Consider the following 41,868-nt stretch of genomic DNA (forward strand, 5'->3'; position numbering starts at 1 on the left):
CACAGGCCTATAAGTATTTGTTTTGTAGGCAAAAAACTATTTTTAATTTTTAACAAAATGTTCACGATCTCGCCCTGCATCAACAATATATCGACTCTGCTTGAGACGTCCTCCACCACCAAGGCCAGGAGTTACCCTGCGGTAAGCAGGGCCAATGAAACCTCTCCAGAGATTTATATATTGGGATCATTCAATATTGACATTGTATTAGAAGTAAATGAATTTCCAAAAGTTGGGGAAAGTGTGCTGGCACACTCTACTAAATATTATGGTGGTGGCAAGGGAGCAAACCAGGCAATTGCGGCTGCAAAAATAAATGATCAGGTTCACCTGACAATCAAGGTAGGTCAGGACCTGTTTGCCGATAGAGCCAAAAACTACCTGGCGAATGCCAATATTGCCTCATTGAATATTCTTGAGGATGCAGAGCACCCAACGGGTAATGCCATCATTCTGGTATCACAACCCTCTGGCGAAAATAAAATTGCAATTAACTTGGGTGCCAACAGCCACATCACAGTGGATGATATCATTCATGATCTCGATTATATTCGTGACTGTCGCGTTTTTTTGACCCAACTGGAAAACAACTTCGACATCATGTCACTTGCGATAACTTATGCAAAGAAAAGTGGTGCGACGACCATTCTCAACCCGACTCCATATAATGATAGCGTGAAGAAAATATTGCCTTTTGTCGATATCATCACCCCCAATGAGATTGAGGCTTCAGATTTGTCTGGCATTGTTATCAATGATCATAAATCAGCCAGACTGGCGGCAAAGAGAATATATAAGCTGGGAGTTAAACATGTCATCATCACGCTGGGCGATAAAGGGTGCCACTATTTTAACGGGAACCGTCACTTTCATTTGGCTGGGCACAAGGCAGCCGTAATTGATAGCAGCGGGGCCGGCGACTCATTTAATGGATCGCTTGCTGCCTCTATTGCCAATGGTAAGTCGATTGAAGATTCACTGATATTTGCCAATGCATTCGCATCATTGAAAGTCGAACGTCGTGGTGCATCAAATATGCCAGACACATCTCTGGTTGAAGCAAGGTTATCCACAAATAATTTGTAACAACACACTGTAAACAAATTAACTGCCAATCTATTTACACTATTACTGACAGAGGTATTTATGTTAGTCATCCACTCGTACTCCATTGCGATTATCATGTGTATTATTACCATGATATGTTGGGGCTCTTGGGCCAACACCACCAAGCTGGTTGATGAAAAAAATGGCCTTTCCAGTTATATTATTGGGACTATTCAATCGGCATCCTGTTGTTTACCTTGCTGCTGGCGTTCACGTTAGGCTCGTCCGGTGATGAAGGTCGCCACTTTATAGCCGATTTACAGCAAGCTGATTGGCAAAACTTTGGCCTGGCCATCCTCGGTGGCATCATTTTCAACCTGGGTAATATCTTGCTGGTGGCCGCTATTGCACTGGCGGGAATGGCTGTTGCGTTCCCGGTTGGCGTCGGGATTGCACTGGTACTTGGCGTTATCGTCAATTATCTGGCCGTACCGGTTGGCGAACCTTATGTGCTCTTTATCGGCGTTGCCTGTGTCACCGTTGCGATTATCTTGACCGCTATTGCTTACGGCCGTCTCAAGCAGCAACAGAGTGCAAAAATGCGTGGTTTGATCACTGCCATCATTGCCGGTGTGGTCATGGGCTGGTTCTATCGCTTTGTCGCAGCCTCTATGGCCGTTGATTTTTCTGCACCGGCAGCCGGTTTGCTCACTCCTTATTCCGCGCTGGTCTTCTTTGCCATTGGTGTACTCCTCTCCAGCTTTGTCTGGAATACCATCATGATGAAGAAGCCAATCTCTGGCCCGGTCATTAATGGTAGCGATTACTTCAAAGGGACCGTCAAAGAGCATGCGGTCGGTATTCTCGGTGGCGTTATCTGGAGTATTGGCATGAGCTTCAGCATTTTGGCCTCTGGCCCGGCAGGCTACGCTATTTCCTATGGCCTCGGTCAGGGTGCCACCATGATTGCCGTTATTTGGGGTGTCTTTGTCTGGCGTGAATTTGCCAGCGCACCTGCCGGAACCAACAAGCTCATCAACGCTATGTTTGCTTTCTATATTCTTGGCATTGCTCTGATCATCGCCGCGAATAGCATTTAATACAGGATATCTATCATGTTGAATAATAAAATTGTCGTTCTGGGTAGTACCAATCAGGATCTGGTTAACAAATCCAGCCATCTGCCAAAAAAAGGCGAGACCATCATCGGCTATGAATTTTTCAGCGCTCGCGGTGGCAAAGGCGCCAACCAGGCAGTAGCTGTCAGCAACATGGGCGGTAAACTCAGTTTTATCTCCTGCCTGGGTAAAGATGATTTTGCCAACCAGTTGATCGCGGATTATCAGCGATCTGGTATGGATACCAGCAAAATGGTTCAACTGGACGATGTGGCCACCGGCTTGGCCCTTATCATGGTCGATGAGCAGGGCTGCAACTGCATCAGTGTTGCCCCCAACGCCAATGCCATGCTGACCAAAGCATTTGTTACCGAGCAACTCGATAGCCTGCGCCAGGCAGACTACCTGCTGATGCAGCTGGAAACACCGATTGATGGGGTGGAGCTGGCGGCCAAAGAGGCCCACCAGGCCAATACCTATGTGATTATCAACCCAGCACCCGCCAAACCCTTGAGTGATGATGTCTATCCCTATATCGACCTTATCACCCCCAACGAGACAGAAACCGAGATCCTGACTGGCATCAAGGTGACTGATCACGCCAGCGCAGAAGCGGCCGCTACCCTGTTGCAGCAAAAAGGGGTGAAGAATGTGATCATCACGCTGGGTGAGAAGGGGGCGTATCTGCAAAGTGCCGATGGCATCAAGGAGATCATTGCGGGCTTCCGGGTCGATGCCAAAGATACCACCGCTGCTGGCGATACCTTCAATGGCGCATTAACCGTTGCGCTGAGTGAAGGGAAATCCCTGCGTGATGCCGTGCTCTTTGCCCACCGTGCCAGTGCCATCTCGGTCAGCCGCATGGGGGCGCAAAGCTCCATTCCGAGCAGGGAAGAGGTCGAACAGTTCAACCATTAATGCCACAAACAAAAGCCCCGGAGCCATGCTCCGGGGCTTTTTTATTTCTTCCCGACCCGCGCTGATTTAACAGAACTGCAGTTCGGCAATCACCTCTTCAAACTCCCCATCACATGCATTTCGCAGCGGTTGCAGTCAAAGCGTAGGCGGAAGGTGTCTTTACCCATCTTGAGCTCCAGCGGCTCGGCCTTGAGACCGGGCACCTCGTTCGGGCAGAGGTTCTGGCTGTAACGGATACAGTGCTTGGTGATCATCAGCACCACTTCCCGCTCCTCCTTGTTTGCCTCGTAGGCGGGGGCAATACGCTCGACCCCGTGTTCGCGGAAGAACTGCTCGGCCGCGCTGTTCAGTACGTTGCCAAGATAGGAGAGACGGTGCTGGGGATAGCTGATATCCCGCAGGGCGATGCGTCGATCGGGACGCTGGTAGCTGGCCACGCGCGCGGCCTCCAGCGCGGCGATGCCATCCCGGCGCAAGCCGTTGAGCTGTGATGCCGCGATGAATAGCGGGTGAGTGAATACCAACTCAATCTTTCGCGCCACAAACAGGGTATTGCCGAGTTTGCCGAGCTGGTCACGCGCCTGTTGCAACGCCCGCTCCGGGTTGTCGGCAGGCTGCTTGTCGCAAGGCAGCATCACCGCTGCGCTGATGGCCTGCTCATCGGTAAGCGTGAGGCTCACGCCCTCATCGCACTCTGCAAGCACCATATCGACCCGGATGCGGCGATCCGCGCTCGCCTTCTCCAGCATCTTGCTGAACGCCTGATCGTGGTTGCGGTAGATTTCGGTGCCCACCTTCAACCCCAGCATGCGCTCTGACAGGAGTAACTGCTTACCTTCCACTTTATTGAGGCGCATCCCCACCAGCTCGTTATTCGGCTTGAAGAAGCCGAGACCGTCGCCGTTGTTGAGGGTGACCTGTTTGCCGTCGATCTCGATGCCATCCTTGGTCACTCTGGTGACGCGCCCCAACGGCTCGCCCACATACTTCGGGCTCTTGGTGGAGTCGATCCCTTGCTGACGACCATTGAGGAAGTAGTCGGTGCTACCGCGGTTGAAGCTCTTTTTCGGATCCGGCGTGAAGCTGTAGCTGCAACGACCCGCCGAAGCGGCCACCAGATCGGAGCGACTGTCGAGAATGGCGTCGAGCTTCTGGCGATACCAGGCGGTGACGTTCTTGACGTAATCGAGCCCCTTGAGGCGCCCTTCAATCTTGAAGGAGCGGATCCCCGCGGCGATCAACGCCTCCAGATTGTCAGTCTGATCCATGTCCTTGAGCGACAGCAGGTGGCTGTCGGCCACCAACACTTCGCCGTCCGGCTTTTGCAGCGAGCAGGGCAGACGGCAGAGCTGGGCACATTCACCGCGGTTGGCACTGCGGCCGGTGCGGGCGTGGCTGATGTTGCACTGGCCGCTGTAGGAGACACAGAGCGCGCCGTGGATAAAAAACTCCAGCTGCACATTGGTCGCCGCACTGATCTCGCGGATCTGCGCCAACGACAGTTCGCGCGCCAGCACCACCTGAGAGAAACCCACATCCTGCAGAAACTTCACCTTCTCCGGCGTGCGGTTGTCGGTCTGGGTACTGGCATGGAGCGCGATGGGAGGCAAATCCAGCGCCAGCAGCCCCATGTCCTGCACGATCAGCGCATCGGCACCGGCTTCGTAAATCTGGTGGGTCAACCGCCGGGCCTGCTCCAGCTCGTGATCGTGCAGCAGGGTGTTGAAAGCGACAAAGACCTGGGCACCGAAACGGTGGGCGTGACGCGCCAGCGCTTCGATATCTTCGAGGGAGTTGCCCGCCGCACTGCGGGCGCCAAAGGCGGGGCCACCCATGTAGACGGCATCGGCACCATGGTTGATGGCTTCGATGCCGTAGGCGAGGTTCTTGGCCGGAGCCAGCAGCTCCAACCGGTTGTTGTGGCTTAACGGGTGCTTGTTCTGGTGCATGGTCTCGGGATCAGGGCGGACAGCAAATGGCCGCTACTCTAGCCCATTCACCACCCGCGTGCCTTGATCCCGCTTAAGGTATCCAAAAAATGCAGGATTAGAGAACCACCTTGATTGCCAGCAACAGATCGCCCACGAGAGGACTAAAGCACCACCTTCAAGGCCAACCCAAGCAGCACCAGGCCGCTCACCTTGTCGATCACAAAGGATTTGGCTTTGAGCCACGCCAGTACGGGCCCACGCGAGAGCACCAGCGCCACCAGCACGTACCAGACGGCGTCGATCCCGCCCGCGGTGAGCATCATGATGCCCCCTTCGCTCCAGCCGGTATCGGCTCGCACAAACTGGCTAAACAGGGCGATAAAGAACACCGCCAGCTGGGGATTGAGGAAAGCCACCATAAAACCTTCAAAGGCCCCCTGCCGACCGCGCAACTGATGCACCTCTTCACTCGCTTCGCCGCTGGCTGGTTTTGCCAGCAAGGCTTTCACCCCGAGCCAGGCAAGAAATGCGGCGCCGCCGTAGCGGATCAGATCAAACAGGATCGGGGTCTGGGTGATCAAGAGTGAGAGGCCAAGTGCGGTGATCAGTGCATAGATACCCACCCCAAGGCCGTGGCCGAGCGCGGTGGCGACGCCGTGCCCCTGCCCACCCTGCACCGTGTTGCGGATGATCAGCGCCAGACTCGGCCCCGGGCTGATAGCGCCCATCACGCAGATTGCGGCCAGTGCCAGCCAACTCGTCAGTTCCATGCTTTTCCTCTTTTGTGCTCGATATGATGACCTGCACTCAGGGTACGGGCTGAGCCATTATGCCAGTAGTGAAAGTTATGAATAGAACCCATAACTGATGGCTATAGCGCCACACAACTGACTGGGGCTAATCACCGAGATCAAGCAGCTTGCGACTCTCGCCGACGGTGCGTTGCAGGTGATCCCGCAGGAAGGGGTAGGCCAGCTCGCGAAACCAGCGGTGGGCCGGATCCTGATGGTGGCGCTGATGCCACAGCAGATGATACTGCTGGTCACGGGTAGCAAAGGGCAAGTCGACAAAGGTGAGCTCATGGCCGCAGGAGAGCTGCCAGGCGATATGGGCAGGGGTAGTCATCAGGCAATCGGTGCGCAGCAACACCTCCACCGCCGCCTGAAAGAAGGGGACTCGGGCAAACCAGCGCCGGCTCAGTCCCTGCGGCGCCAATACCTGCTCCACCGGGCTGTCCTTGTCGCCACCGCCACTCACCTGCAGGTGAGGCCAGGCGAGATAGTCATCGAGACTCAATGCCTTGCCAGCCAGTGGATGGTGGCTTCCCATCAGCACCGCCAGCCGATCTTCTCCCTGATGCAGACCACGGATCTGCTCCGGTACCTGCTCGGTGATGGTGGAGACCAGATCGAGCTCGGACTGCCACAGTTGCGGCAGCTGACGCTTGTCCCACAGGCTGTACTCCAGCGCCGCCAACGGCGCCTCGTTGGCGAGCGCGGCACAGATATCGGGCAGAATATGTTGGGCAACATAATCAGAAGACGCGAGCCGAAATACCCGCTCGCAGCGGCTCGGGTCAAACCCGGGCGCCTCGTAGAGCCGCTCCAGCGCCCCGAGAGAATCCGCCAGCTGGGCGGCCAACAGTTCGGCCCGTGGCGTCAGCAGCCAGCGTTGCCCCTCCCGCACCAGCAACTCGTCATCAAACTCGCTGCGCAATTGGGCGAGCTGCTTGCTGATGGAGGGTTGACTCAGGTGCAATAACTCGGCGGCACGGCTGATATTACGGGTCTCCAGCAGCACCTTGAGGGTCGGCAGCAAGTTGAGATTGGCTCTGAGCGAGGGATGCCCTCATCGGTGGGGAAACGCCTATCTTAGGGCAGAGGAGTCCCGCGTATTAAGCAAAATTTCCTGCCATGTTCAGCACCTTGCCGCCCTTTGTGGCCAGCTGGCGCAGCCGCTCGCCCAGCACATAACCATGACCACAAGATGACAGTGGTTGTCTCGTACGGCATAATTGCACGATTTTCCGCCCGCGGGCGATCCACTTTGAGAAGCGGTAACAAGATGAAATACGCCAATATCACCGGCTGGGGCAAATGCCTGCCTCCCTCCGTGCTGACCAACGATGACCTCAGCACCATCATGGATACGTCAGACGAGTGGATCTATCCGCGCACCGGCATCAAGGCTCGCCGGATCTCCCACGTCAGCACCTCGGATCTCGCTACCCTGGCCGGTCGCCGCGCGCTCGCCTGTGCCGGTCTGGAAGCGAGCGATCTCGATGGCATCATCCTGGCGACCGCCACCCCGGACAACCTGCTGCCAAGCGCCGCCTCTGCGGTGCAGAAGAAGCTCGGGGCCGTCAACGCCGCCGTGTTTGACCTCAACGCCGCCTGTACCGGTTTTGTCTACTCCCTCTCCGTCGCGACCTCGCTGGTGCAGACCGGCATGATGAAGAAGGTGCTGGTGATTGGCGCCGAGCGCCTCACCTACCTGCTGGACTGGGCGCGCCGCGATACTGCCGTACTGTTTGGCGACGGAGCCGGTGCCGTGGTGATCGAGGCAAGCGAGCAGGAGTGTGGCCTGATTGCCAACAAGCTGGGCTGTGACAGCGAAGCGCGGGAGATCCTGCACGTACCGAACTTCGGTACCGATCGGGTGCGTTTTGCCGATGTCGACGGCCTGTTCACCTTCAACTTTGAAGGCCCGGAGATCTTCAAACGCGCCGTGCGCGGCATGGGTGAAGCAACCAGCACTGTATTGGCGCAGGCTGGCATTGCGCCGGAGCAGGTCGACCTGATCGTCCCCCATCAGGCCAACATCCGCATCATCGAAACCCTCGCCAAGCGGATGAACGCGCCGATGGAGAAGGTAATGGTCAACATCGAAAACTACGGCAATACCTCCGCCGCTACCGTGCCCATCGCCCTGTGCGAAGCGCTGGAGCAGGGTCGCGTCAAGCCGAACACCTATCTGCTGACCGCCGCCTTCGGTGCCGGTCTGACCTGGGGTGCCGCCATCATCAAGTGGGGCGATCGCGTCACCCCCATCAAGGCGTGCGATGCCGAACTGCCCCCGTGCGACAAGAGCGCGCTGGAGCTGATTGCCCACGCCGTCGAAGGTTGCCAGAAGGCCCACGCCAACGAGGCCTGATCCTCATCAGGAGCCTGAATCATCAGGCTCCTGCTCTCCTTTTTCTCCCCCGACTCTCTCCGCCCCCCTTAGCAATCCTCTCGATACAGCAATCGCTGATACAAACAAATCCGATTTGCAGCCAATTTATTTTTTTCCGCTAACCTTATTGTGCCAACTATAAATAAAGAAAAGAGCTTCAAGGGGCACCATGACTGTTGCAGTCCTGCTCCTTTACCTCTTACCAAATAATTGCACAGGGATAAGCTACGTATGGCACAACACAAAAGTGGCGTGAACACACCGCTTTGGGAACCAGTTTGCTGGATTTGCTGCATCGGGCTCGGTCTGCTGAGCTGCCTGTTGCTGCAACTCGCCGATGCGCTGTCACCTCTCTACCTGCTGCTAAATGTGCTGGTGGCCATTGCCGCAGCCCTCTGGACATCGAGTCGCTTCCATCACCACTTGCAACGAAACCGCGCAGAACAGATAGAACCCGCCGCCACGGATGCCATCGCCCACTCCATCGTCGGGCTTGAACAGGTGTGTGAGAAGGCGCTGCCCATCTGGTCCCAACAGATTGAAAACTCTCGTCAACAAACCGAAGCGGCGATGATTGACCTGACCCAGCGCTTCAGCGGCTTGGCCAACAAACTGGAAGAAGCAGTCAATGCCTCCCATCTGGCAGCCGGTGAACTGGGTGATGCCAATTCCCGTGGCATGGCCGGAGTCTTGAGCGAGAGCCAGCAGCAGCTCAATGAGGTGGTTGCCATCCTGCATTCCGCCCAGGCCAATCGGGACGCCATGCTGGGTGAGATAAAAAGCCTGACCACCTACACCATAGAGCTCAACACCATGGCCATGGATGTGGCCAAGATCGCCTCCCAGACCAACCTGCTGGCCCTCAACGCCGCCATTGAAGCTGCCCGGGCAGGGGAAGCCGGTCGTGGCTTTGCTGTGGTCGCTGATGAAGTGCGTAACCTCTCCCGCCTCTCCAGCGAAACAGCCCAGAAGATGACCGACAAGGTCGACACCATCAATACTGCTATCGGGCGCGCCTTCCAGATTGCCGAAAATGCAGCCGCACGGGATCACGCCTCGGCACTCAATTCGGAGCAGACCATTGAACAGGTGCTGGCCCGTTTCCGCCATGCCACTGACAGCCTGGCAGAATCCGCCTCCCTGTTGCAAAACGAGAGCACCGATATCCATCGCGAAATCTCCAGCGTCATTGTCTCGCTGCAATTTCAAGACAGGGTCAGCCAGATCCTCAGCCACGTCAGACAAAACATGGAGAGCCTCTCCGGCCACCTGAGCGCTTCGGAGCAAAACAGCAATTCATCCGGACCAATCCAGATCGATGCCCATCGCTGGCTGGCAGAGATGGAGCTCTCATACGCCACCGACGAGCAGCGCAATATTCACCATGGTCGCACCACCCGTTCTGCCAAAGCGCAACCAAGCAGCGCCGACATCACATTTTTCTAGGAGAGAGATATGGGCAAAACGATCCTGATCGTGGATGACTCGGCAACCATTCGCCAAGTCGTAGGCATGACCCTCAAGGGGGCCGGTTATGAAGTGATGGAGGCGAGCGATGGCAAGGATGCGCTCAAGAAGCTTGATGGCAAGAAGATCAACCTGATCATCAGTGACGTCAACATGCCAAACATGGATGGCATCACCTTCGTCAAAGAGGCCAAAAAGCTGGCCAGCTATAAATTCACCCCCATCATCATGCTGACTACCGAATCGCAAGACAGCAAGAAGCAGGAAGGACAAGTCGCAGGAGCCAAAGCCTGGGTGGTCAAGCCCTTCCAGCCCGAGCAGATGCTGGCAGCTGTCGCCAAGCTCATCACGCCGTGATCCGGAGCGCATCATGCAACTACAGAGTGAGCGGCTCGACAACAAGGTGGTGGTGACCCTGCCGGAAGAGATCACCATCTATACAGTCAGCGAGCTGAAAGAGGCCCTTTCGCCCTTATTGCATCAGGGGCGCGAACTGGAGCTGAATCTGGCGGCGGTATCCGAGATAGACAGCGCCGGGCTGCAACTGCTGCTGGCGGCAAAGAAAACCGCGCTGCAGCAAGGCTCCTCCCTGGCGCTGGTCTGGCATAGCCATGTTGTGCTTGAACTGCTGGAGCTCTGCCAGCTCTCGGCCTTTTTTGGCGATCCCACCCTCATCACCCATGGCGAACGCCCCTAAGCCAGCATGACAGGAGTCACCGTGAGCATCGATCTTGATCAGGCTTTACAAACCTATATCGCCGAGGCACGCGAGTTGCTCGAAGAGATGGAGTCAGCGCTGCTCTCACTGGAGGCTGACCCTGACAATAGCGAGCTGATTGGCGCTATCTTCCGTGCAGCTCACACCATCAAGGGGTCTGCTGGCCTGTTCGGTCTGCAGCCCATCGTCGGGTTTACCCATATCGTCGAGGATCTGCTCGACCAGATCCGCAATCAGCAGCTCACCGTCACCTCCCCTCTGATCAAGGATCTGCTGGAGAGCTGTGACCACATCCAGACGCTCATCAGTGTCGTTGCGGAACAGGGTAGCTCGTTAAGCGATGGTGATGCCAACCAGGATGAACGGCTTAGGCTGACCCTCACCCGCCATCAGTGTGTTCCCCATGCCACCCTGCCAGATACGGTGCATAAGCCGGAACCCAGGATCGAGAAAGAGGGAGGCATTACCAGCTCCGCCTCCTTGTGGCATATCTCCCTGCGTTTTGGTCCCGATGTGCTGCGCAACGGCATGGATCCCGCCGCATTTCTGCGCTATCTCGGCACACTCGGAACCCTCTGCTCGGTGGAGACCATCCATCAAGGACTACCGGAGTGGGAACCGTTCGATCCTGAGAATTGCTACCTCGGATACGAGATAGACTTCGACTCGAAGGCAGACAAGGCGGCCATCAGCGATGTCTTTGAATTTGTTCGAGATGACTGCCAGATCACCATTTTGCCGCCCCACAGCAAGATCGCCGAGTTCATCAACCTGATCGAGTCGCTGCCGGAAGACAACGCCATGCTGGGTCAGTTGCTGGTCAACACCGGCGCACTGACGGCAGAGGAGTTGGCAAACGGTCTGCAGGCACAACAAGCGACCCCGGCAGAGCAAGCGCCTAAACTCGGGGAGATCCTGATTGCGCAGGGAGCCGTCAACGAAGCCGTGGTCGATGCCGCCCTGAAAAAACAGAACCAGACCAAGGAGAGCAAGAGTAAAGAGGGTCGTTACGTCAGGGTACATGCCGACAAGTTGGACGATCTGATCAATCTTGTCGGTGAGCTGGTGGTCGCCAGCTCAGGAGCCAATCTGCTGGCCCAGCGCACCCGAGAAAGCCAGCTACAGGAAGCCACCTCGGTCATTGCCATGCTGGTGGAAGAGATCCGTGACAGCGCGCTGCGCCTGCGAATGGTGCCTATCGGCGATACCTTCAACCGCTTCCAGCGGGTGGTGCGCGATGTCAGCCAAGAGCTGAACAAGGATATCACTCTGGTGATCTCCGGAGCCGAGACCGAACTGGACAAGTCGGTGGTAGAGAAGATCGGCGATCCTCTGATGCATCTGGTCAGAAACTCGATGGATCACGGTATCGAATCGGCAGAACAACGGCTGCTGGCAGGCAAATCCCCCCGCGGCACCCTGAATCTCAACGCCTATCACGACTCCAACAGTATCGTCATCGAAATTCGGGATGACGGCGCCGGTCTCAACAAAGCCAGGATCCAGCAAAAAGCCATCGAACGCGGTCTGATCAGCGCAACCACCACGCTGACGGATCAGGAGATATACAACCTGATCTTCGAGCCGGGGTTCTCCACCGCCGAGGCGATCACCAACCTCTCCGGTCGCGGGGTGGGCATGGATGTCGTCAAACGCAACATAACCGCCCTGCGCGGCACGGTCGATCTCGACAGCATCCCTGGAAAAGGCACCCGTGTGCAGATACGCCTACCGCTTACCCTCGCCATCATCGACGGCTTCCTGGTGCGAGTCTGCGACACCCACTACGTCATTCCGCTCGATATGGTGATCGAGTGCGTTGAATTGACCCAGAGTTCACTGGCCGACACCCAGGGGCGCAATTACATCAATTTACGTGGCGAGGTGCTGCCCTTTATCCGCCTGCAACACTACTTCGATACCAATGGCAGCAAGGGGCGGCGCGAGAACATTGTCGTGGTCAGCCACGCAGGCAAAAAGTCCGGACTGGTGGTGGATGAACTGCTGGGAGAATTCCAGACCGTCATCAAACCGTTGGGGAAATTGTTCCAGCGCCTGCAAGGCATCAGTGGCTCAACCATTCTGGGGGGAGGAGAGGTCGCCCTGATCCTCGATATTCCCTCGCTCATCCAGCACGCGATCACCCTGGAATCCTGTCAGCTCAACAACTTGACGGTGTCGCGCAACCAACCTCAATCCAGCCTCAACTGAGGGGGCCATCATGTTTAAAAACTCCACCATCAAATTGCGCCTCATCGTGCTGCTCTGCCTGCTCTGCCTGCTGCTGCTGGCCGTTGGCGGCCTCGGGTTATACAACATGCAGAGCAGCAATACCGGGTTACAGCGCGTGTACAACGACAGGGTGGTTCCCCTCAAGCAGCTGAAGACCATCTCCGACAGCTATGCCATCTCGATCATCGACAACCTCAACAAGGCTAATGCGGGGCTGATCCCGGCAGAAGGGGCGTTGAATCAGATAAAACAGGCCCAGCAGACCATCAAGAGCGAGTGGCAGCACTACCAATCCACCACTCTCACCCCGGAGGAGCAGCGCTTGTCAGCCGAGGCAAGCACCCTGTTCAACGCGGCCGATTCCGATATTGGCAAGCTGGAGAAATTCCTCGCCACCCAGCACGGCATGATTGCCGGCATGCTGAACAATTTTGACGGCACCCTCTATGGCTCCATCGACCCGATAGGCAACAAGATCACCGAGCTGGTCAACCTGCAGCTCAATGTGGCCAAGTCGGAATATACCGCTGCACAATCTTGGTATGACGTAATGCTGATAACCATGGCGGTGGTTATCGCGGTCGGCATCGTGCTCGCCGCCTGGTTTGGCACCCTGCTGATTAAAAGCATCATTACTCCCATTGAGCAGGCCCTGCGCGTGGCCAATAGTCTGGCCGATGGCAATCTGGATGTATCGATCAAGATAGAGTCCAACGATGAAGCGGGTCAGCTCTTGATGGCGATGGACAACATGGTCAAGAAGCTGGGGGCCTTGATCACGGATATCGAGACCTTGGTCACCGCCGCCGTCGAACAGGGAGACTTCAGCCACAAGATTGCACTGGAGGATCGCCAGGGCTATATCAAACGGGTATCCGAGCTGCTGAATCGCCTCTCCCATGTCACGGATACCAGCCTGGAAGATGTAATGCGCATCGCCACCGCGCTCTCCAAAGGGGATCTGACTCAACGGATCGATGAACCCTACCCCGGTATTTTTGGCCAGACCAAAGACGGCCTCAACCAGACCATCACGGCCCTAACCAATATCATCGAAGAGGTTCGCAACGCCGCCGACAACCTGAGCAATGCCTCCAATCAGGTGAGCAATACGGCGCAGGCATTGAGTCAGGCCACCAGCGAGCAGGCGGCCAGTGTTGAGGAGACCAGCGCCTCTATCGAACAGATGAGCGCCAGCATCAACCAGAACACCGAGAACGCCAGGATCACCGACAGCATGGCCAGCAACTCGGTGCTGGAGGCCACCGAAGGGGGTCAATCCGTGCAACAGACGGTCACGGCCATGCAGCAAATTGCCAGGAAAGTCAGCATCATCGATGACATCGCCTATCAAACCAACCTGCTGGCCCTCAATGCGGCCATCGAGGCGGCTCGCGCCGGAGAACATGGCAAAGGCTTCGCGGTAGTTGCCGCCGAGGTGAGGAAACTGGCGGAACGCAGCCAGATCGCGGCGCAAGAGATTGGCGAGCTCTCCTCTGACAGCGTCAGCAAGGCAGAGCGGGCCGGCAGCCTGCTGGAGAAGATCGTCCCCTCCATTCGCAAAACCTCTGATCTGGTACAAGAGATCAATGCAGCTTCCGGGGAACAGGCCAGCGCGGCCAACCAGATCAGCCTGGCCATGAGCCAGCTCAATCAGGTCACGCAGCAAAACGCCGCCAGTAGCGAGGAGCTCGCTGCCACGGCGGAAGAGATGAGCTCGCAAGCCAGTGAACTGCAACAAACCATGGCCTTTTTTGCACTGGAAAAGCGCCCCCAGGTTAATGCCAGAGTTCATGAGGCCAACCACAAGGGCGTGCCTCCCAGAGGCAGTTTCATCGCACCGCCACAATGGGCCAGCCAGCCCAATCAACCATCATCCCATGCCATTGATGAAGCGGATTTTGTCCGTTTCTAACCGGAGGCGACCATGCATACATCCACCGACATCACGGTGCCATCAGCCGCCGCTGACGAGAGCAGTGGCGATGCCCAGTACCTGACATTTCTGATCAACAACGAGATGTTCGCCATCAATATTCTGGGGGTCAAAGAGATTATCGAATACGGCAATATCACTCCGATCCCGATGATGCCCGGTTTTATTCGCGGCGTAATCAACCTCAGAGGTGCGGTCGTGTCGGTCGTCGACTTGAACGCCCGCTTTGGCAATGCCCCTTCGCTCATCACTCGCCGAAGTTGCATCGTCATCATTGAAGGGATAGCCCCGCAGGGCGATGAACCTGTAGGTCAGGATATTGGCGTCGTGGTGGATTCCGTATCGGAAGTGCTGGGTATTCCACAAGCAGATATCGAGCCCCCGCCCAGTTTTGGTGCCCGCATCCGGGCCGACTTCATCAGCGGCATGGGCAAGGTCAACGGCAAATTCGTCATCCTCATCGACACCGAAAAAGTGTTGTCACTCGATGAGATGGCTCAACTCAGTGAACTGGCCCAGCCACAGGCAAGGTTGCCACAAAGCAACCTGCAACCCTCCTGAACAGGCCCCCATATTCCACGACATGCAGCATAAGGAAACGCTCATGACCCGCTCACTCTTTGGCAAACTCTTCGGAAACAGCGCGGCCGAAGCAAGACAGCAGGCCCAACTACTCCATGCTATCGGGCAAGTACAGCGCACCATTGAAGACGATCAGGCTCCGGCTGCAATCGAACTTTCCGGACTGGATAGCCCGCTGCGTGAAGTGGCCATCGCGGTCAACGACGTGATTGCCCTGTTGAACGGCAAGCTGGAGCAAAGCCGGCACGAGATCAGGAATAGCCAGGTGCTGCTTCATGAAAACCGGCTGGTTCGCAAGGCGCTCGATTGCGCCAGCACCAACGTGATGATCGCCAATACCAACCTCGACATTATCTATATGAACGAGGCGGTGACCGGCATGCTCAATCAGGCTGAAAGCGACATCAAGAAAGAGCTCTACAGCTTCAATGCCAATCAGCTGATGGGCGCCAATATCGACAGCTTTCATAAAAATCCGGGCCATCAGCGTGCCATGCTGGCCAAACTCAACAGCACCTACCGCACCCAGATCCAGCTGGGTGGACGCACCTTCTCCCTGATCGCCAATCCGGTCTTCAACGATAGCGGCGAGCGACTAGGCTCCGTGGTCGAGTGGGCAGACCGTACCAAGGAGGTGATGATAGAGAAAGAGATGTCCGACATCGTGCAGGCCGTGATCAATGGCGAGCTGCACCGCCGGATGGAGCTGACGGGTAAAAGTGGCTTCTTTCAGGCAATGGGGGAAGGGATAAACCAGATTGCCGAAGTGATCGACAGCACCCTCAACGATGTTATCCGGGTCGTACAGTGTCTGGCGAAAGGGGATCTGACCCAACAGATAGAGGCTGATTATCCCGGTATTTTTGGCACCACCAAAGATTCGCTAAACACCACTATCGCCTCGCTGACCAAGATTGTCACCGAAGTGCGCGGCGCCTCCGACAATCTCTCCAGTGCCGCCGAGCAAGTCAGCGCGACGGCCCAGTCGATCAGCCAATCCAGCAGTGAACAGGCCTCCAGCATGGAAGAGACCAGCGCCTCCATTGAGCAGATGAGCGCCAGCATCAACCAGAACACCGACAACGCCCAAGTCACCGATGGCATGGCCAGCAAGGCAGCCAAAGAAGCCGCCGAGGGAGGTGAAGCGGTCAAACTGACCGTCGATGCCATGAAACAGATCGCCAGACGGATTGGCATCATCGACGATATTGCCTACCAGACCAATCTGCTGGCGCTCAACGCAGCCATCGAAGCGGCGCGCGCCGGCGATCACGGCAAGGGCTTTGCCGTAGTGGCGGCGGAGGTGCGCAAACTGGCCGAACGCAGCCAGGTTGCAGCACAGGAGATTGGCGAACTGGCGTCAAGCAGCGTCGAGATGGCAGAAAAAGCCGGTCGCCTGCTCGATCAAATGGTGCCCTCCATCAACAAGACATCGGACCTGGTGCAGGAGATCAGCGCCGCCTCCAACGAACAGTCCACCGGCGTCAGTCAGATCAACCTGGCCATGAATCAGTTGAGTCAGGTTACCCAGCAAAACGCCTCTTGCAGCGAAGAGCTGGCTGCCACAGCGGAAGAGATGAGCAACCAGGCCGAGCAACTGCAGCTGGCCATGGAGTTCTTTACCCTGGAGGCCCACACCAAAGAAGGCAAAGCCACCTCGCACCTTCACCCCACGACCCGAGGGCGCTTCATGAACGAGAACAATGCCAACAGTCGGGAGCGGGCCGCCACCACACAACGCCCCATCAACGACGGCGATTTTGTCCGATTCTAGTCACGGGAGAGGCATTGCCTCTCCCGCATCCGACAACACAGGTAGAGGGACAGGGTTTTGTATCAAACCCAGCTGCATGATGATGAGTTCTCCCGTTTCCAACGCTGGCTTCATCAAACGGCGGGGATAGAGCTGTCTCCAGCCAAGAAGGCGCTGGTTGCCAGCCGCTTGGCAAAACGGCTCTGCCACTACGAGCTGGACAGCTATGACGACTACTTCCAGCTCATCATGAACGATCGCTGCAGCGAACTGCAGCTGGCGCTCGATCTGCTCACCACCAACGAAACCTACTTTTTCAGAGAGCCAAAACACTTCGAGTTTCTGACCCGGGAGGTGCTTGCACGCTTCCCGAGTGAACGCACCTTGCGGATCTGGAGCGCAGCCAGTTCATCCGGAGAGGAGCCCTATAGTCTGGCCATGACCCTCGCGGAGAAACGTGGCGCCCTCAACTGGGAGATCCTGGCCTCCGATATCTCGTCCCGGGTGCTGGAACAGGCGACGAGCGGCCGTTACCCCATCGAGCGGGCGCACAACATTCCCCTGCCCTTTTTAATGAAATACTGCCTCAAGGGCGTTGGCCTGCAGGAGGGGATCTTCATCATCGATCGCAAGTTGCGGGACAAGGTACAGTTCATGCAGATCAACCTCAATCAGGATCTGCCGGACATCGGCTTGTTTGACGTCATCTTTATCAGAAACGTGATGATCTACTTCAACAAGGAGACCAAGGGGCAAGTGTTGCAGCGGCTGGTGCCCAAACTCAAACCCGGTGGCTATCTGTTGGTCAGCCATGCCGAAAGTTTGCATGGTTTGCATCATGGACTGCAGCTGGTATCTCCCTCCATTTATCAGAAGAGATAAATCATGGCACGGGAGGTGATTCTGCAACCCGGTGAACTTTTCTTTGGCAAGGAGGATGTTGTCCTCAAAACCGTGCTGGGCTCCTGCATTGCCATCACCCTGTGGCATCCGGAACAAAAGATGGGCGGTATGTGCCACTACATGCTGCCAACCCGGGGGTGGCCAACCACCCTGCTGGATGGCCGCTATGCCGATGAAGCCATCACCTTGCTATTACAAGCTATTGCGCAATATCCGCCCCCTCTCGACGAATACGAGATCAAATTGTTCGGAGGCGGCAATATGTTCGACCAGCCACAATACGCCAGACGCGATAACAATGTGGCCACCAGAAATATTGAGGCAGCCTGGCAGCTGACCCGACACCTTGGACTTGATATCAAAGCCCACCATCTTGGCCATAGCGGCCACCGAAGCCTGATTTTTGAACTCAGCAACGGTAGTGTCTGGCTCCGCCATCATCGTCTGCCACATCAACGGGAGTCGCGAGAATGAAGCAGATCCGGGTCATGCTGGTGGATGATTCCGCCGTGGTCAGACAGGTATTGCAAGCGGTGCTGGAGCAGGAGCCCGATATCCGGGTGATCGCCACGGCATCGGATCCCCTGTTTGCGCAGGAAAAACTGAAGAAAGAGTGGCCTGACGTCATCGTGCTCGATGTGGAGATGCCCCGTATGGATGGCATCACTTTTCTCACCAAGATCATGGCAGAACATCCAACCCCGGTGGTGATCTGCTCCTCCCTCACCGAGAAGGGTGCCGAGACCACCTTGCAGGCGATGGCTGCCGGCGCGGTGGACATCATCACCAAGCCGACCATGGGGATAAAAAGCTTTCTGCAAGAATCTGCCCACGACTTGGCCATGGCGGTGCGGGCTGCGGCCCAAGCCAACCTCAAGCGCGTGGGCAAGCCCTCCTCTGTGCCGGTCAGCGCCAAGCTGAATGCGGATGCCATGCTGGCCCCCAATCAGCACGCCATGGCACAAACCACTGAACGGCTCATCGCCATCGGTACCTCGACCGGTGGCACCCAGGCCCTTGAGGCAGTACTGACGGCCCTGCCCCGGGTCAGCCCCGGCATTGTCATCGTGCAGCACATGCCGGAGAAATTTACCGCCATGTTTGCCGAGCGGTTGAACGGGGTCTGCCAGATAGAAGTGCGGGAGGCGAGAAACAATGACAGAGTGATCCCCGGGCTGGCGCTGATTGCCCCTGGCGGCAAACATATGCTGCTCAAGCGCAGCGGGGCCTACTATCACGTCGAGGTGGTCGACGGGCCGCTCATCAACCGCCATCGTCCCTCGGTGGATGTGCTGTTTCGCTCTGTCGCCAAATATGCCGGCAAGAATGCCACCGGCATCATCATGACCGGCATGGGGGATGATGGCGCACGGGGATTGCGCGAGATGCTGGAGGCTGGTGCCAATACCTATGCCCAGGATGAGGCCTCCTGCGTGGTGTTCGGCATGCCTAAGGAGGCAATCAAGCTGGGGGCTGCTCGCCATGTGCTTCCCTTGCAAGAGATGCAATACGCCATCCTCGGCAGGTAATCCCTTATCGCGCGTGTTGACCATAAAAAAAGTCCGGCTCCCCAAGGGGAGCCGGACTTTTTACATCAACCGGCACAGGTCCGGTATCAGGCGAGCAGATTACTCTGCAGCAGGCGCTTCTTCAGCGGCCGGAGCAGCCTCAGCAGGTGCTGCCGCTTCGGTCGGGGCGTTCGCTTCCTTGATGGAGAGACGCACGCGGCCCTGACGATCCACTTCCAGTACCTTCACCTTGACCACGTCACCGATGGTCAGGTGGTCAGCCACGTTCTGTACACGAGCGTCGGTGATCTGGGAAATGTGTACCAGACCATCTTTGCCCGGCAGGATGTTGACGAATGCGCCAAAATCGGCCAGACGGACAACTTTACCCTCATAGATGCGGTTCACTTCGATCTCGGCGGTGATAGCTTCGATGCGACGGATCGCTTCCATGGCGGCTTCGTTAGCCACGGCGGAGATACGTACAGTACCGTCATCGTCCAGCTCGATGTTGGTGCCGGTCTCTTCGGTCAGCGCACGGATCACGGAACCACCCTTACCAATCACATCCTTGATCTTCTCGGGATTGATCTTGATGGTGTGGATACGCGGTGCGAAATCGGAGATCTGGGCACGCGGAGCCTGGATAGCTTCATCCATCACTTTCAGGATGTGCAGACGAGCGCCACGAGCTTGCTTCAGCGCAATCTCCATGATCTCTTTGGTGATGCCTTCGATCTTGATGTCCATCTGCAGCGCGGTGATACCTTCGGTAGTACCGGCCACTTTGAAGTCCATGTCACCCAGGTGATCTTCGTCACCCAGGATGTCGGACAGCACGACGAAACCTTCTTCTTCCTTCACCAGACCCATAGCGATACCGGCAACGGAGGCTTTGATCGGCACACCCGCGTCCATCAGCGCCAGGGAGGAACCACAGACAGAGGCCATGGAGGAGGAACCGTTGGATTCGGTGATTTCAGAGACCACGCGCACCACGTACGGGAACTCGGCGGCGCTCGGCATTACCGCAGCAACGCCGCGCTTGGCCAGACGGCCGTGACCGATTTCGCGACGCTTCGGGCTACCCATCATGCCGGTCTCACCGACGCAGTATGGCGGGAAGTTGTAGTGCAGCATGAAGCGATCGGCACGGTTGCCGGTCAGCTCGTCGATGTTCTGGGCGTCACGCTCGGTACCCAGAGTGGCAACCACGATGGCCTGAGTTTCACCACGGGTGAACAGGGCGGAACCGTGAGCACGGGGCAGAATGCCGGTACCTACGCTCAGGGCGCGGATCATTTCCGGATCGCGACCATCGATGCGCGGCTCGCCACGAACTACGCGACCACGAACGATGCGGCTTTCCAGGCTGTGGAACTCTTCGCCGATCTTCTTGGCATCTTCTTCCACGCCGGACGCAATAACTTGCTCAACCACACGGCCCTTGATGGCAGCGATGGTTTCATAACGAACAGCCTTCTCGGTGATGCGGTAGGCTTCACCCAGCTCGGCGGTCGCCAGCTCGGCAACCTTGGCTTTCAGCGCTTCGTTGACGGCAGGCGGAGTCCAGTCCCACGGCTTGGTGCCGACGGCAGCGGCAAACTCGTTGATCGCATTGATCACGGTCTGCATCTGGTCGTGACCAAATACCACGGCGCCCAGCATCACCTCTTCGGAGAGGATGGCCGCTTCGGACTCAACCATCAGTACTGCGTTGGCAGTACCGGCAACCACCAGATCCAGATCGCTCTGCGGCAGTTCGGTGGTGGTCGGGTTCAGCACATACTGACCGTTCATGTAACCCACGCGGGCCGCCGCAATCGGGCCGCCAAACGGGATACCGGAGATGGCCAGTGCAGCAGAGGCACCGATCATGGCAACGATGTCGGGGGATACGGCCGGATTCACGGACATAACGGTCGCAACGACCTGAACCTCATTGAGGAAGCCTTCCGGGAACAGCGGGCGAATAGGACGGTCGATCAGACGGGAGATAAGGGTCTCGCCCTCGCTCGGACGGCCTTCACGACGGAAGAAACCACCCGGGATACGACCAGCAGCATAGGTACGCTCCTGATAGTTGACGGTCAGCGGGAAGAAATCACGGCCGTGATCGGCCTCTTTCTTGCCAACTACGGTCACAAATACGCAGGTATCGTCCATGCTGACCATTACGGCCGCAGTGGCTTGACGGGCCATCACACCGGTTTCCAGAGTGACGGTGTGTTGACCGTACTGGAATGACTTTACAATAGGATTCACGTGAATTTCCTTTTTACAATTTGGCTCTTTAAATTCGCGCACAAGTATACTTGATTCGATGCAAAAGGTAAGCGGCGACGCGAATTCTGTGAGGCAGGCAACGGCTTGAAGAGCAATAAAAAAAGGGGAACCTGATGGTTCCCCTTTTTCGCGAAATCTGATGGTCGATTAACGACGCAGACCCAGCTTGGCGATCAGAGCAGCGTAACGCTGAACGTCTTTACGCTTCAGGTAGTCCAGCAGCTTACGACGCTGGGAAACCATGCGCAGCAGACCGCGACGACCGTGGTGGTCCTTGGAGTGCTCTTTGAAGTGACCTTGCAGATGGTTGATCTGGGCAGTCAGCAGGGCAACTTGCACTTCGGGGGAGCCAGTGTCGTTGGCGCAACGAGCGTTGTCAGCAACGATGGAAGCTTTGATCTCAGCATTTAGAGACATGGTATTACTCCGGTAGAGTGTTTAAAGGTTCACAGCCAATCTCTAATTCAGCCGTGAAATGAGGGCGGTATCATAATCGTCCCCGCCCCTTTTCGCAACGATAAAGACGCGCGCAGGCAAAGTGAGGCCGATCCCGCCCGAGGAGGATCACTCCTCGTTGTTATCGTCGTGATAACGCACCAGTCGCTTGGGCGCGACGCGGCCATCATCATCAATCTCGCCAACCCCAATGAACTCGCGCTCCGGGCCGACCGTCATGCGAACCTGACCGCTTTGCGGCGCACCGGCCACCTGCACGGCCTGGCCTTGATTCACATAGGCAGCCACAACCGCCAGCATGTTCACCTCGGGCAGAGAAGCCACGGCGGTGTCCATCGGCAGCAACAGCGGATCCAGCTGCTCACGCGGCGGGATGCTCTCGGCCTTGGCCTGCTCGAAGATGCACTCAAGCTGCTCCAGAGTCAGCATCCGATCATACGGATAGCTGGCAACCTGGGTACGACGCAGTTGGGAGACGTGAGCACCACAACCCAGCACTTCGCCCAGATCATCCACCAGAGAGCGGATGTAGGTGCCCTTGCTGCAGTGCACTTCGAGGCGCACTTCATCACCTTCAAAGCTCAGCAGTTTGAGCTCGAAGACGGTGATGGGGCGGGCTTCGCGCTCAATCTCGATGCCTTCGCGGGCATATTCGTAGAGCGGACGACCGTTGTGCTTGAGCGCCGAGTACATGGACGGCACCTGCATGATCGGACCGCGGAACTGGTCCAGCGCCTCGATCAGGGTACCGACTGCCACGTTCACCGGACGGGTGGAAACCACCTCGCCATCGGAGTCGCTGGTGTTGGTGCGCTCGCCCAGCTTGGCGGTCACCTCATAGCGCTTGTCCGCTTCCAGCAGATACTGGGAGAACTTGGTGGCCTCACCGAGGCAGATCGGCAGCATGCCGGTCGCCAGCGGGTCCAGGGCGCCGGTGTGACCGGCCTTGGCGGCGTTGTAGATGCGCTTGACCTTCTGCAACACATCGTTGGAGGTCAGGCCGGTCGGCTTGTCCAGCAGCAGAATGCCGTGCACATCACGGCCCTTGAAACGACGTCTTCGGGTCATCTCAGGCTTTATCCTCAGTCGTGTCATCCGGTGCGGACTCAGCTTCTTCGTCACGGCCGGATTCGGCCATGCGACGCTTGTCTTCACGCACAGTGTTGGTCACCAGGTTGGAGAGACGCATCCCCTCGACCAGGGTCTGGTCGTAGTAGAAACGCAGCTCTGGCACCACGCGCAGACGCATGGCGCTGCCCAGCAGGCTACGGATATATCCGGCTGCTTCGGTCAGACCCAGCAAGCCTTCCTTGATGCGCTCGGCATCATTTTCCAGTTGCAAGAAGGTGACGTAAATCTTGGCATAGTTGAGGTCACGGGACACTTCCACATCGGAAACGGTCACCATGCCGATACGCGGGTCTTTCACCTCGCGCTGCAGGATCAGCGCGATTTCACGCTGGATCTGCTGTCCGACCCGACGGGTCCGGCTGAATTCTCTGGCCATATTCTATCCTGCGATAAAAGGGGGCCGCGGCCCCCTATTTTGTCTGACTCTCGGCTTACAGAGTCCGTTGAATTTCAACAGTCTCGTAAACTTCGATCTGGTCGCCTTCGCGCACGTCGTTGTAGTTCTTGACCGCGATACCACACTCGTAGCCGTTGCGAACTTCGTTGACGTCATCCTTGAAGCGGCGCAGGGATTCCAGCTCGCCTTCATAGATAACCACGTTGTCACGCAGAACGCGGATACGGTTGGAACGCTTGACCACACCTTCGGTGACCATACAGCCGGCAACGGCGCCGAACTTCGGAGACTTGAAGACGCTACGCACTTCAGCCAGACCGATGATCTCCTGACGATACTCAGGGGCCAGCTTGCCGCTCATGGCCTGCTTCACTTCGTCGATCAGGTCATAGATGACGGAGTAGTAACGCAGATCCAGGCTCTCGGATTCGATGACCTTGCGCGCAGAAGCGTCGGCACGGACGTTGAAACCCACCAGGATGGCGCTGGAAGCAGCTGCCAGGGTCGCGTCGGTTTCGGTGATACCACCTACGCCGGAACCCACGATCTTCACCTTCACTTCGTCGGTGGAGAGTTTGACCAGCGCATCGCAGATCGCTTCCACAGAACCCTGTACGTCGGCCTTGATCACCACGTTCACTTCGGACACTTCGCCCTCGGTCATGTTGGCGAACATGTTTTCCAGCTTGGCCTTCTGCTGGCGAGCCAGCTTGACTTCGCGGAACTTGCCCTGACGGTAGAGCGCCACTTCACGGGCTTTCTTCTCGTCACGGACAACGGTGGCTTCGTCACCGGCAGAGGGAACACCGGACAGGCCCAGAATTTCCACCGGCAGGGACGGACCTGCTTCCTTGATCTCGCGACCCAGTTCGTCACGCATGGCGCGAACACGGCCGTACTCGAGACCACACAGCACGATGTCACCCTGACGCAGGGTACCTTCTTGTACCAGTACGGTAGCAACCGGACCACGACCTTTATCCAGGAAGGATTCGATCACGACGCCGTTGGCCATGCCATCGACTACCGCTTTCAGTTCCAGCACTTCAGACTGGATCAGAATGGCTTCCAGCAGATCGTCGATGCCTTCGCCAGACTTGGCGGATACGTGCACGAACTGGCAGTCTCCACCCCAATCTTCGGACATGACGTTGTAACGGGCCAGCTCGGTCTTGACGCGATCCGGATCCGCTTCCGGCTTGTCGATCTTGTTGACCGCAACAACCAGCGGCACAGCGGCTGCCTTGGCGTGCTGGATCGCTTCGATGGTTTGCGGCATGACGCCGTCATCGGCAGCAACAACCAGTACCACGATATCGGTCGCCTTGGCACCACGAGCACGCATGGAGGTAAACGCCGCGTGACCCGGAGTATCCAGGAAGGTGATCATGCCACTGTCGGTTTCGACGTGGTAAGCACCGATATGCTGGGTAATACCACCGGCTTCGCCAGCAGCAACCTTGGCTTTACGAATGTAGTCGAGCAGCGAGGTCTTACCGTGGTCAACGTGACCCATGATGGTCACGACCGGTGCGCGCGGCTTGGCTTCGGAGGTCTCGTCACGATCGGACAGTACCGCCTCTTCCAGCTCGTTCTCACGACGCAGCACAACCTTGTGACCCATCTCCTCGGCGACCAGCTGAGCGGTCTCCTGGTCGATCACCTGGTTGATGGTGGCCATGGCACCCATCTTCATCATCGCCTTGATGACTTCAACGCCCTTGACAGCCATCTTGTTGGCCAGCTCGGCCACAGTGATGGTTTCGCCGATGACGACGTCGCGGTTCACCACGGCAGCCGGCTTGTTGAAGCCGTGCTTCATGGCGTTCGGCATGGCGACCTTGCCACGCTTGCCTTTACGGGCACGCGGGTTGCGAGAGTCGCGGTCATCTTCACGACGACCGGCCTTTTTCGGGGCTTTGACCGCTGCGGCAGCGGTACGACGACTGGTCTCTTCCTTCCGATCCAACTCGTCTTCTGCGGCTTGCGCATGCTTGTTGGTGGTCAGGTGGTAGTCGCTGCTCTCTTTGGCGCGAGCGGCCTCTTCTTCAGCCCAACGGGCCGAGTTCTGTTCCGCCATGAGACGAGCCTCTTCGGCTTTCTTCGCGGCGAGTTCTTCAGCTTTTTGCAAAGCTGTTTGTTCCTGTTGGCGCTTCAGTTCTTCTGCTTCGCGCTTGGCCATCTTTTCTGCCTCTTGCTGAGCTGTGCTACTGGCTGCTTTGGCGGGCTGTGGAGCCTGTCGAGCCTTTGATTGTGCCTCGATCCGCGCCTTTTCCTCAGCTTCACGACGAGCTTGCTCAGCCTCACGGCGAGCCTTCTCTTCAGCGTCGAGGCGAGCCTTGTCTTCGGCCTCACGACGAGCTTTTTCTTCTGCTTCCAAACGCGCTGTTTCCTCGGCTTCCGCCTGACGCTGTTCATCTTCCAGCGCCGAGCGTCTTACATAGGTGCGAGACTTGCGCACTTCTACCTGCACTTCCTTGTTCTTGCCGCCAGTCCCCTGAACACTGATGGTGCTCTTGGTCTTGCGCTGCAAGGTCATGCGGGCAGGAGCGGCGACCTCGTCACCTCCATGCTGTTTCTTCAGGTGTGCCAGCAGAGCCTGTTTCTCAGACTCGCTAACCATGTCGTCGGCCTTGCTCTTGCTGATACCGGCATCGACAAACTGCTGGAGAAGACGATCAACCGGTGTGTCGATGTCAGTGGCAAGTTGTTTGACTGATACTTCTGCCATTCATTTTCCTCCGTTTGATCTTACTCGGACTGCTCTTCTCCGAACCAACAGATATTGCGAGCAGCCATAATGAGCTCACCTGCCTTCTCGGCAGTCAGCCCTTCAATATCAGCAAGGTCATCGATACCTTGCTCAGCCAAATCTTCCAGGGTGCCCACGCCACGGCCCGCCAGAGCGTAAGCCAGTTCGCGGCTCAGACCGTTCAGATTGAGCAGCTCTTCGGACGGCTCGACGCCATCGAAAGACTCTTCTTTGGCCAGCGCCTTGGTGGTCAGGGCATCTTTGGCGCGCTTGCGCAGCTCTTCGACCATGTCTTCATCCAGACCGTCGATAGCCAGCAGCTCGTTGACCGGAACAAAGGCGATCTCTTCCAGAGTAGAGAAGCCCTCTTCCATCAGCAGACCGGCGAAATCGTCGTCGATGTCCAGGGTGCTGGTGAACAGGTTCATGATGCGGTCGTTTTCGGCCTGGTGCTTGGCACGCATGTCCTCAACGGTCATCACGTTCAGCTCCCAACCGGTCAGCTGGGAGGCCAGACGCACGTTCTGACCATTGCGACCGATGGCTTGCGCCAGGTTGGCAGCTTCCACGGCGATATCCATGGTGTGGTTGTCTTCATCAACGATGATGGAGGCCACATCGGCAGGTGCCATGGCATTGATCACGTACTGGGCCGGGTTGTCATCGTACAGCACGATGTCGGCACGCTCACCGCTCAGCTCGGCGGAGACAGCTTGCACACGGGCACCACGCATACCGATACAGGCACCGATCGGGTCGATACGACGATCGTTGGTCTTCACCGCGATCTTGGCGCGGGAACCCGGATCACGGGCGGCGCCCATGATTTCGATCATCTCTTCACCGATTTCCGGTACTTCGATACGGAACAGCTCTTTCAGGAAGTCCGGGCTGGAACGGCTGACAAACAGCTGGGAACCACGGGCTTCCGGACGAACTGCGTAGAGCAGGCCACGGACACGGTCGCCCGGACGGAAGGTTTCACGCGGCAGCATGTCATCACGGAAGATCACGGCTTCAGCATTGCTGCCCAGATCCAGGATGACGTTGTCGCGGTTGCTCTTCTTGACCACACCACTAATGATGGTGCCTTCTTTATCTTTAAACTGATCAACTACTTGTGAACGCTCGGCTTCGCGCACTTTCTGCACGATAACCTGCTTGGCGGTCTGGGTAGTGATACGGTCGAAAGTCACAGAGTCGATCTGGTCTTCAACATACTCACCGATCTGGATTTCCGGCTGATCAATCTGCGCCGCTTCCAGGGTGATTTCAGCGTAAGGGTTCTCCATCGCGGCTTGATCCGCAATGACGACCCAGCGACGATAAGTGTCGTAGTCACCGGTCTTGCGATCGATCTCGACCCGAACTTCAATCTCGCCTTCATATTTCTTCTTGGTCGCAGTCGCCAGCGCGGTTTCCAGAGCCTGGAAAATCTTCTCGCGGGGTACCGCCTTCTCGTTGGATACTGCGTCAACGACCAGCAAAATCTCTTTATTCATATCCGATAGCCTCGTTAACCAAAGTTCGGCACTATGTTCGCTTTTTGGATATTGGTGAAAGCCAACACGTCGTCCTTACCATCTACTGTCAGGGTGATCATGTCGCCTTGCACAGCTTTGATTACGCCTTTGAACTTGCGGCGGTTATTTGTTGCCATGCGAAGCGTTACCGCCGCCTCTTGGCCAACGTATTTTTCGAAATGGGCAACCTTGAACAGCGGACGATCCATGCCGGGGGAGGACACCTCGAGGTAGTACTCCTCGGTGATGGGATCTTCGACGTCCATGATGGCGCCAACCTGATGGCTGACCTCAGCACAGTTCTCGACAGTCACACCCTGCTCGCCGTCGATATAGACACGCAAGGTGGAGTGTTTACCCGCACGGATAAACTCAATACCCCAAAGTTCAAAACCCAAGGCAACGACCGGAGCCTCGAGCAGATCGGTCAAACGTTGTTCCAACGTAGCCAAAGTCACCCTCCGAAAAACAAAAAAAGGGCATAAAGCCCAGATAGAGATCGATACAGAGTAAATTGCACATAACAAAAAGCCCCGATGTCAAATCGGGGCTTGGCGCTTTACCCTGATTGTCGCCTCGCAGCGACCGCCTTCCTGAGCGTAGGAAATGCGTGAAATTTGGTTGCGGGGGCCGGATTTGAACCGACGACCTTCGGGTTATGAGCCCGACGAGCTACCATGCTGCTCCACCCCGCGTCCGAAATCGTGCGAGATTATAGCCAGTTCAATCTATTCACACAAGAGTGACTGACTATAATACACTCGGTTACCCGAGCTCACTACTTAATTGGTGCCGTGGGCGGGACTCGAACCCGCACACCCTAGAGCACTACCCCCTCAAGATAGCGTGTCTACCAATTCCACCACCACGGCAAAACTCATTTACTGGGGAACGTCAGTATCTTTGTTTACTGGCGCTTTGGTCTGCTCAACCTGTTGGGTTTGTTGCAGATTCTCCCACTCACTACCCTGTTTTACCTTGTTGCTGGACATAGATCCGAGCACCAGGCTGATAACGAAAAACAGAGTAGCCAAAATTGCTGTTGTTCGGGTCAGGAAACTGCCTGAACCACCGGAGCCGAATACTGTGTTCGATGCCCCTGCGCCGAAGGAGGCGCCCATATCAGCCCCTTTACCTTGCTGAATCATCACCAGACCAATCAGAGCCAGTGACACCAACAGATAAACGACTAAAAGAATCTCGTACATTTAACTTGCACCCTTTGCCGCTTCAACAATTCCTAAAAACGCATCGCTATCGAGGCTTGCTCCGCCAATCAGGCCGCCATCAATGTCGGGCTGGGCAAACAAATCTCTCGCATTGGTCGGCGTTACGCTCCCACCATAGATGATTCTAACTTTCTCACCTATTACCGGAGTATCCTCCGCCAAGCGACCACGTATAAAGGAATGAACCTCTTGTGCCTGCTCGGGTGTGGCGCATTTACCTGTACCTACAGCCCAAATCGGCTCGTAGGCGATGATAGCATTATCGAAAGCCATCGCGCCATTTTTCTCTATGACGATATCCAGTTCTTCGGCGATCACCTCGAAGGCTCTTCTCGCCTGCCTCGCTGCACCTGACTCACCTAAACAGAGGATGGGAATCAAGCCTGCCGCTCTGGCTGCCGCAAACTTCTCTGCGACGATAAAACTGGTCTCACCAAAGAGACGCCTGCGCTCGGAGTGCCCTACCAATACGTAACGACACCCTGCCTCAACCAGCATCTGACACGAGATTTCTCCTGTGTAAGCGCCAGTGTCGTGCTGACTCACATTCTGAGCCCCCAACTTTATTACTTTCTGCTCGTTGAGCAGTAAAGCGGTAAAGTCGAGATGCACATGGGAAGGACAGAGAACCACATCTACTTTTCCGTCAACGCCGTTCAGACACTGACTTGTAAACTGCTCTAACTGCGACCTACTACCGTGCAACTTCCAGTTGGCTGCTACAAACGGCTTGCGATGTCCCATCGGCAACTCCCTTGCGAAAGCGGGGCTGATAATATCCAGAGGATGCTCAGCTGACAAGTGCTATTTTTAAATTTTCGAACCGTTTGAACAAGATACAACCAGGGCGGCTAAAAAGCCGCCCTGGTTGTTCATTAAAACGCCGACTCTACCTGTTTGGCGATGCGTTGAGCCATGTCACGCACCTGCTGTTCATGCTCACCTTCGACCATGACCCGGATCAGCGGTTCGGTACCGGATTTACGCAACAGCACGCGACCACGACCAGCCAGCTCCTGTTCCACCTTGGCAACCTCATCCATGACCGCATCAGCAGCCAGCGGATCCTTGCCTTCGGCAAAGCGAACATTGACCAGCACCTGCGGGAACTTGCTCATGCCGGAGCGCAGCTTGGCCAGCGGCATCTCGGCACTGCGCATGGCGGTAAGCACCTGCAAGGCGGCCACGATGCCATCACCCGTGGTGGTCTGATCCAGACAGATAATGTGGCCGGAGTTCTCGCCACCGATGCGCCAGCCCTTCTCTTCCATCATCTCCAGCACGTAGCGGTCACCCACCTTGGCACGGGCAAACGGAATGCCCAGGGTCTGCAGTGCCAGCTCCAGGCCCATGTTGGCCATCAGGGTGCCGACGACACCGCCTTTGAGGCGACCATTGCGCAGGGCATCGCGCGCGATGATATAGAGCACTTCGTCACCGTCGATAAGATAGCCGGTATGGTCGACCATGATCAGACGGTCGCCATCACCATCAAAGGCAACCCCCAGATCAGCCTTGCACTCCAGCACCTTGGCAACCAGCGCTTCAGGTGCAGTCGAACCGACACCATCGTTGATGTTGAGACCATCCGGGGCACAGCCCATGGTGATCACGTCGGCACCCAGCTCGCGGAAAACCGACGGGGCGATGTGATAAGTGGCACCGTGGCCGCAGTCGACCACCATCTTCACCCCGTCCAGATTCATGTGGGAGGGGAAGGTGCTCTTGCAGAATTCGATATAGCGACCGGCGGCATCATCAATACGCACCGCTTTGCCAAGTTCGGCAGACTCGACACACTTGAGCTCGTGATCCAGCTCGGCTTCGATAGCCAGCTCGACATCATCGGGCAGCTTGGTGCCATCGGCGGAGAAGAACTTGATGCCGTTGTCATAGAAGGGGTTGTGGGAAGCGCTGATGACGATACCGGCTTCGGCACGGAAGGTGCGAGTCAGATAAGCAACCGCCGGTGTTGGCATCGGCCCCATCAGAATGGCTTTAAGGCCTGCCGCGGAGAGCCCCGCTTCCAACGCAGACTCCAGCATATAGCCAGAGATGCGGGTATCTTTACCAATCAACACCTTTTTGGTGCCCTTCTTGGAGAGCACCTTGCCGGCAGCCCAACCTAATTTCATCACGAAATCAGGAGTGATCGGGAATTCGCCAACCTTGCCGCGCACACCATCGGTACCGAAATACTTTCTTGCCATTGTCTGTTCTCTTTATTATCTGGAAATAAAATCTTGTCCCGTCATTGCCAGCCAACCGACGCGCAATGCGTCCATGGTCTCCCGTACATCGTGAACCCTGATGATGCGAGCCCCATGCTGCATGCCGATAAGGGCGCATGCCAGACTGCCCGCCAGACGCTCATCCACCGGACGGCCCAGCAGGTTGCCTATCATAGACTTTCGCGACATACCCACCAATAGCGGCAAGCCATAATCAAGCAGTTCCTTTTGAGCCGCCAACAGCTGATAGTTGTGCGCAAGGGTCTTGCCAAAGCCATATCCCGGATCCAGCAACAGATCTTCGCGCCGGATCCCGGCGGCCAGACAAGCCGCAATGCGCTCATCAAAAAAGGCGCGCACCTCTCCGATCAGATCGTCATAGTGGGGCTCGACCTGCATGGTTCGCGGCTGTCCCTGCATATGCATCAGGCAAACAGGGACAGCAGCCTCGGCAGCTGCCTGCAGTGCTCCCTGCTCTTGCAACGCACGCACATCGTTGATCAGATGGGCGCCGACCTTGCAACCCTCCCGCATCACCGCCGCTTTGGAGGTATCGAGGGAGATCATCACATCCAGCTCACGGACAATCTGTTCCACGACAGGAATGACCCTGTCCAGCTCCTCCTGCTCACTCACATCGGGCGCACCAGGGCGGGTTGACTCGCCACCGATGTCAATGAGGGTCGCACCGTCAGAGACCATCTGCCGCGCATGGGCCATCGCCCGTTCAAACTGGTTGAAATTGCCGCCATCGGAGAAGGAGTCAGGCGTCACATTGAGGATCCCCATCACATGGGGACGATCGAGGGAGAGGCTGAGCCCCTTGCTAATTAACTGCATTTTCACGTCCATCTGATAAAGAAAAACCCCGGGCAAGCCCGGGGTTTGGAGAGTCACGATTATTTGGCCGGAGCGTCGTTGGCTTTGTCGATAGTAACATCCGCCACCGATGCAGCCTCATCGACCGGCTTGGCCTCGGCAGCCACAGTGGAACCGCCTTGCGGGGTATCACCGTGCTCGTCATGCCAGTTGCTCGGAGCACGAACCTCGCGGCGCGCCATCAGATCATCGATCTGCTTGGCGTCGATGGTCTCGTACTTCATCAGCGCATCTTTCATGCTGTGCAACACGTCCATGTTATCCAGCAGGATCTGCTTGGAACGGGCGTAGTTGCGGTCGATGACCTGCTTGACCTCGGCATCGATGACGCGAGCGGTATCGTCGGACATGTGCTTGGCCTTGGCCATGCTGCGACCGAGGAACACTTCACCATCTTCTTCCGCGTAGAGCATTGGGCCGAGACGCTCGGACATACCCCACTGGGTCACCATCTTGCGTGCAATTTCAGTTGCCCGCTCGATGTCGTTGGAAGCGCCAGTAGAAACCTTCTCGGCACCGTAGATCAGCTCTTCTGCCAGACGACCACCATACAGGCTGGAGATCATTGACTCCAGATGCTGTTTGGAGTGGCTCCAGCGATCCTGCTCCGGCAGATACATGGTCACACCCAGCGCACGACCGCGCGGAATGATGGAGACCTTGTACACCGGGTCATGATCCGGAACCAGACGACCAATGATGGCGTGACCGGCTTCGTGATACGCAGTCATCTCTTTCTCGGACTCTTTCATCACCATGGAGCGACGTTCCGCACCCATCATGATCTTGTCCTTGGCCTTCTCGAACTCGGCCATGGAGACCACTCGGCGGCTCTCACGGGCAGAGAAGAGGGCAGCTTCGTTGACCAGGTTGGCCAAATCCGCACCGGAGAAACCGGGTGTACCACGGGCAATCAGCGCCGGATTGACGTCATCCGCCAACGGAACTTTGCGCATATGCACTTTCAGGATCTGCTCACGACCACGGACATCCGGCAGACCGACCACCACCTGACGGTCGAAACGGCCCGGACGCAGCAATGCCGGATCCAGTACGTCAGGACGGTTGGTGGCAGCGATGACGATGATGCCTTCATTGCCTTCGAAACCATCCATCTCGACCAGCATCTGGTTAAGGGTCTGCTCACGTTCATCGTGACCACCGCCCAGACCGGCGCCACGCTGGCGACCGACCGCATCAATTTCATCGATGAAGATGATGCAGGGGGAGGATTTCTTGGCCTGTTCGAACATGTCACGCACCCGGGAGGCACCGACACCGACAAACATCTCCACGAAATCGGAACCTGAGATGGTGAAGAACGGCACCTTGGCCTCGCCCGCAATGGCCTTGGCCAGCAGGGTTTTACCGGTACCGGGAGGACCAACCAGCAGCACACCGGTCGGGATCTTGCCACCCAGTTTCTGGAATTTGCTCGGGTCGCGCAGATAGTCGACCAGCTCCTTCACCTCTTCCTTGGCTTCATCGCAACCTGCAACGTCAGCAAAGGTGGTCTTGATCTGATCTTCGCTCATCAGGCGAGCCTTGCTCTTGCCAAACGACATGGCACCTTTGCCACCGCCGCCCTGCATCTGACGCATGAAGAAGACCCAGACACCGATCAGCAACAGCATCGGGAACCAGGAGATAAAGATAGAGGTCAACAGAGACGGCTCTTCCGGCTTCTCGCCCATCACTTTGACATTGTGATTGAGCATGTCGTTGAGCAGCTGGGGATCCGGCGCAGGGATAATGGTGGTGAATCGTTCACCAGTACGCTTGACGCCATTAATGACCTTACCGTCCATCCGCACTTCACGGATCTGCTCTTGGGTCACCTCTTTAACGAAGCTGGAATAGTCCAGCTGGCGACTGGTGGTATCGCTGGGGCTGAAGCTATTGAACACCGACATCAAAACGACGGCGATGACCAGCCACAGGATTAAGTTTTTCGCCATGTCACTCAAATCAGTAACCTCGCAGACTGACAGTTAACGATGAAGGTTAGGGTACTACAGTTTAAAACCGGTAGCCACAATGTAGACTTCCCGTGATCTGGCGCGGGATGAGTCTGGTTTACGAATTTTGACGGCGGAGAAAAGTTTACGAATTTCATTGAGATAGGCATCAAAGCCCTCTCCCTGAAACACCTTCACCACGAAACTGCCGTCACTGCGCAATACCTGATTGCACATGTCCAGCGCCAGCTCGACCAGATACATGGCGCGAGCCTGATCCACCTGCTGGGTACCGCTCATGTTGGGCGCCATATCAGACATCACGACATCGACCTTGTCAGGACCCACTCGCTCCAGCAAGGCGCCAAGCACAGTTTCCTCCCGAAAGTCCCCTTGCAGGAAATCGACACCAGCAATGGGATCCATCGGCAAAATGTCACATGCGATGACGCGACCCGAATCACCAACCTGTTCAACCGCGAACTGGGACCAACCACCGGGGGCTGCCCCCAAATCCACTACGGTCATGCCATTTTTCAGCAAGCGATCCTTGCCCTGGATCTCGTCAATTTTGAAAACAGCACGAGAACGCAGGCCCATTTTCTGGGCTTTTTTGACGTATTGATCGTCGAAATGTTCTTTTAACCAGCGAGTTGAACTGGGGGAACGTTTTTTCTGGGTCATGATAATCGACTTTAAAAAACCACAAGGGTTATTAGTATTAAGGGCTAAGTGGGGGTAGAATACGCCCCTTTCAACCCTGACTTATGAAGAAATTGCGATGATTCTCAACAATAAACAGAAACAGTACCTCAAGGGCCTTGCCCATAGCCTCAAGCCGGTCGTCCTGCTGGGTCAGCATGGTCTGACCGAAGGTGTACTGGCCGAGATCGATCTGGCACTGAACCATCACGAGCTGATCAAGGTTAAGGTTGCCTCTGAAGATCGCGAAATGAAACAACTGGTTATGGATGCTATCGTCCGTGAAACCGGTTCAATCAAGGTGCAAAGCATGGGTCATGTGCTGACCATTTATCGTCAAGCCAACGAACCCAAAATCCAGCTGCCCCGCAAGTAAAAGGAAAGAGCATCGCTCTTTCCTTATTCCACTTCTTCCCGAGTCGCTTGCCAAAGTAGTCGCAAAGCCCTTAACCTGCGATGAATACTTCCGGACACGCATTGTGGCTCACCATCCCATTCTGACCGACGATGAGCTGGCCATGCTGCGGGACTTGGGGAGCAATCAGGACACCCATGTTCTGAGTGGTCACCTCGACGCCCCCATGCTTGGCTTGCTGCAAAAAGCCGAACACCTTGTACTCGAAGCCCGCTTCGCAGGCCATCAGCTGCGTTTTCCTCTGACGTTTACCCAAGGGGAAGACGGCTTTGTCGAACCTCGGCTATCTGCACCGGTCATCAGGGAGCTGGGGTTTGCGCAACCGCGCGCCTGGCGTCTCACCCAAAAAGCCAAGCTTTGCAGCGAACTGGGCCTGTTTCAGGTACTCAGCCTCTCCCTCAATGGCCTTATCGTGGAAAATTTGCCCATCGACATGGTGGCCGATACGCCCATCAACGGCGAGCTCTGCATCGAGCAAGAGGCCCCTTTTCCACTGCAGGGACGACTGGTAAGGCGAATCAAGATCAATGCAGATCATGCCACCTGGGCGCTAAGCTTTCAGATGAGCGAGAGCAACATAGAACGGCTGCGCCACTGGCTGTTCCAGCGTCATCAGGACGCCTTTACCGAGGCGTATCTGTCCTGATCAGTCGTGATACCGATAAAGACAAACAGGGGAGCGCCAGCCCCCCTGTTTCATCCTCTGTGGCATTCGCTTAGATATAAGCGACTTCCAGCACTTCGTACTCCACATCACCGCCCGGCGTCTTGACGATAGCGACATCGTCCACTTCCTTGCCAATCAGGGCACGAGCAATGGGTGAGTTGACGGAGATGAGGTTCTGTTTGATATCAGCCTCATCGTCACCCACGATGCGGTAGACCACCTCTTCCTCTGTCTCGCTCTTGAGCAGAGTAACGGTCGCGCCAAAAATCACACGGCCGTTGTTGGTCATCTTGGTGACGTCGATCACCTGGGCATTGGAGAGCTTGGCTTCAATCTCCTGGATGCGGCCCTCACAGAACCCCTGCTGCTCGCGAGCGGCATGGTATTCGGCGTTTTCCTTCAGATCGCCGTGCTCACGGGCATCGGCAATCGCTTCGATAATCTGGGGACGAAGCTCGGTCTTGAGATAATCGAGCTCTTCGCGCAGCTTCTCAGCGCCGCGAACAGTCATCGGAGTATGATTCATAGTCGAAACCTGGGTTGCTTGAAAATAGAAGCTGCGGCTATCTGCAAGGAGGCCGCAGCAATCGGTTCGGATGAGGCATCTTAATATGAAGCCAACACAAAATCCACGTCAGCCCCCTGATGCAGATCCCACTTGCGGCATCGTCATTACTCTCGCCTACTTCCCTTCCGGCACTGAAATGGGCGCCGATACGGTCGGTTTGCCCTGCATGATGGCGATCTCCACCCGCCGGTTCATCCGACGATTTTCCGGAGTGGTGTTGGGCACCAGTGGCTGGGAATCCGCCATGCCCTGCACCACCAGCCGCCCCGGATCAAAACCGGGGACCTTGATCATCTGGTGCGCCACCGCCACCGCCCGTTGCGATGACAGCTCCCAGTTGGACTGGAACAGCTCATCTTCGGTCGCCACGTTGTCGGTGTGACCGGAAATGGTGATTTCCCCCGGCACATCCTTAAGCAGGGTCGCCACCTTGCGAATGACTGGCCAGAACTGGGGCTGCAGAAACGCCGAACCGGCCGGGAACGACGCTTTTTCCCTGATCCGAATAATGATCTGCTGGCCCAGCGCCTCGATCTCGATAGCGCCATCCTGGATCTGATCTTTCATCTGCTCGGCAAGGGCTTTGGCCAGGGTATTGGACTGCTGCTGCGCCTTCTGTGCATCCTGAGCGGTATCGCCCCCCGTCTGCTTACCATCACTCTTGTCCTGACCACCGGCCTGATCCGACTCGCCGGGCAGAAATTCCAGCTCGGTCTGGGTCATATCGATGGTCTGCTGCATCACTGTATCAATGGGCGTGGGCTCAGGGCGACCGGGCCTGAACTCCTGGGCAATCACCGAGGTTCCCTTGGGAATATCTTTCACCTCGAGGATGTTCTGTACCCCGAATGCCTTGTCCATGGAACCGGCTATCTGCTTGAACTTCTGCACATCCATCTCGGCAAAAGAGAGCAGCAACACGAAGAAGCACATGAGCAGCGACATCAGGTCAGCAAAGGTGCCCATATAACCGGGCAGCCCTGGTGGCGGGCACTTGCAATCAGACATAGCGCCCCCTATTCGGTGCCGGTATTACGTTTGGACTGGTTCAGATAGTTCTGCAGCATGGACTGGATCACCCGCGGATTCTGACCATCCTGAATCCCCATAATCGCATCGAGGATCAGGGTACGACTGAGTTTCTCCTCCCCGCTGCGCAGCTCCAGCTTGTCGGCGATGGGAATCGCTATCATGTTGGCCTCAATCGCACCGTAGAGGGTGGTGAGCAAGGCCACCGCCATCGCCGGACCGATCGACTTGGGGTCACTCATGTTGGCCAACATGGCCACCAAGCCCACCAGCGTACCTATCATCCCCATGGCCGGGCCCAGATCCCCAAGGGTACGGAAAACCTTGATGGCAATGACATGACGCTCGGCAGTCAGGTCAATATCCTTTTCCATCACGGCACGCACCACATCGGCATCGTGACCATCCACCAGCATGTCGATCCCTTTTTTCATAAATGGATTGGGGATCTCTGCAGCCTCCAGTGCCAGAAAGCCCCCTTTGCGAGCCGCGTCAGCCAGTTCAACTGCTTTGGTGATCAGGTCTTCAAGTTTGTCGCCCTTGTACATAAAGGCTTTACCCGCCACCTTGAATGCCATCAGGAACTGGCCAATGTTGAACTTCATCATGGCGATGAAGATGGAACCCAATATGGTGATGTAGACCGATGGCATATCCACGTACATGCTCATGGGCCCACCCAGCAGCATGCCGTACACCACCACCCCGAAACCCAGCACTATCCCTATAAGACTGCCTAGATCCACGTCCCTACTCCTGTCACCGGTTCTTATGTCTATTTATAGTTTGTTGAATTTTCTGCTATTGCGACCCATGCGGCAAGCATGCATCTACTGAGAATGATGGCTCATTATCGGCCAGTTTAGCGAGAGTTTGAGGGGGCAGTGCTTTTCTGCCTCCCCCCTGTGGACGGTCGATGTTAATATAAGCCGTTTTTTTCAATCCCCGAGGATGGACATGGCCAGTAAAAAAATCGACCGCCTGAGTTTTGATGCCACTCTGGAAGAGCTGGAAACCATCGTTCATCAGCTGGAACAAGGTTCCCTACCCCTGGAAGAGGCGCTCAAGCAGTTCGAGCAAGGCGTTCATCTGGTACGGGCCGGTCAGCAGAAGCTGGAACTGGCCGAACAGAAGATCCAGATCCTGCTCAGTCAAGCCGATGGCAGTGACCAGCTCGCCCCCTTCCAGCCAGAACAAGGAGAGGAGTGAGTGGCGCTGGACCATTTTTCCCGTCTGCATCGTCAGCGTATTGACGACTGTCTGTCAGCACAACTTGAATCCTTGCCCGCCATGGCGCCGCGCCTGCGCGATGCCATGAGTTATGGCCTGCTGCTGGGCGGCAAGCGGGTGCGCCCGTTTCTGGTCTACGCGGTCGGCGAAATGCTGGGCGTCAAGAGCGAACTGCTGGATGGCCCTGCGGCTGCCGTGGAGTGCATCCACGCCTACTCCCTGCTGCACGATGACCTGCCCGCCATGGATAACGACGACCTGCGTCGCGGCCAGCCGACCGTCCACAAGGCGTTCGATGAAGGCACAGCCATTTTGGCGGGTGATGCCCTGCAGACGCTGGCGTTCTCCATTCTGGCAGACCATCCGATGCCCGCTACGCTACTGGGCAACCGGGTGCGGATGCTGAGTACCCTCGCCCGCGCCTCCGGCTATCTTGGTATGTGTGGCGGTCAGGCGCTGGATCTGCAGGCCGAAGGGCGCCAGATCTCGCTCGCCGAGCTGGAGCAGGTACACCGCCACAAGACCGGTGCGCTGATTGAATGCGCCGTGGCGCTCGGCGCCCTGTGCAAAGCCGATGTCGATGACGCCACGCTGGCTGCCCTGCAAACCTATGCCGCCGCGATTGGCCTCGCCTTTCAGGTGCAGGATGACATCCTCGACATCACAGGTGATACCGCCACCCTGGGCAAGCCGCAAGGTTCTGACCTGGCGCTGGAGAAAAGTACCTATCCGGCCCTGCTCGGACTCGAAAATGCCCGTGAGCTGGCTCGCGAACTGCATGGGAAAGCCTTAACAGCCCTGCAATCCTTGCCCTACAATACCGACATTCTGGAAGCGTTTGCCGATTACATCATCGAGCGAACCCACTAAACGCTGGATAACAGTAACAATATGAGCGTTGATATTAGCAATTTCCCCAACCTGGCCCTCGCGGACACTCCGGTCGAGCTGCGTTCCTTGCCCAAAGATCGGCTGCCGGTGCTGTGCAACGAGCTGCGCGAATATCTGCTGCGCTCTGTCAGCCGCTCCAGCGGACACTTTGCCTCCGGTCTCGGCACGGTCGAACTGACCGTGGCCCTGCACTACGTCTACAACACCCCGTTCGATCGGTTGATCTGGGATGTGGGCCATCAGGCCTATCCCCACAAGATCCTGACCGGGCGCCGTGATCAGATCCACACCATCCGGCAGAAGGATGGCCTGCACCCCTTCCCCTGGCGTGGCGAGAGCGAGTACGACGTGCTCTCCGTCGGCCACTCCAGCACCTCCATCGGTGCCGCCCTCGGCATGGCGGTCGCCGCCGAGAGCGAAGGGCTGGGTCGCAAGGTGGTGGCGGTGATCGGTGACGGTGCCATTACCGCAGGGATGGCGTTTGAAGCGCTCAACCACGCCGGCGATGTTCACAAGGACATGCTGGTGATCCTCAACGACAACGAGATGTCCATCTCCGAGAATGTCGGCGCGCTCAACAACCATCTGGCCCGGGTCATGTCCGGCAAGCTCTACACCACCATCCGCGAAGGCGGCAAGAAGGTGCTGGCAGGTCTGCCGCCGGTCAAGGAGCTGGCCAAGCGAGCCGAAGAGCACCTCAAGGGGATGGTGGTGCCCGGCACCCTGTTCGAGGAGTTTGGCTTCAACTATATCGGCCCCATCGACGGTCACGATATTGAGGCGCTGGTCGAGACCCTGCGCAACATGCGCAACCTCAAGGGCCCGCAACTGCTGCACGTCAAGACCAAGAAGGGCAAGGGTTACGAGCCGGCGGAGAAAGACCCCATCGGTTATCACGCCGTGCCCAAGTTCAATCCGGACGAGTGCTCCCTACCCAAGGCGAGTGGTGCCAAACCGACCTTCTCTGCCATCTTTGGCCAGTGGCTGTGCGACATGGCCGCCAAAGACGAGAAGCTGGTCGGTATCACCCCCGCCATGCGCGAAGGCTCGGGGCTGGTGAAATTCAGCCAGCAGTATCCGGATCGCTACTTCGATGTGGCGATTGCCGAGCAACATGCAGTCACGTTCGCCGCCGGTCTCGCCATCGCCGACAAGAAGCCGGTGGTCGCCATCTATTCGAGCTTCCTGCAGCGCGCCTACGATCAGGTGATCCACGACGTGGCGCTGCAAGACCTGCCGGTGCTATTCGCCATCGACCGGGCCGGTCTGGTGGGTGCCGACGGCCCGACCCATCAGGGGGCGTTCGACATCAGCTTCCTGCGCACCGTGCCCAACATGGTGGTGATGACGCCCTCCGACGAGAACGAATGCCGCCAGATGCTCTATACCGGCTATCTTCATCAGGGCCCTGCCGCCGTGCGCTACCCGCGCGGCAGCAGCCTGAGCGATGCGCCCATCTCGTCAGAGATGCAGGCGCTGGCGCTTGGCAAGGGACGAATCCTGCGGGAGGGCAAAGACACCGCCATTCTGGCCTTTGGTACCCTGCTGCACCACGCGAAAGCGGCCGCAGAGGCACTGGATGCCACTCTGGTGGACATGCGCTTCGTCAAACCGATGGATGAGGCACTGGTGCTGTCACTGGCGGCCAGCCACGATCACTTCGTCACTATCGAAGACAACGCCATCATGGGCGGCGCCGGTTCGGCAGTGAACGAGCTGCTGATGCGCAGCAAACAGTGCAAGCCGGTGCTCAACCTCGGCCTGCCGGATCGCTTCGTGGAACAGGGTACCCAGCAGGAGATCTATGCCCTGCTCGGTCTGGACGATGCTGGCATCCAGCGCAGCATCGAAACCTGGCTGCAAGCCTGATAAATACCTTTATTGCTAATGTGTAATGCCCGTCGAGTCACTATGACGGGCATTTCTACATAGGCCCCCATCCTCAAAGCTCAGCTCTTCACGGAAGTGCGTCCTAAATAACAGATCCCAATAGCGCTACACCTTCGCTGTGCATAGCCATTCCTCGGGAAAGGAGACACTGTATCCATGAAGTGTTTCACTCGGGCCAGCAGGCTGGCCATTCCTCTACATTGATGATTGCGCGTGATGGTTTTGGCTCGTCGGTAGTGGTGACGCAGCTTTTCCAGCATGGCGATTCAATGTAGTGGTCTAATCATCCCGGACACCATTTTAGGTGGTAGAGTCGCCACCATGACCTGAGGTGTTCAATGACAAGA

37 protein-coding genes, 2 tRNA genes and 2 pseudogenes are annotated in these 41,868 nt (G+C 56.9%); 19 read left to right on the forward strand and 22 right to left on the reverse strand.

What is annotated here, in order from left to right; all coding sequences use genetic code 11:
- From PG888_RS16995 to rbsK, 3 genes and pseudogenes are all read left to right on the forward strand, one after another.
- Window positions 1–1,086 (forward strand): ribokinase (locus PG888_RS16995; RefSeq protein WP_270693879.1); only part of this gene is annotated, 1,086 nt, incomplete at its 5' end.
- 194 nt (window positions 1,087–1,280) lie between these two features.
- Window positions 1,281–2,147 (forward strand): annotated as a pseudogene (locus PG888_RS17000) (GRP family sugar transporter); the annotation flags it as partial.
- Window positions 2,148–2,162: 15 nt separating this feature from the next.
- On the forward strand, window positions 2,163–3,083 hold the full coding sequence (rbsK, locus tag PG888_RS17005; RefSeq protein WP_182938988.1) for a ribokinase: 921 nt from the start codon (window positions 2,163–2,165) through the stop codon (window positions 3,081–3,083).
- Window positions 3,084–3,172: 89 nt separating this feature from the next.
- On the opposite strand, the gene PG888_RS17010 is transcribed toward rbsK, so the two are convergent.
- From PG888_RS17010 to PG888_RS17020, 3 genes are all read right to left on the reverse strand, one after another.
- Window positions 3,173–5,032 carry a peptidase U32 family protein gene (locus PG888_RS17010; RefSeq protein WP_182938987.1) on the reverse strand — a complete coding sequence of 620 codons (1,860 nt, stop codon included), beginning with the start codon at window positions 5,030–5,032 and terminating at the stop codon, window positions 3,173–3,175.
- Between the two features lie 143 nt (window positions 5,033–5,175).
- Window positions 5,176–5,784 carry a LysE family translocator gene (locus tag PG888_RS17015; RefSeq protein ID WP_182938986.1) on the reverse strand — a complete coding sequence of 203 codons (609 nt, stop codon included), beginning with the start codon at window positions 5,782–5,784 and terminating at the stop codon, window positions 5,176–5,178.
- A 127-nt stretch (window positions 5,785–5,911) separates the two neighbouring features.
- Window positions 5,912–6,829 carry a LysR family transcriptional regulator gene (locus PG888_RS17020; RefSeq protein ID WP_182939709.1) on the reverse strand — a complete coding sequence of 306 codons (918 nt, stop codon included), beginning with the start codon at window positions 6,827–6,829 and terminating at the stop codon, window positions 5,912–5,914.
- Window positions 6,830–7,078: 249 nt separating this feature from the next.
- On the opposite strand from PG888_RS17020, the gene PG888_RS17025 reads away from it, so the two are divergent.
- From PG888_RS17025 to PG888_RS17075, 11 genes are all read left to right on the forward strand, one after another.
- Window positions 7,079–8,167 carry a ketoacyl-ACP synthase III gene (locus tag PG888_RS17025; RefSeq protein WP_182938985.1) on the forward strand — a complete coding sequence of 363 codons (1,089 nt, stop codon included), beginning with the start codon at window positions 7,079–7,081 and terminating at the stop codon, window positions 8,165–8,167.
- A 252-nt stretch (window positions 8,168–8,419) separates the two neighbouring features.
- On the forward strand, window positions 8,420–9,634 hold the full coding sequence (locus PG888_RS17030) for a methyl-accepting chemotaxis protein (RefSeq protein ID WP_182938984.1): 1,215 nt from the start codon (window positions 8,420–8,422) through the stop codon (window positions 9,632–9,634).
- A 9-nt stretch (window positions 9,635–9,643) separates the two neighbouring features.
- Window positions 9,644–10,012, forward strand: a complete 369-nt coding sequence (locus PG888_RS17035; protein WP_182938983.1) for a response regulator — start codon at window positions 9,644–9,646, stop codon at window positions 10,010–10,012.
- Window positions 10,013–10,025: 13 nt separating this feature from the next.
- Complete coding sequence (locus PG888_RS17040; RefSeq protein ID WP_182938982.1) at window positions 10,026–10,352, forward strand: STAS domain-containing protein; 327 nt, start codon at window positions 10,026–10,028, stop codon at window positions 10,350–10,352.
- Window positions 10,353–10,373: 21 nt separating this feature from the next.
- Complete coding sequence (locus PG888_RS17045; RefSeq protein ID WP_182938981.1) at window positions 10,374–12,584, forward strand: chemotaxis protein CheA; 2,211 nt, start codon at window positions 10,374–10,376, stop codon at window positions 12,582–12,584.
- A 10-nt stretch (window positions 12,585–12,594) separates the two neighbouring features.
- Window positions 12,595–14,520, forward strand: coding sequence for a HAMP domain-containing methyl-accepting chemotaxis protein (locus PG888_RS17050; RefSeq protein WP_182938980.1), 1,926 nt, complete (start codon window positions 12,595–12,597; stop codon window positions 14,518–14,520).
- Between the two features lie 12 nt (window positions 14,521–14,532).
- A complete protein-coding gene (locus PG888_RS17055; protein WP_182938979.1) occupies window positions 14,533–15,102 on the forward strand; it encodes a chemotaxis protein CheW in 570 nt (189 codons plus the stop codon).
- Window positions 15,103–15,145: 43 nt separating this feature from the next.
- Window positions 15,146–16,897 (forward strand): methyl-accepting chemotaxis protein, encoded by a 1,752-nt coding sequence (locus PG888_RS17060; RefSeq protein ID WP_182938978.1) that lies wholly within the window; start codon window positions 15,146–15,148, stop codon window positions 16,895–16,897.
- 57 nt (window positions 16,898–16,954) lie between these two features.
- On the forward strand, window positions 16,955–17,758 hold the full coding sequence (locus tag PG888_RS17065) for a CheR family methyltransferase (RefSeq protein ID WP_182938977.1): 804 nt from the start codon (window positions 16,955–16,957) through the stop codon (window positions 17,756–17,758).
- A gap of 3 nt (window positions 17,759–17,761) precedes the next feature.
- Window positions 17,762–18,253, forward strand: coding sequence for a chemotaxis protein CheD (locus PG888_RS17070; protein ID WP_182938976.1), 492 nt, complete (start codon window positions 17,762–17,764; stop codon window positions 18,251–18,253).
- Entirely contained in the window at window positions 18,250–19,308 is a 1,059-nt protein-coding gene (locus tag PG888_RS17075) for a protein-glutamate methylesterase/protein-glutamine glutaminase (RefSeq protein WP_111809151.1), read from the forward strand. Before PG888_RS17070 ends, PG888_RS17075 begins: the two co-directional genes overlap by 4 nt.
- Window positions 19,309–19,407: 99 nt before the next feature.
- Here the strand turns inward: PG888_RS17075 and pnp are convergent, their stop codons facing one another.
- The 15 genes from pnp to rlmE form a co-directional block, all read right to left on the reverse strand.
- Window positions 19,408–21,552 carry a polyribonucleotide nucleotidyltransferase gene (pnp, locus tag PG888_RS17080; RefSeq protein ID WP_042060109.1) on the reverse strand — a complete coding sequence of 715 codons (2,145 nt, stop codon included), beginning with the start codon at window positions 21,550–21,552 and terminating at the stop codon, window positions 19,408–19,410.
- Between the two features lie 168 nt (window positions 21,553–21,720).
- Window positions 21,721–21,990 (reverse strand): 30S ribosomal protein S15, encoded by a 270-nt coding sequence (rpsO, locus tag PG888_RS17085; protein ID WP_005326646.1) that lies wholly within the window; start codon window positions 21,988–21,990, stop codon window positions 21,721–21,723.
- A gap of 147 nt (window positions 21,991–22,137) precedes the next feature.
- Window positions 22,138–23,097, reverse strand: coding sequence for a tRNA pseudouridine(55) synthase TruB (gene truB / locus PG888_RS17090; RefSeq protein ID WP_042060107.1), 960 nt, complete (start codon window positions 23,095–23,097; stop codon window positions 22,138–22,140).
- Between the two features lies 1 nt (window position 23,098).
- Window positions 23,099–23,536 carry a 30S ribosome-binding factor RbfA gene (gene rbfA / locus PG888_RS17095; protein WP_042060105.1) on the reverse strand — a complete coding sequence of 146 codons (438 nt, stop codon included), beginning with the start codon at window positions 23,534–23,536 and terminating at the stop codon, window positions 23,099–23,101.
- Window positions 23,537–23,591: 55 nt separating this feature from the next.
- Complete coding sequence (infB, locus tag PG888_RS17100; RefSeq protein ID WP_042060104.1) at window positions 23,592–26,288, reverse strand: translation initiation factor IF-2; 2,697 nt, start codon at window positions 26,286–26,288, stop codon at window positions 23,592–23,594.
- Window positions 26,289–26,308: 20 nt separating this feature from the next.
- Window positions 26,309–27,811, reverse strand: a complete 1,503-nt coding sequence (gene nusA / locus PG888_RS17105; protein ID WP_005338808.1) for a transcription termination factor NusA — start codon at window positions 27,809–27,811, stop codon at window positions 26,309–26,311.
- A gap of 14 nt (window positions 27,812–27,825) precedes the next feature.
- On the reverse strand, window positions 27,826–28,284 hold the full coding sequence (rimP, locus tag PG888_RS17110; RefSeq protein WP_042060102.1) for a ribosome maturation factor RimP: 459 nt from the start codon (window positions 28,282–28,284) through the stop codon (window positions 27,826–27,828).
- 166 nt (window positions 28,285–28,450) lie between these two features.
- Window positions 28,451–28,527, reverse strand: a tRNA-Met gene (locus PG888_RS17115).
- Between the two features lie 92 nt (window positions 28,528–28,619).
- Window positions 28,620–28,704: transfer RNA gene (locus PG888_RS17120), tRNA-Leu, on the reverse strand.
- A 9-nt stretch (window positions 28,705–28,713) separates the two neighbouring features.
- Window positions 28,714–29,040, reverse strand: a complete 327-nt coding sequence (gene secG / locus PG888_RS17125) for a preprotein translocase subunit SecG (RefSeq protein ID WP_042060101.1) — start codon at window positions 29,038–29,040, stop codon at window positions 28,714–28,716.
- A complete protein-coding gene (gene tpiA, locus PG888_RS17130) occupies window positions 29,041–29,805 on the reverse strand; it encodes a triose-phosphate isomerase (protein WP_182938975.1) in 765 nt (254 codons plus the stop codon).
- Window positions 29,806–29,936: 131 nt separating this feature from the next.
- The gene (gene glmM, locus PG888_RS17135) at window positions 29,937–31,271 is read right to left on the reverse strand and encodes a phosphoglucosamine mutase (RefSeq protein WP_182938974.1); all 1,335 of its coding nucleotides are present in this window, start codon (window positions 31,269–31,271) and stop codon (window positions 29,937–29,939) included.
- Window positions 31,272–31,286: 15 nt separating this feature from the next.
- Complete coding sequence (gene folP / locus PG888_RS17140; protein ID WP_182938973.1) at window positions 31,287–32,132, reverse strand: dihydropteroate synthase; 846 nt, start codon at window positions 32,130–32,132, stop codon at window positions 31,287–31,289.
- Between the two features lie 59 nt (window positions 32,133–32,191).
- Window positions 32,192–34,138 carry an ATP-dependent zinc metalloprotease FtsH gene (gene ftsH / locus PG888_RS17145; protein WP_182938972.1) on the reverse strand — a complete coding sequence of 649 codons (1,947 nt, stop codon included), beginning with the start codon at window positions 34,136–34,138 and terminating at the stop codon, window positions 32,192–32,194.
- Window positions 34,139–34,183: 45 nt separating this feature from the next.
- Window positions 34,184–34,813, reverse strand: coding sequence for a 23S rRNA (uridine(2552)-2'-O)-methyltransferase RlmE (gene rlmE, locus PG888_RS17150; protein WP_033137773.1), 630 nt, complete (start codon window positions 34,811–34,813; stop codon window positions 34,184–34,186).
- A 97-nt stretch (window positions 34,814–34,910) separates the two neighbouring features.
- Between rlmE and yhbY the strand changes: the two genes are divergently transcribed.
- Window positions 34,911–35,207 (forward strand): ribosome assembly RNA-binding protein YhbY, encoded by a 297-nt coding sequence (gene yhbY, locus PG888_RS17155; RefSeq protein ID WP_005338829.1) that lies wholly within the window; start codon window positions 34,911–34,913, stop codon window positions 35,205–35,207.
- 103 nt (window positions 35,208–35,310) lie between these two features.
- Window positions 35,311–35,892 carry a PilZ domain-containing protein gene (locus tag PG888_RS17160; protein WP_182938971.1) on the forward strand — a complete coding sequence of 194 codons (582 nt, stop codon included), beginning with the start codon at window positions 35,311–35,313 and terminating at the stop codon, window positions 35,890–35,892.
- 70 nt (window positions 35,893–35,962) lie between these two features.
- On the opposite strand, the gene greA is transcribed toward PG888_RS17160, so the two are convergent.
- The 3 genes from greA to pomA all read right to left on the reverse strand — a co-directional run bounded on the left by greA (window position 35,963) and on the right by pomA (window position 38,256).
- A complete protein-coding gene (gene greA, locus PG888_RS17165) occupies window positions 35,963–36,439 on the reverse strand; it encodes a transcription elongation factor GreA (protein ID WP_005338833.1) in 477 nt (158 codons plus the stop codon).
- Window positions 36,440–36,595: 156 nt separating this feature from the next.
- Complete coding sequence (locus tag PG888_RS17170) at window positions 36,596–37,489, reverse strand: flagellar motor protein MotB (RefSeq protein ID WP_075114045.1); 894 nt, start codon at window positions 37,487–37,489, stop codon at window positions 36,596–36,598.
- Window positions 37,490–37,497: 8 nt separating this feature from the next.
- Window positions 37,498–38,256 (reverse strand): flagellar motor protein PomA, encoded by a 759-nt coding sequence (gene pomA, locus PG888_RS17175; protein ID WP_042060088.1) that lies wholly within the window; start codon window positions 38,254–38,256, stop codon window positions 37,498–37,500.
- 211 nt (window positions 38,257–38,467) lie between these two features.
- On the opposite strand from pomA, the gene xseB reads away from it, so the two are divergent.
- The 3 genes from xseB to dxs are packed head-to-tail and all read left to right on the forward strand — an operon-like array spanning window position 38,468 to window position 41,500.
- Window positions 38,468–38,719: an exodeoxyribonuclease VII small subunit gene (gene xseB / locus PG888_RS17180; RefSeq protein WP_005338838.1), complete on the forward strand. Its 252-nt coding sequence runs from the start codon at window positions 38,468–38,470 to the stop codon at window positions 38,717–38,719.
- On the forward strand, window positions 38,720–39,610 hold the full coding sequence (ispA, locus tag PG888_RS17185) for a (2E,6E)-farnesyl diphosphate synthase (RefSeq protein ID WP_182938970.1): 891 nt from the start codon (window positions 38,720–38,722) through the stop codon (window positions 39,608–39,610).
- A gap of 21 nt (window positions 39,611–39,631) precedes the next feature.
- Window positions 39,632–41,500: a 1-deoxy-D-xylulose-5-phosphate synthase gene (gene dxs / locus PG888_RS17190; RefSeq protein ID WP_182938969.1), complete on the forward strand. Its 1,869-nt coding sequence runs from the start codon at window positions 39,632–39,634 to the stop codon at window positions 41,498–41,500.
- A gap of 80 nt (window positions 41,501–41,580) precedes the next feature.
- Here the strand turns inward: dxs and PG888_RS17195 are convergent.
- A pseudogene (locus tag PG888_RS17195) lies at window positions 41,581–41,787 on the reverse strand (hypothetical protein); the annotation flags it as partial.
- Window positions 41,788–41,868 lie beyond the last annotated feature (81 nt).

It is taken from the genome of Aeromonas sp. QDB23 (genome assembly GCF_027707745.1).
GTDB lineage: Bacteria > Pseudomonadota > Gammaproteobacteria > Enterobacterales > Aeromonadaceae > Aeromonas > Aeromonas allosaccharophila.

Bases quoted from the DNA above. Each gene is read 5' to 3' on its own strand.
- greA (WP_005338833.1), bottom strand. From the start codon at position 36,439: ATGAATCATACTCCGATGACTGTTCGCGGCGCTGAGAAGCTGCGCGAA.
- PG888_RS17025 (WP_182938985.1), top strand. From the start codon at position 7,079: ATGAAATACGCCAATATCACCGGCTGGGGCAAATGCCTGCCTCCCTCC.
- rpsO (WP_005326646.1), bottom strand. From the start codon at position 21,990: ATGTCTCTAAATGCTGAGATCAAAGCTTCCATCGTTGCTGACAACGCT.
- PG888_RS17035 (WP_182938983.1), top strand. From the start codon at position 9,644: ATGGGCAAAACGATCCTGATCGTGGATGACTCGGCAACCATTCGCCAA.
- PG888_RS17010 (WP_182938987.1), bottom strand. From the start codon at position 5,032: ATGCACCAGAACAAGCACCCGTTAAGCCACAACAACCGGTTGGAGCTG.
- PG888_RS17015 (WP_182938986.1), bottom strand. From the start codon at position 5,784: ATGGAACTGACGAGTTGGCTGGCACTGGCCGCAATCTGCGTGATGGGC.
- glmM (WP_182938974.1), bottom strand. From the start codon at position 31,271: ATGGCAAGAAAGTATTTCGGTACCGATGGTGTGCGCGGCAAGGTTGGC.
- folP (WP_182938973.1), bottom strand. From the start codon at position 32,132: ATGCAGTTAATTAGCAAGGGGCTCAGCCTCTCCCTCGATCGTCCCCAT.
- PG888_RS17060 (WP_182938978.1), top strand. From the start codon at position 15,146: ATGACCCGCTCACTCTTTGGCAAACTCTTCGGAAACAGCGCGGCCGAA.
- infB (WP_042060104.1), bottom strand. From the start codon at position 26,288: ATGGCAGAAGTATCAGTCAAACAACTTGCCACTGACATCGACACACCG.
- PG888_RS17040 (WP_182938982.1), top strand. From the start codon at position 10,026: ATGCAACTACAGAGTGAGCGGCTCGACAACAAGGTGGTGGTGACCCTG.
- PG888_RS17055 (WP_182938979.1), top strand. From the start codon at position 14,533: ATGCATACATCCACCGACATCACGGTGCCATCAGCCGCCGCTGACGAG.
- PG888_RS17075 (WP_111809151.1), top strand. From the start codon at position 18,250: ATGAAGCAGATCCGGGTCATGCTGGTGGATGATTCCGCCGTGGTCAGA.
- PG888_RS17170 (WP_075114045.1), bottom strand. From the start codon at position 37,489: ATGTCTGATTGCAAGTGCCCGCCACCAGGGCTGCCCGGTTATATGGGC.
- rbsK (WP_182938988.1), top strand. From the start codon at position 2,163: ATGTTGAATAATAAAATTGTCGTTCTGGGTAGTACCAATCAGGATCTG.
- yhbY (WP_005338829.1), top strand. From the start codon at position 34,911: ATGATTCTCAACAATAAACAGAAACAGTACCTCAAGGGCCTTGCCCAT.
- dxs (WP_182938969.1), top strand. From the start codon at position 39,632: ATGAGCGTTGATATTAGCAATTTCCCCAACCTGGCCCTCGCGGACACT.
- secG (WP_042060101.1), bottom strand. From the start codon at position 29,040: ATGTACGAGATTCTTTTAGTCGTTTATCTGTTGGTGTCACTGGCTCTG.
- rlmE (WP_033137773.1), bottom strand. From the start codon at position 34,813: ATGACCCAGAAAAAACGTTCCCCCAGTTCAACTCGCTGGTTAAAAGAA.
- truB (WP_042060107.1), bottom strand. From the start codon at position 23,097: ATGACCCGAAGACGTCGTTTCAAGGGCCGTGATGTGCACGGCATTCTG.
- PG888_RS17070 (WP_182938976.1), top strand. From the start codon at position 17,762: ATGGCACGGGAGGTGATTCTGCAACCCGGTGAACTTTTCTTTGGCAAG.
- PG888_RS17050 (WP_182938980.1), top strand. From the start codon at position 12,595: ATGTTTAAAAACTCCACCATCAAATTGCGCCTCATCGTGCTGCTCTGC.
- PG888_RS17030 (WP_182938984.1), top strand. From the start codon at position 8,420: ATGGCACAACACAAAAGTGGCGTGAACACACCGCTTTGGGAACCAGTT.
- tpiA (WP_182938975.1), bottom strand. From the start codon at position 29,805: ATGGGACATCGCAAGCCGTTTGTAGCAGCCAACTGGAAGTTGCACGGT.
- nusA (WP_005338808.1), bottom strand. From the start codon at position 27,811: ATGAATAAAGAGATTTTGCTGGTCGTTGACGCAGTATCCAACGAGAAG.
- xseB (WP_005338838.1), top strand. From the start codon at position 38,468: ATGGCCAGTAAAAAAATCGACCGCCTGAGTTTTGATGCCACTCTGGAA.
- rbfA (WP_042060105.1), bottom strand. From the start codon at position 23,536: ATGGCCAGAGAATTCAGCCGGACCCGTCGGGTCGGACAGCAGATCCAG.